This is a genomic window from Rhodococcus wratislaviensis (genome assembly GCF_900455735.1).
Classification (GTDB): Bacteria; Actinomycetota; Actinomycetes; order Mycobacteriales; family Mycobacteriaceae; genus Rhodococcus_F; species Rhodococcus_F wratislaviensis.
In genome coordinates this window covers 338,913-395,036 of the sequence record NZ_UAUI01000024.1, presented here as the reverse complement: position 1 = coordinate 395,036, position 56,124 = coordinate 338,913, and the positions used below count along the sequence as shown (strand labels likewise).

At 68.4% G+C, this 56,124-nt stretch carries 59 protein-coding genes (2 of these 59 running past the window's edge); 29 read left to right on the top strand and 30 right to left on the bottom strand.

The window, feature by feature from the left end; genetic code table 11:
- The 4 genes in view from DTA22_RS27670 to glf are tightly spaced (each overlapping or abutting the next) and all read right to left on the bottom strand, a layout consistent with a single transcriptional unit that may run on beyond the window.
- Positions 1-144, bottom strand: partial view of a decaprenyl-phosphate phosphoribosyltransferase gene (locus tag DTA22_RS27670; protein ID WP_005248842.1) — the 5' end (the start) only. Its footprint begins 762 nt before the window's first position; only the first 144 of its 906 coding nucleotides appear in the window; the start codon lies at positions 142-144; its stop codon lies off the left edge, out of view.
- Entirely contained in the window at positions 141-659 is a 519-nt protein-coding gene (locus DTA22_RS27665; RefSeq protein ID WP_009477133.1) for a phosphatase PAP2 family protein, read from the bottom strand. The genes DTA22_RS27670 and DTA22_RS27665 overlap by 4 nt, the downstream gene beginning before the upstream one ends.
- Positions 640-2,556, bottom strand: coding sequence for a glycosyltransferase (locus DTA22_RS27660; protein WP_011596559.1), 1,917 nt, complete (start codon positions 2,554-2,556; stop codon positions 640-642). The genes DTA22_RS27665 and DTA22_RS27660 overlap by 20 nt, the downstream gene beginning before the upstream one ends.
- A complete protein-coding gene (gene glf / locus DTA22_RS27655; protein ID WP_112301586.1) occupies positions 2,553-3,770 on the bottom strand; it encodes a UDP-galactopyranose mutase in 1,218 nt (405 codons plus the stop codon). Before glf ends, DTA22_RS27660 begins: the two co-directional genes overlap by 4 nt.
- Before the next feature lie 147 nt (positions 3,771-3,917).
- Here glf and DTA22_RS27650 point away from each other — a divergent pair, with 147 nt between their 5' ends.
- Positions 3,918-5,042, top strand: a complete 1,125-nt coding sequence (locus DTA22_RS27650) for a glycosyltransferase (RefSeq protein ID WP_112301585.1) — start codon at positions 3,918-3,920, stop codon at positions 5,040-5,042.
- On the opposite strand, the gene DTA22_RS27645 is transcribed toward DTA22_RS27650, so the two are convergent.
- Positions 5,039-6,613 (bottom strand): SpoIID/LytB domain-containing protein, encoded by a 1,575-nt coding sequence (locus tag DTA22_RS27645; RefSeq protein WP_112301584.1) that lies wholly within the window; start codon positions 6,611-6,613, stop codon positions 5,039-5,041. The two genes, DTA22_RS27650 and DTA22_RS27645, sit on opposite strands and share 4 nt — an antisense overlap.
- A 236-nt stretch (positions 6,614-6,849) precedes the next feature.
- Here DTA22_RS27645 and DTA22_RS27640 point away from each other — a divergent pair, with 236 nt between their 5' ends.
- The gene (locus tag DTA22_RS27640; RefSeq protein WP_112301583.1) at positions 6,850-8,982 is read left to right on the top strand and encodes an N-acetylmuramoyl-L-alanine amidase; all 2,133 of its coding nucleotides are present in this window, start codon (positions 6,850-6,852) and stop codon (positions 8,980-8,982) included.
- Positions 8,983-9,013: 31 nt separating this feature from the next.
- Here DTA22_RS27640 and DTA22_RS27635 read toward each other — a convergent pair whose 3' ends face one another.
- Genes DTA22_RS27635 through DTA22_RS27625 form a run of 3 tightly spaced genes read right to left on the bottom strand, consistent with a single transcriptional unit; the run spans position 9,014 to position 11,376 of the window.
- The gene (locus tag DTA22_RS27635; protein ID WP_037228221.1) at positions 9,014-9,835 is read right to left on the bottom strand and encodes a Cof-type HAD-IIB family hydrolase; all 822 of its coding nucleotides are present in this window, start codon (positions 9,833-9,835) and stop codon (positions 9,014-9,016) included.
- 44 nt (positions 9,836-9,879) lie between these two features.
- Positions 9,880-10,611 carry a lysophospholipid acyltransferase family protein gene (locus DTA22_RS27630; protein WP_112301582.1) on the bottom strand — a complete coding sequence of 244 codons (732 nt, stop codon included), beginning with the start codon at positions 10,609-10,611 and terminating at the stop codon, positions 9,880-9,882.
- Between the two features lie 9 nt (positions 10,612-10,620).
- Positions 10,621-11,376, bottom strand: coding sequence for a lysophospholipid acyltransferase family protein (locus DTA22_RS27625; RefSeq protein WP_037228224.1), 756 nt, complete (start codon positions 11,374-11,376; stop codon positions 10,621-10,623).
- Positions 11,377-11,465: 89 nt separating this feature from the next.
- On the opposite strand from DTA22_RS27625, the gene DTA22_RS27620 reads away from it, so the two are divergent.
- Entirely contained in the window at positions 11,466-12,296 is an 831-nt protein-coding gene (locus tag DTA22_RS27620; RefSeq protein WP_112301581.1) for a hypothetical protein, read from the top strand.
- 98 nt (positions 12,297-12,394) lie between these two features.
- Complete coding sequence (locus DTA22_RS27615) at positions 12,395-13,942, top strand: Rieske 2Fe-2S domain-containing protein (protein ID WP_037228227.1); 1,548 nt, start codon at positions 12,395-12,397, stop codon at positions 13,940-13,942.
- 52 nt (positions 13,943-13,994) lie between these two features.
- On the opposite strand, the gene DTA22_RS27610 is transcribed toward DTA22_RS27615, so the two are convergent.
- The 5 genes from DTA22_RS27610 to DTA22_RS27590 form a co-directional block, all read right to left on the bottom strand.
- Positions 13,995-15,182 (bottom strand): MFS transporter, encoded by a 1,188-nt coding sequence (locus tag DTA22_RS27610; protein ID WP_112301580.1) that lies wholly within the window; start codon positions 15,180-15,182, stop codon positions 13,995-13,997.
- Between the two features lie 103 nt (positions 15,183-15,285).
- Positions 15,286-15,771 (bottom strand): bacterioferritin, encoded by a 486-nt coding sequence (bfr, locus tag DTA22_RS27605; protein WP_005260453.1) that lies wholly within the window; start codon positions 15,769-15,771, stop codon positions 15,286-15,288.
- A gap of 90 nt (positions 15,772-15,861) precedes the next feature.
- Positions 15,862-16,038, bottom strand: coding sequence for a (2Fe-2S)-binding protein (locus tag DTA22_RS27600; RefSeq protein WP_037228231.1), 177 nt, complete (start codon positions 16,036-16,038; stop codon positions 15,862-15,864).
- Positions 16,039-16,131: 93 nt separating this feature from the next.
- Complete coding sequence (serS, locus tag DTA22_RS27595; RefSeq protein ID WP_037228233.1) at positions 16,132-17,388, bottom strand: serine--tRNA ligase; 1,257 nt, start codon at positions 17,386-17,388, stop codon at positions 16,132-16,134.
- A gap of 33 nt (positions 17,389-17,421) precedes the next feature.
- A complete protein-coding gene (locus tag DTA22_RS27590) occupies positions 17,422-17,841 on the bottom strand; it encodes an ankyrin repeat domain-containing protein (RefSeq protein WP_112301579.1) in 420 nt (139 codons plus the stop codon).
- An 81-nt stretch (positions 17,842-17,922) separates the two neighbouring features.
- Here DTA22_RS27590 and DTA22_RS27585 point away from each other — a divergent pair, with 81 nt between their 5' ends.
- The 5 genes from DTA22_RS27585 to DTA22_RS27565 all read left to right on the top strand — a co-directional run bounded on the left by DTA22_RS27585 (position 17,923) and on the right by DTA22_RS27565 (position 21,864).
- On the top strand, positions 17,923-19,029 hold the full coding sequence (locus DTA22_RS27585) for a septum formation family protein (RefSeq protein WP_037228235.1): 1,107 nt from the start codon (positions 17,923-17,925) through the stop codon (positions 19,027-19,029).
- A 1-nt stretch (position 19,030) separates the two neighbouring features.
- Entirely contained in the window at positions 19,031-19,381 is a 351-nt protein-coding gene (locus DTA22_RS27580) for a metallopeptidase family protein (RefSeq protein ID WP_009477115.1), read from the top strand.
- Positions 19,382-19,530: 149 nt separating this feature from the next.
- Positions 19,531-19,836: a PE family protein gene (locus DTA22_RS27575; protein ID WP_037228237.1), complete on the top strand. Its 306-nt coding sequence runs from the start codon at positions 19,531-19,533 to the stop codon at positions 19,834-19,836.
- 34 nt (positions 19,837-19,870) lie between these two features.
- On the top strand, positions 19,871-21,073 hold the full coding sequence (locus DTA22_RS27570; protein WP_112301578.1) for a PPE family protein: 1,203 nt from the start codon (positions 19,871-19,873) through the stop codon (positions 21,071-21,073).
- On the top strand, positions 21,070-21,864 hold the full coding sequence (locus DTA22_RS27565; RefSeq protein WP_112301577.1) for an ESX secretion-associated protein EspG: 795 nt from the start codon (positions 21,070-21,072) through the stop codon (positions 21,862-21,864). Before DTA22_RS27570 ends, DTA22_RS27565 begins: the two co-directional genes overlap by 4 nt.
- A 1-nt stretch (position 21,865) precedes the next feature.
- Here DTA22_RS27565 and DTA22_RS27560 read toward each other — a convergent pair whose 3' ends face one another.
- The 4 genes from DTA22_RS27560 to DTA22_RS27545 all read right to left on the bottom strand — a co-directional run bounded on the left by DTA22_RS27560 (position 21,866) and on the right by DTA22_RS27545 (position 25,657).
- Positions 21,866-23,260: a lipase maturation factor family protein gene (locus tag DTA22_RS27560; protein ID WP_409372728.1), complete on the bottom strand. Its 1,395-nt coding sequence runs from the start codon at positions 23,258-23,260 to the stop codon at positions 21,866-21,868.
- Between the two features lie 64 nt (positions 23,261-23,324).
- Positions 23,325-23,996, bottom strand: a complete 672-nt coding sequence (locus DTA22_RS27555) for a histidine phosphatase family protein (RefSeq protein ID WP_112301575.1) — start codon at positions 23,994-23,996, stop codon at positions 23,325-23,327.
- On the bottom strand, positions 23,993-24,910 hold the full coding sequence (gene pheA / locus DTA22_RS27550) for a prephenate dehydratase (RefSeq protein WP_112301574.1): 918 nt from the start codon (positions 24,908-24,910) through the stop codon (positions 23,993-23,995). Before pheA ends, DTA22_RS27555 begins: the two co-directional genes overlap by 4 nt.
- Before the next feature lie 54 nt (positions 24,911-24,964).
- Positions 24,965-25,657 (bottom strand): hypothetical protein, encoded by a 693-nt coding sequence (locus DTA22_RS27545; protein WP_112301573.1) that lies wholly within the window; start codon positions 25,655-25,657, stop codon positions 24,965-24,967.
- Positions 25,658-25,773: 116 nt separating this feature from the next.
- On the opposite strand from DTA22_RS27545, the gene DTA22_RS27540 reads away from it, so the two are divergent.
- The 4 genes from DTA22_RS27540 to DTA22_RS27520 all read left to right on the top strand — a co-directional run bounded on the left by DTA22_RS27540 (position 25,774) and on the right by DTA22_RS27520 (position 29,445).
- On the top strand, positions 25,774-26,538 hold the full coding sequence (locus DTA22_RS27540) for a DUF2470 domain-containing protein (protein ID WP_007298301.1): 765 nt from the start codon (positions 25,774-25,776) through the stop codon (positions 26,536-26,538).
- Between the two features lie 37 nt (positions 26,539-26,575).
- On the top strand, positions 26,576-27,394 hold the full coding sequence (locus DTA22_RS27535; RefSeq protein ID WP_037228257.1) for a CPBP family intramembrane glutamic endopeptidase: 819 nt from the start codon (positions 26,576-26,578) through the stop codon (positions 27,392-27,394).
- 264 nt (positions 27,395-27,658) lie between these two features.
- Complete coding sequence (locus DTA22_RS27525) at positions 27,659-28,870, top strand: LCP family protein (RefSeq protein ID WP_235214550.1); 1,212 nt, start codon at positions 27,659-27,661, stop codon at positions 28,868-28,870.
- Positions 28,871-28,893: 23 nt separating this feature from the next.
- Entirely contained in the window at positions 28,894-29,445 is a 552-nt protein-coding gene (locus DTA22_RS27520) for a ferritin (protein ID WP_037228259.1), read from the top strand.
- Between the two features lie 10 nt (positions 29,446-29,455).
- Here DTA22_RS27520 and DTA22_RS27515 read toward each other — a convergent pair whose 3' ends face one another.
- Entirely contained in the window at positions 29,456-30,646 is a 1,191-nt protein-coding gene (locus DTA22_RS27515) for a lipase family protein (RefSeq protein WP_112301572.1), read from the bottom strand.
- Positions 30,647-30,874: 228 nt separating this feature from the next.
- Between DTA22_RS27515 and DTA22_RS27510 the strand changes: the two genes are divergently transcribed.
- Positions 30,875-31,420, top strand: coding sequence for a ferritin (locus DTA22_RS27510; RefSeq protein WP_112301571.1), 546 nt, complete (start codon positions 30,875-30,877; stop codon positions 31,418-31,420).
- A gap of 68 nt (positions 31,421-31,488) precedes the next feature.
- On the opposite strand, the gene DTA22_RS27505 is transcribed toward DTA22_RS27510, so the two are convergent.
- The 3 genes from DTA22_RS27505 to DTA22_RS27495 are packed head-to-tail and all read right to left on the bottom strand — an operon-like array spanning position 31,489 to position 34,181.
- Positions 31,489-32,403, bottom strand: coding sequence for a DUF5926 family protein (locus tag DTA22_RS27505; protein WP_112301570.1), 915 nt, complete (start codon positions 32,401-32,403; stop codon positions 31,489-31,491).
- A 33-nt stretch (positions 32,404-32,436) separates the two neighbouring features.
- Positions 32,437-33,201 carry a glycerophosphodiester phosphodiesterase gene (locus DTA22_RS27500; RefSeq protein WP_112301569.1) on the bottom strand — a complete coding sequence of 255 codons (765 nt, stop codon included), beginning with the start codon at positions 33,199-33,201 and terminating at the stop codon, positions 32,437-32,439.
- Complete coding sequence (locus DTA22_RS27495) at positions 33,198-34,181, bottom strand: DUF4328 domain-containing protein (RefSeq protein WP_037228270.1); 984 nt, start codon at positions 34,179-34,181, stop codon at positions 33,198-33,200. The genes DTA22_RS27500 and DTA22_RS27495 overlap by 4 nt, the downstream gene beginning before the upstream one ends.
- Before the next feature lie 456 nt (positions 34,182-34,637).
- On the opposite strand from DTA22_RS27495, the gene DTA22_RS27485 reads away from it, so the two are divergent.
- Complete coding sequence (locus DTA22_RS27485; protein WP_112301567.1) at positions 34,638-36,419, top strand: hypothetical protein; 1,782 nt, start codon at positions 34,638-34,640, stop codon at positions 36,417-36,419.
- On the opposite strand, the gene DTA22_RS27480 is transcribed toward DTA22_RS27485, so the two are convergent.
- Positions 36,420-37,286, bottom strand: coding sequence for a S49 family peptidase (locus DTA22_RS27480; protein ID WP_112301566.1), 867 nt, complete (start codon positions 37,284-37,286; stop codon positions 36,420-36,422).
- A gap of 41 nt (positions 37,287-37,327) precedes the next feature.
- On the opposite strand from DTA22_RS27480, the gene DTA22_RS27475 reads away from it, so the two are divergent.
- A complete protein-coding gene (locus DTA22_RS27475; protein WP_112301565.1) occupies positions 37,328-38,257 on the top strand; it encodes an LLM class F420-dependent oxidoreductase in 930 nt (309 codons plus the stop codon).
- Here the strand turns inward: DTA22_RS27475 and DTA22_RS27470 are convergent.
- Positions 38,254-38,733 carry a RidA family protein gene (locus tag DTA22_RS27470; RefSeq protein WP_112301564.1) on the bottom strand — a complete coding sequence of 160 codons (480 nt, stop codon included), beginning with the start codon at positions 38,731-38,733 and terminating at the stop codon, positions 38,254-38,256. The two genes, DTA22_RS27475 and DTA22_RS27470, sit on opposite strands and share 4 nt — an antisense overlap.
- 127 nt (positions 38,734-38,860) lie before the next feature.
- Between DTA22_RS27470 and DTA22_RS27465 the strand changes: the two genes are divergently transcribed.
- Together DTA22_RS27465 and DTA22_RS27460 are read left to right on the top strand one after the other, a co-directional pair.
- On the top strand, positions 38,861-39,274 hold the full coding sequence (locus tag DTA22_RS27465; RefSeq protein WP_112301563.1) for an ester cyclase: 414 nt from the start codon (positions 38,861-38,863) through the stop codon (positions 39,272-39,274).
- Between the two features lie 26 nt (positions 39,275-39,300).
- On the top strand, positions 39,301-39,612 hold the full coding sequence (locus DTA22_RS27460) for a DUF3303 domain-containing protein (protein ID WP_005248883.1): 312 nt from the start codon (positions 39,301-39,303) through the stop codon (positions 39,610-39,612).
- A 6-nt stretch (positions 39,613-39,618) separates the two neighbouring features.
- On the opposite strand, the gene DTA22_RS27455 is transcribed toward DTA22_RS27460, so the two are convergent.
- Together DTA22_RS27455 and DTA22_RS27450 are read right to left on the bottom strand one after the other, a co-directional pair.
- Positions 39,619-40,212 (bottom strand): Rv1733c family protein, encoded by a 594-nt coding sequence (locus DTA22_RS27455; RefSeq protein WP_009477090.1) that lies wholly within the window; start codon positions 40,210-40,212, stop codon positions 39,619-39,621.
- Between the two features lie 108 nt (positions 40,213-40,320).
- Positions 40,321-41,262, bottom strand: coding sequence for an AraC family transcriptional regulator (locus tag DTA22_RS27450; protein WP_112301562.1), 942 nt, complete (start codon positions 41,260-41,262; stop codon positions 40,321-40,323).
- Between the two features lie 81 nt (positions 41,263-41,343).
- On the opposite strand from DTA22_RS27450, the gene DTA22_RS27445 reads away from it, so the two are divergent.
- Complete coding sequence (locus DTA22_RS27445; protein ID WP_112301561.1) at positions 41,344-42,174, top strand: Rossmann-fold NAD(P)-binding domain-containing protein; 831 nt, start codon at positions 41,344-41,346, stop codon at positions 42,172-42,174.
- A gap of 2 nt (positions 42,175-42,176) precedes the next feature.
- Positions 42,177-42,644: an anthrone oxygenase family protein gene (locus DTA22_RS27440; protein ID WP_037228292.1), complete on the top strand. Its 468-nt coding sequence runs from the start codon at positions 42,177-42,179 to the stop codon at positions 42,642-42,644.
- Positions 42,645-42,653: 9 nt separating this feature from the next.
- On the opposite strand, the gene msrA is transcribed toward DTA22_RS27440, so the two are convergent.
- Positions 42,654-43,364, bottom strand: a complete 711-nt coding sequence (gene msrA, locus DTA22_RS27435) for a peptide-methionine (S)-S-oxide reductase MsrA (RefSeq protein ID WP_037204971.1) — start codon at positions 43,362-43,364, stop codon at positions 42,654-42,656.
- Positions 43,324-44,517, bottom strand: a complete 1,194-nt coding sequence (locus DTA22_RS27430; protein ID WP_052032925.1) for an acyltransferase family protein — start codon at positions 44,515-44,517, stop codon at positions 43,324-43,326. The genes msrA and DTA22_RS27430 overlap by 41 nt, the downstream gene beginning before the upstream one ends.
- 257 nt (positions 44,518-44,774) lie before the next feature.
- On the opposite strand from DTA22_RS27430, the gene DTA22_RS27420 reads away from it, so the two are divergent.
- Both DTA22_RS27420 and DTA22_RS27415 read left to right on the top strand, forming a co-directional pair.
- Positions 44,775-45,398: a superoxide dismutase gene (locus DTA22_RS27420; RefSeq protein ID WP_005248891.1), complete on the top strand. Its 624-nt coding sequence runs from the start codon at positions 44,775-44,777 to the stop codon at positions 45,396-45,398.
- Between the two features lie 114 nt (positions 45,399-45,512).
- Positions 45,513-46,952 (top strand): amidase, encoded by a 1,440-nt coding sequence (locus DTA22_RS27415; protein ID WP_037228296.1) that lies wholly within the window; start codon positions 45,513-45,515, stop codon positions 46,950-46,952.
- 3 nt (positions 46,953-46,955) lie between these two features.
- On the opposite strand, the gene DTA22_RS27410 is transcribed toward DTA22_RS27415, so the two are convergent.
- Positions 46,956-48,305, bottom strand: coding sequence for a YhgE/Pip domain-containing protein (locus DTA22_RS27410; RefSeq protein ID WP_112301559.1), 1,350 nt, complete (start codon positions 48,303-48,305; stop codon positions 46,956-46,958).
- Positions 48,306-48,504: 199 nt separating this feature from the next.
- Between DTA22_RS27410 and DTA22_RS27405 the strand changes: the two genes are divergently transcribed.
- From DTA22_RS27405 to DTA22_RS27385, 5 genes are all read left to right on the top strand, one after another.
- Positions 48,505-49,032, top strand: a complete 528-nt coding sequence (locus DTA22_RS27405) for a hypothetical protein (protein ID WP_005248897.1) — start codon at positions 48,505-48,507, stop codon at positions 49,030-49,032.
- A 276-nt stretch (positions 49,033-49,308) separates the two neighbouring features.
- Entirely contained in the window at positions 49,309-50,019 is a 711-nt protein-coding gene (locus tag DTA22_RS27400; protein ID WP_112301558.1) for a TMEM165/GDT1 family protein, read from the top strand.
- Positions 50,020-50,101: 82 nt separating this feature from the next.
- Positions 50,102-51,778, top strand: coding sequence for an NAD(P)/FAD-dependent oxidoreductase (locus tag DTA22_RS27395; protein ID WP_112301557.1), 1,677 nt, complete (start codon positions 50,102-50,104; stop codon positions 51,776-51,778).
- Positions 51,779-51,791: 13 nt separating this feature from the next.
- Positions 51,792-53,240, top strand: a complete 1,449-nt coding sequence (locus DTA22_RS27390; protein WP_037228301.1) for an ATP-binding protein — start codon at positions 51,792-51,794, stop codon at positions 53,238-53,240.
- Positions 53,233-53,580 carry a UBP-type zinc finger domain-containing protein gene (locus DTA22_RS27385; protein WP_112301556.1) on the top strand — a complete coding sequence of 116 codons (348 nt, stop codon included), beginning with the start codon at positions 53,233-53,235 and terminating at the stop codon, positions 53,578-53,580. Before DTA22_RS27390 ends, DTA22_RS27385 begins: the two co-directional genes overlap by 8 nt.
- Here the strand turns inward: DTA22_RS27385 and DTA22_RS27380 are convergent.
- The gene (locus DTA22_RS27380) at positions 53,574-53,939 is read right to left on the bottom strand and encodes a hypothetical protein (RefSeq protein ID WP_112301555.1); all 366 of its coding nucleotides are present in this window, start codon (positions 53,937-53,939) and stop codon (positions 53,574-53,576) included. The genes DTA22_RS27385 and DTA22_RS27380 overlap by 7 nt on opposite strands.
- Positions 53,940-54,108: 169 nt before the next feature.
- Between DTA22_RS27380 and DTA22_RS27375 the strand changes: the two genes are divergently transcribed.
- Both DTA22_RS27375 and DTA22_RS27370 read left to right on the top strand, forming a co-directional pair.
- On the top strand, positions 54,109-54,876 hold the full coding sequence (locus DTA22_RS27375) for an SDR family NAD(P)-dependent oxidoreductase (protein WP_112301554.1): 768 nt from the start codon (positions 54,109-54,111) through the stop codon (positions 54,874-54,876).
- A 31-nt stretch (positions 54,877-54,907) separates the two neighbouring features.
- Positions 54,908-55,537: a class I SAM-dependent methyltransferase gene (locus DTA22_RS27370; protein ID WP_112301553.1), complete on the top strand. Its 630-nt coding sequence runs from the start codon at positions 54,908-54,910 to the stop codon at positions 55,535-55,537.
- 24 nt (positions 55,538-55,561) lie between these two features.
- On the opposite strand, the gene DTA22_RS27365 is transcribed toward DTA22_RS27370, so the two are convergent.
- Positions 55,562-56,124, bottom strand: the 3' portion of a protein-coding gene (locus tag DTA22_RS27365; protein ID WP_037228309.1) for a YoaK family protein. Its footprint extends 112 nt past the window's final position; 563 of the gene's 675 nt are visible here — the last part of the coding sequence; its start codon lies beyond the right edge, outside the window; its stop codon occupies positions 55,562-55,564.

The window sequence follows — 56,124 nt, the reverse complement described above, 5'->3', positions numbered from 1 at the left end:
GTCGGATTCCGTCGCCGTGCCCGCGGCGACGGGAGCTGCGAGGACCAGGACGTTCTTGACCCACTGACGCGGGCGAACGGCCTTGACGATGCCCGCCGCCAGGGATGTCGGGGGTCCGGTGACGACGGCCGGTTCCTCGCTCATTTCTCTCCAAACTTCTGCTCGGCCTTCAGCACCGCGACCGCAGAGGCGGCCCCCAGGGCAGATCCGGCGAGCACATCGGTCGGGTAGTGCACTCCCAGGACGAGCCGGGAGAGCAGCATCGGCGGTACCAACAACGCAGGCAAGGGTAGCCCGGTGAGGCGGCCGAGCAGCACGGCAGCCGCTGTCGTGGACGTCGCGTGCGACGAGGGGAAGCTCAATTTGCTGGGCGTCGACACGTTGACCTGGATCGACGGGTCGTTCGGCCGGGGGCGGCGGACGATGCGTTTGATCACGATCGACGCCGCGTGGGCGCCGACGGCGCCGACCGCGACTCCCGCCCACTGCCGGCGACGCGGCTTGTCGAGTGCCGCGCCGATGCCGGCGACGGCCACCCACCCGAGGGCGTGCTCACCGAAGTGGGACATCCCCCGTGCGGTCGAGACGACGCCGGGACGGCTCGCGATCGTCGACTGGACGGCCTGCAGGATCTGGACCTCACTTGATGCCGAAGACACGTTCCCACCTCTCCTTGCTGGTCAGGGCAGGAACGGCGTCCTGGTACTCGCGCTTGAGTTCGGGGAACCGCTGGGCCAGTTCGCGGCGCAGCCGGATCGCTTCCTTCAGCAGCGCGAGCGCCAGCTTGGGGTTGCGCTTGCGGTAGACGACTCCGCGCCCGTCCGCGGTGGTGACGGTGACGCCGTCCACCTGGGACAGCAGGAACCACCGCGCGTCGATGGTGGGCACGTTGAGCTGGGGACGCTCGTGGTGCTGCTCGTGCGCGGGCTTGACGTTGTGGATCAGGCCCTTGCCGAGGCGCACGATCTTCGCGAGCGGGTTCGTGGGCAGGCCGACCGCGCCGACTTCCTCACCGGAGGGCAGCGGCAGGCTCGTCGACGACGGCAGGACGACCGCGTCCGGGTACTCCTTACGCATCGCGTGGACGTTGCCGAGCGCGGTGGGGAGCAGTTCGAAGATGTGCTCGGGGCCCTGCAGGAAGTCGGCGATGGCCTGGTTCTGGATCGCGACGGTCGAGTATTCGAGGCACAGCAGGTGCTTGATCGTGGCCTTGACGGTGTTGATCACGAGGCCGCGGCCGTTGCCCGGCATGTGCAGGGACGCGACGACGAGCCGGTTCCGCAGGTGGAAGTACGCCTGCCAGTCGATGGCGTCGTCCTTGTCACTCCACGCCATGTGCCAGATCGCGGCACCGGGCATGGTGACGGTCGGGTAGCCGGCGTCCCGGGCACGCAGGCCGTATTCGGCGTCGTCCCATTTGATGAACAGCGGCAGCGGCTGACCGAGTTCCTCGGCGGCCTGCCGCGGGATCATGCACATCCACCAGCCGTTGTAGTCGACGTCGATCCGGCGGTGCAGCAGACGCGAGTTCTCGCGGTCGCTCAGCGGGTAGCGGGAGAAGTCGTGGTCGTACTCGACGTTCGGTGCGGCCGTCCACATGAAGATGGACCGGTCGACGACCTCGCCCATCGAGTGCAGGTGACTGCGCTCCTGGAGGTTCAGCATCTGCCCGCCGACGAGCATCGGAGTCTTCGCGAACCGCGACATCGCCAGCGCGCGCAGGATCGAGTCGGGCTCGATCTCGATGTCGTCGTCCATGAACAGGATGTGCTGGCAGTCGGTGGTCTTCAGCGCCTCGTACATGATCCGGCTGTAGCCGCCGGACCCACCGAGGTTCGCCTGGTCGTGGATGGCCAGTCGGTCGCCGAGCGCTTCGGCGGCCTCGGTGAAGCCGGGCTCGTCCTTGACCTTGCGGGTGCCCTGATCCGGGATGATGACGGCCTTGACGACGTCCATGACGAGTTCGTCGGACGCCAGCGCGGTCAGCGCCTTGACGCAGTCGGTCGGCCGGTTGAACGTGGGGATGCCGACGGCGACGGTGGCCTCACCGGGGGCGTCGACCGGCGCGTACCAGCCGGCGCTCTCCAGCACGACCTCGGTGTCGGTGGTGATGTCGAACCAGATCCAGCCGCCGTCCTCGAACGGGGCGAGTTCGATCTCGAACTCCAGCGCGGCGTCACCGTCCTGGAACTCGCGGCCCTCGACGTGGATGCGCGACGAGTCGGCCTTCGAGCGGTACACGTCGATGCGGCAGTGCCCCGACAGCTCGAGACGGAGCACCACGGAGTTCAGGGTGCTCCACCGGCGCCAGTAGCTGGCCGGGAACGCGTTGAAGTAGGTGCAGAACGACGCCTCCGCCTCGGCGCCGACCGACAGCGAGGTGCGCGACAGCGAATGCGCGCGACGGCTGTTGGTCTTCGCCTCCTCCAGGTAGAGGGTGCGGACGTCGAGCGGCTCGCCTGCGCGCGGCAGGATCACCCGCTGCAGCAGCGACTTGCCGAGTAACGGTGCGTCCTCGGTGACCTTCTCGGATTCGAGCAGATGTCGGGCGCTCATTCGGCATCCCCCACGAGGGCCGCACCGGATTCGAAGTGCGGACGCAGGGAGTTGTCGAACATCGACAGCGCGCTGGCGATCGCCATGTGCATGTCCAGGTATTGGTAGGTGCCGAGACGGCCGCCGAACAGGACCTTGTTCGACGCCATCTCCTCCTTCGCGCGGTCGCGGTAGGCGGCGAGCATCGCGCGGTCGTCGGGGGTGTTGATCGGGTAGTACGGCTCGTCCTTGCTCTCCGCGAACCGCGAGAACTCCCGCATGATGACCGTCTTGTCCTTCGGGTAGTCCCGCTCCGGGTGGAAGTGGCGGAACTCGTGGATCCGGGTGAAGGGCACGTCGGAGTCGTTGTAGTTCATGACCGGGGTTCCCTGGAAGTCACCGGTCTCCAGCACCTCGGTCTCGAAGTCGAGGGTGCGCCAGCCCAGCTCGCCCTCGGAGTAGTCGAAGTAGCGGTCGAGGGGGCCGGTGTAGACGACGGGGGCGTCGGGGCTCTCGGCGCGCAGGTCGTCGCGGACGTCGAACCAGTCGGTTTCGAGCCGGACCTCGATCTTCGGGTCCTTCGCCATGTTCTCGAGCCACGCGGTGTAGCCGTCGACGGGCAGGCCCTCGTACGTGTCGTTGAAGTAGCGGTTGTCGAACGTGTATCGCACCGGCAGGCGGGTGATGTTTCCCGCGGGCAGGTTCTTGGGGTCGGTCTGCCACTGCTTGGCGGTGTAGTCCCGCACGAACGCCTCGTACAGCGGCCGCCCGATCAGGGAGATCGCCTTCTCCTCCAGGTTGGACGCGGACGCCGAGTCGATCTCGCTGGACTGCTCGGCGATCAGCTTCCGCGCCTCGTCGGGGGTGAAGTAGCGCCCGAAGAACTGCGAGACCAGGCCCAGCCCCATCGGGAACTGGTACGCCTGCCCCTTGTGCAGCGCGAACACGCGGTGCTGGTAGTTCGTGAATTCGGTGAACTGGGTGACGTAGTCCCACACCCTCTTGTTCGAGGTGTGGAACAGGTGCGCACCGTACTTGTGGATCTCGATGCCGGTCTCGGGCTCGGCCTCCGAATAGGCGTTTCCGCCCAGGTGATGACGACGGTCGAGCACCAGCACACGCTTACCCAGCTGTGTTGCTGCACGCTCGGCGACGGTCAGTCCGAAAAATCCGGAGCCGACGACGATGAGGTCGTACCGGCCAGGGGCGGTTGTCTCTGGGGTTGCAGCGGTCACGATGAACCAGGGTAAGCGACTCCGCCGCCCGTGCGCGGCCAAGGGGGGCAAGCACCCCCTCGGCACGCACGAGGAGTTCTCGCTGTATTCACCGGTTCTGCAGACCTCGTTGTTCCCGCCGACGCGGCGATCGCGCTTGATGAGCGGGTGCGCATCGTCCAGCTGGCGAACTTCTACGGACCGCGGTCGGGTGGGCTCCGCACCGCCCTCCACAACTGGGGTCAGGGGTACGTCGAACGCGGACACGAGGTGATCCTCGTCGTCCCAGGTCAGCGCGACTGCGAAGAGCTGCTGCCGAGTGGGGTCCTGCGGATCACCCGGTCGGCTCCCACCATCCCCGCGACCGGTGGTTACCGCGTCGTCAATCCGCGGCGGGTGGCCGACGTGGTCAGCGGTCTGCGACCCGACGTCCTGGAGGTGTCCGACCGGCTCACCCTGCGCGGTTTCGGGGGCTGGGCGCGCGCCCGCGGGGTGCGCAGTGTGGTCGTGTCACACGAACGCCTCGACCGGCTGATCGGCCAACTCGCTCCGCGCCGCGTGGCCCGTGGCTGGGCCGATGTCGCGAACCGCCGGATGGCCCGCAACTACGACGCCGTCGTCTGCACGACGGACTTCGCGAGCGAGGAGTTCACCCGCATCGGAGCCCCCAACCTGCACCGGGTCCCGCTCGGGGTGGACCTCACGATGTTCCACCCCGGCAAACACGACCAGGTGATGCGCGATTCCTTCGCCGACCCGGCGCAGCGTTTCCTCCTGCACTGTGGCCGGCTGTCGGTGGAGAAGCAGGTGGAACGCAGCATCGACGCCGTCCGGCTGTTGCGGCGGCAGGGTCACGACGCCCGGCTGGTCATCGCCGGGGACGGCCCGCGGCGCGAGGCGCTGCAGTACCGGGCCCGCGGGCTCCCCGTGCACTTCACCGGGTTCATCAGCGACAAGGGGCGCCTGGCGTCGCTGTTCGCGTCGGCGGACGTGTCGCTGGCGCCCGGACCGCATGAGACGTTCTGCCTGTCGGCGCTCGAGTCGCTGGCGGCGGGCACCCCGGTGGTCGCGTCACAGTCGTCGGCGCTCGCCGAGATCATCACACCCGGCTGCGGCGCCCTGGCCCGGGACCGGGGTCCCGCGTTCGCCGAAGCGGTGAGCGGCATCCTCGCGATCCCCTCACGCACGCGCCGGGCGTCGGCCCGGCGGCGGGCCGAGGACTTCGGCTGGGGCGAGTCCGTCGACGGGATGCTCGCCGTGCTCGAGGGAACCGGTCCGCTCTGCTCCGCCTAGCTGCCGCCCGTCGGTAACCACTCGCGCAGCACGCTGGCGTCGATCACCTGCGCGCCGAGCTTCTTCGTCCAGATGATCGTTCCGTTGGTGTACATCCGGAACTTCCCCGCCTCCGACGGCAGCATCATCTCGGGACCGATCGGCGCACCGAGTGTGCTGTTGACGCCGCCGAGTTCCTTGTACTTCTCGGCGATCGGCGAACCCTCGGTGGTGCCGACGGTGTCCTCGTCCTCACCCGCGGACGCGAGCGTGGAGTCGGGTTCGGGGGCGGCCGGCGGTGCGGGGACGCCGAGTCCGTCACCGACCGTGAACCAGTCGGACTTGAGCTTCAGCTTCGACCGCGCCTCGGCGCCCGTCGCCTCGGCGGTGCCCGACGATCCGACCACCTTCACACCGGTGACGCGTCCGCCGTCGACGCCGAAGTTGTTGCGGGTGATCACCTCGAACGATTCGAGGTCTCCGACGTTGAACGCGGACGCGATGTCGCCCGCGGTGAGCGTCACCGTCCAGTCGTGGTTCGGGGACACGGTGTCGCCCTGGTCCTCGACGGCCGGGAACTCGCCGCCCGCGGTGTATCCGCCTGTGGACGAGGAGAATTCGGCGGCGACGGGCTTGTTGTCCTTGGTCAGGATCATGCCCTTGGTGGAACGGACGGCGTCGGTGGTCCGCGGGTCTTCCTTCGCGGAACCCCCGTACACCTGGCAGCTCTGGGTGTCGCAGGTCTTCGCGTACTCTTCCCGGTTCTCGGCGGCGGCGTAGGAGCGGGCCGCGACGGCCTGCGCCCGAAGCGCCTCGGCCCCACCGGTGTCGGCCCAGGCGGCTTTCGCCTCGGCGGGCACGACGCCCAGGAGGTAGTCGTCCATGTCGAGGACGTTGACGGTGCGCACGGTCGCGCCGTCGAGCGCGACCCCGAGCGCGCCGCGGTAGGGGGTGTCACCGGCGCACAGCTTGAGGTGCTCGTTCGCGGGACGGTCCGGGGCCAGGTCGATCGGGTCCACCCACGGGTGGTCGGTGGCGTCCTGCCACAGGACCTCACCGGCACATCCGCGGGTGACCACGACGTTGGCGCCGCCGTCGGCGGTCGGCGTCAGGTGGACGGCCTCCCCCGGTCCGACGGGCTTGCCGGCGACGACGGCGCCGGCGTCGGAGTAGACGTCGAGCGGCTGATCGTCGCGCGCCTGCAGCCGGACGCTGATCTGTGCATCGGCCAGGGTGCCGAGTGTGGTGCCGCCGTAGTAGTGACCGAGGATGCGCTCGGCCGCCCATCCCTGATCCTTCGCGTATCCGTAGGCGCCCCACTGGCCCATCCCGCGGCCGTGGCCGTTGCCGTGCCCGGAAAGCGTGAACGGCGTGTCGGAGGCGACGGTTTCCCGGATGTCCTGGCCGGAGGAGCGCAGATGCACGACGACGCCGGTGACGGCACCGATGACGAGGACGGGTGCGATGCCGAGTGCCGACGCGCGCAGAAGTTTGGCCGTGAACCCGCGCGGGGCGGGAGGGCCCGCGATGTACCGCCTCCTGCGGGTCCAGGCAGGCCTACCTGCACGAACCCCGAATTCGGTCTTCGCCATCACTGCACTCCTCATCGCTGAACAACGAGCGCTGAGACGGGGCGTGCACCTCGTCTCAGCGGGTCCGAGAAATTCGGGATAAAGTCTCAATGTAAGGTTGAGCGTTATGGACCTATGTGACTAGTGTGGCAAGAGTGGTTGGAGTTAGCAACAACAGTCTCTTCAGTCACATGAGCATCACGAGTTGCAGACACGCGAGGTCGCTCGCAGGAAACTACAACTGAGGAGAGTCCCCCTTGCCGCACCGTCGACCGAAGCCCTCGATTGTCCTCGGGGCTGTCGCCGCTCTGGCTGTCGCAAGTCCCGTTGCGGTCTACGGCATCAGCAGCGCACCCTCCGACGTCAAATCCACGAACGAAACCTCCAACTCCGCAGTGTCCACCGAGATCGCGCAGGTCGTGCTGTCGCAGATTCCCGACATCGTGATTCCGCTGAAGGAACTGACCGGGCTGAACCTGCCCGACGTCAACATCGGCGACCTGCGGAACCTGAAGATCCCGCCGTACCTCCACATCCCCAGCAATGTGCAGCTTCCCGGCGGAATCCAGATTCCGAGCCTGCAGATCCCGTTGAAGCTTCCCGCCCCGGGCGACGTCTCCGACCCCGCGATCCTGCCCCCGGCCGATCAGCAGCCCGGCGCGATCGTCAAGGAACTGTCCCGCGACACCCCGTTCAGCATGGTGGCGCTCACCTCCGAGACCCTCGCGTCCGCGGAGTCGAAGGTCCGTGCGCTGCAGGCCGACGGAACGTGGGGACAGTGGGTCTCCCCCGACATGATCGACACGCGTCGCACCGACAAGACCGCGTCGGACGGCAAGGTCGCCACCGAACCCGTCTACGTCGGGCTGACGAAGGCGATCCAGATCCTGACCCCCACCTCGACGCCCGCACCGGCCGGTGCACCCGCTGCAGTTCCCGCACCGGCTCCCGAAGCCCCTGCTCCCGCACCGGCTCCTGCCGCCGACGGTGCCGCACCGCTCGGATACACCCCCGCCGCCGTCAACACGCCGTTGCGGCAGCAGCCGGCACGCGCAGGCGCCGACGACGTCACGGCCGTCCTCATCGAACCGGGCAGCGGTCCCGGCGACGCGACGCTCGGCGACATCGCCAGCCCCCTCGACAGCGGCGGCCCCAAGGTGATCAGCCGCCAGCAGTGGGGTGCCGACGAATCCATCCGATGCCAGGACCCCGACTACGACGACTTCATCGGCGGTGCCACCGTGCACCACACTGCGGGAGCCAACGACTACTCGAAGGCCGAATCGGCCGAGATCGTCCGCGCGATCTACGCCTACCACGCGCAGACGCTCGGCTGGTGCGACATCGGGTACAACGCACTGGTCGACAAATACGGCCAGATCTTCGAGGGACGCGCGGGCGGTCTCGACCGTCCGGTGCAGGGCGCGCATGCCGGCGGGTTCAACGAGAACACCACCGGCGTCGCGATGATGGGCGACTTCTCCTCCGAAGATCCGCCGCAGGCGACCCTCGACGCCGTCGGCAAGTTCCTGGGCTGGAAGCTCGGCAAGGCCGGACTCGATCCACTCGGGGAGACGACGATGTACTCCGAGGGCACCGAATTCACTCCCTATGCGGAGGGTGAGGCCGTCGACCTTCCGGTGATCTTCGCGCACCGCGACGTCGGCAACACGTCCTGCCCGGGCGATGCGGCGTACTCACACATGGACGAGATCCGGCAGATCGCGGCCGCCAATCTCGGTGGCGGCAACGCCTCGCTGGCCTCGGACGCACCCGCCGGTGAGGCTCCGGCACCGTCCGGCGGTCCCGGCACGGACGCCAGCTCCAGCCTCGGCGCCGGAATCCCCGCCCTGGTCAACGAACTGCTGCGGCTCACCGACCCGTCGCCGGTCGCCCAGAAGTGGGTCGCGGAAGGCGGCGACACCGGTCGGCTCGGCCAGGCCATCACCGGACTGCTGCAGGCCAAGGCCGGGAACTCGGGCGCTGAGTTCGCCAACGGCGCCATCTTCACCTCGCCCAACGGCGGTGTGTGGGCGGTCCTCGGGCAGATCTTCAAGACCTGGCAGAACCTCGGCGCCGACAACGGCGAACTGGGTCTGCCGACCAGTGACGAGTACGCGATCCCGGGCGGTCTGCGCACCGACTTCGAGAACGGTTCGCTGATCTTCAACGAGATCACCGGCATCGTCACCAAGGTGTTGAAGACCTACAACGACACCTACGCGGAGGCCTACAAGAACGGTGCCCCGGTCGATGCCGCGGCCCCTGTCGCACCGCCCGCGGATCCGGCACAGGTTCCGCCCGCTCCGGCCGAGCCCGCTCCGGTTCCGGCACCCGAACCGGCTCCCGCGCCCGCTCCCGTCGAACCGGCACCGGTTCCGGCCGGCTGATCGGGTTTCACCCTCTCGGGCGCTGGTGGTCTCAGGACCACCAGCGCTCGAGTACTTTCGCGACCCCGTCGTCCCAGTTGGTGGCGGTCACCTCGTCGGCGGCGGCCTTGGCGTCGGGGTGCGCGTTCTCGACGGCGACACCCCGGCCCGCGAGGTTCAGCATCGGAATGTCGTTGGGCATGTCACCGAAGGCCACGATCCGCGACGCCGTGACGCCGAGCCGTTCCGCCACCAGCGCGAGACCCGACGCCTTCGTGATTCCCGACGCCGACAGTTCGATCAGCCCGTTGTCGGTGGAAAACGTGACGTCCGCCCGGCGACCGATGTGCGGCGCCAGCGCGTCGACCATCGCCTGACTCGACATTTCCGGCACCCGGATCAGCAGCTTCACCGCGGGGGCCGCAACGACCTCGTTCTCGGACATCTCGGTGTTGTCAGGGTTGAGCCAGGCGTGCTGGTAGCCGGGTGAGCTCACGAACTGCGGTGTCGCGGCGTCGTGGGCGCTGGCCCCGACACGCTCGGCCGCGAGCCCGGCGCCGGGCAGCACCCGGAGCGCGATCTCCGACAGCCAGGTGAGGGTGTCGACGTCGAGCGTCGCGGCGCTGAGCACGCGGTCGCTGTCGCTGTCGTAGATGACGGCGCCGTTCGCGCAGACGGCGAGCGGCGCGTACCCGAGGCCCTCGACCACGGGATGGATCCAGCGCGGGGGCCGGCCGGTGGCCAGCACGAAGGGAGTTCCCGACGCGACCACCGACGCGACGGCGTCGCGGGTCCGGGCGCTGATGCGCTCGTCCTCCCCGATCAGGGTGCCGTCGACATCGGACGCTACAAGGCTCGGTCGGTCTGGGCTCACCCAGCCATTCTGCCTGCCGGGTCCGCGGCGCCGCCGGGGGGCCGTTACCGGGACCGGCGTTCCTCGGCTTCGCGGCGGTCCATCTCGGTGGCCTCCTCGATGGTGGGTGCACTGCCACCGAGTCGCCGGGGCACCCAGTACGCGCCCGCCGGATGGTCGAATCCGTCCTGAACCCGGCGCAGGATCGCGTCCATCTCCGCGTGCAGGGTCTCGGTCAGGGCCTCCGCCGGTTCCCGCGGCTCGATCGGCCGGCCGACCTCGACGGTCACCGGGAACCGATGCCGCCCAAGCTGTCTCGGCTGACCCTTGGTGGCGATCCGTTGAGCGCCCCACACGATGACGGGCACGAGCGGCACCCGGGCGTCGATCGCCATGCGCGCCGCACCCGACTTCAGTTCCTTGATCTCGAAGCTCCGGCTGATGGTCGCCTCGGGGTACACCCCCACCAGTTCGCCTTCGCGCAGCCGATCCACCGCAGCGAGGTACGCGCCCGCGCCGGCTGTCCGGTCGACCGGGATGACCCCGCAGCCCCGCATCAGGAACGCCATCACCCTGTTGTTCGCGAGTTCGGCCTTGGCCATGAGCCGCAGTCTGCGGTCCACCGCGCCGACCGCCAGCGCAAGCTGGACGAAGTCCAGGTAGCCGGTGTGATTGACCGCGAGCACCGCGCCACCCTCGGTGGGGATGTTGTCGAGGCCGACTCGCGTCATCCGCAACCCCTGGAACAGGGACAACGCCTTGGCCGTCGACTCGACAGCCGTGTAGACAGGCTCCACCGCCACCTTCTAGCTACCGGTCTCCCGGGCCCGACGGGACTGCGCCTTCGCCTCGGCGTCGGCGGCGTCCATCTTGTTCGCTTCGTCGAGCGTCGGCGCACTGCCCCCGAGGCGCGCGGGCACCCAGTACTCGCCTGCCGGGTGGTCGTAGCCCTGCTGGAGGTCGGCGAGCATCGTCGTCATCGTGGCGTGCAGCTTCGCGGTCAGCTCGGATGCGGGCTCGAACGGCTGGATCGGCTCACCGACGGCGATCGAGATGGGAGTGTTCGTGCGGCCCAGCCGCTTCGGGAACCCCTTGGTCCACACCCGCTGCGCGCCCCAGATGACCACCGGGATGATCGGCACATTCGCCTCGATCGCCATGCGCGCGGCACCCGACTTGAATTCCTTGATCTCGAAGCTCCGGCTGATGGTGGCCTCCGGGTAGACGCCCACCAGTTCGCCGCGGCGCAGGAAGTCGACGGCCGCCTTGTACGAATCCGCACCGGCGGCCCGGTCGACCGGAATGTGCTTGAGCGCGCGCATGATCGGGCCCGAGATCTTGTTGTCGAACACTTCCTTCTTCGCCATGAAGCGGACGTACCGCTTCACCCTGCGGGCCGGAAGTCCGGCGTAGGTGAAGTCCATGTAGCCGGTGTGATTGATCGCGATCACCGCCCCACCCGTCGACGGAATGTGCTGATCGCCTTTGACCGTGAACTTCAGCCCCTCGAGGGCGAATACGGTGCGGGCGATGCCGATGACGGTTCGGTAGACGGGTTCCACAATCGGCTAGCGTAGCCGGGTATCCGCGATCTGGCCCGCCGTCGGGGACGGACATTCGGTGGGGAGTCGAGAGAAAGGGCGCGCTGGAGATGGGTGGCAGGGGCAGGAGGGCGCTCATCGCGCCGGTCGTCGCGGTGATTCTCGGCGCCGGGGTGGCGTGCGATTCGCAGTCCGGAATCCCGACGGAGGAGCCCCCGGCCGACACCGTTTCCGCGCCCGCTCCCGCCGCGGCCGAGCCCACGACCACCGTGCCGCCGGCCCCGGTGCCGCAGGTGGTCATCGGTGAGGTGCCCGGCAACCCCGCAGCGGTCGACGCCGTCCGCGCCTGGGCCACCGACCTGGTCACCCGGCCCGGCACCGTCCCCGCGAAATGCTGGACGCTGCCGCCCGCCCAGGCCGCCGACCAGTACGCCGACACGTCCGCGATCCTCGGGGCGCTCGCGCAACCCGGCGTCGACGGACAATTCGCGGTGTCGTGGACCGGCGGCGGCACCACGGTGTCCGTCAAACGCAGCGAGATCGCCTCCGGCTACGCCTGCCCGCACGTCCACCCCGCCGGGACCGTCGACTTCTACACCCCCGCCGACGCCGAGTACGCCGTCACCCGATTCCTGTCGCGGGAGTCGGGCGCGCCGGTCAACGGGGCGGATACCGAGACCGCCTACCCGTTGATCTGCCCCGGCTTCAGCCCCTGGGATCCGTCCGGCACCGGCAACGGAGGCCGGCCGCCGCTCCGGCTCGACCCCGACGTCCTGGCCGGGACCACGGCGTTCGCGACCGACGCGATGACCGCCACGCCGGTCCGCGGCGACTACCTGGAAGTGTCCGTTCCGGTCACCGACGTGTCCGGTGTGACGAACACCAGGCAGGTCACGCTGTCCATCGGCCCCGACGGCTACTGCCTGGGCGAAGTGAACTGACGCACGTGAGTGGCGATGTGTGCTGGAGCGCGCATTGTCACTCACCTGGGGGGAACGCCTACTCTGGAACAGTCGCTCAGCTCCCAGGAGGCATACCAGTGCAGGTCACCAGCGTCGGACACGCCGGATTCCACATCCAGACCGAGGCAGGCTCGATCCTGTGCGACCCCTGGGTGAACCCCGCGTACTTCGGATCCTGGTTCCCGTTCCCGGACAACACCCAGCTCGACTGGGACGCCCTGGGCAACTGCGACTACCTGTACGTGTCGCACCTGCACAAGGACCACTTCGACCCGGAGAACCTCAGCAAGCACGTCAACAAGGACGCGACGGTGCTGCTCCCCGACTACCCGGTGCCGGACCTCAAGCGTGAACTCGAGGCGCTGGGCTTCCACACGTTCTTCGAGACCGAGGATTCGGTCAAACACAAGGTCACCGGCCCCAAGGGTGACCTCGACATCATGATCATCGCCCTGCGCGCCCCCGCGGACGGTCCGATCGGCGACTCGGGTCTCGTGGTGTCCGACGGCGAGACCACGTGTTTCAACATGAACGACGCGCGACCCGTCGACATGGACGTCCTGCACGACGAGTTCGGCAAGATCGACATCCACCTGCTCCAGTACTCGGGCGCCATCTGGTACCCGATGGTCTACGACATCCCCACCAAGACGAAGGCCAACTTCGGCAAGCAGAAGCGTCAGCGCGGCATGGACCGTTGCCGCAGCTACATCGAGCAGGTCGCGGCCACCTGGGTGGTGCCGTCCGCCGGACCGCCGGTGTTCCTCGACGACGCACTGCGCTACCTGAACGACGACCGGGGCGACGAGGGCAACATCTTCCCCGACCAGATCACGTTCCTCGAGCAGATGCGGATCCACGGCAACGACGGCGGCATCCTGATGATCCCGGGTTCCACCGCGGACTTGAAGGGCGGCGAGCTGACGCTCACGCACCCGATCCCGGACGCCGAGGTCGACAAGATCTTCTCCGACAAGGCCGCGTACATCGAGGACATGGCGAAGCGCATGGCGCCGGTCCTGGCCGCCGAGAAGGCCACGTGGGCCCCCGCCGAGGGTGAGCCGCTGCTCGAGGCGCTGAAGGCGAAGTTCGAGCCGATCATGAAGCAGTCCGACCTGATCTGCGACGGCATCGGCTACCCCGTCGGCCTGGTGATGGGCGACGAGACCGTCGTCCTCGACTTCCCGCAGCGCACCGTCCGTCCACGCGGCGAGAAGGACGGCAAGTACCGCTACGGCTTCCGCATCGCCCCCGAGCTGGTGCGCACGGTGCTGCGCGACGACGAGCCCGACTGGGTGAACACCATCTTCCTGTCCACCCGCTTCGAGGCGTGGCGCGTCGGCGGATACAACGAATTCCTCTACACGTTCTTCAAGTGCCTCACCGACGAGCGCATCGCGTACGCCGACGGCTGGTTCGCCGAGGCCCACGACGACTCCGCGTCTATCGAGCTCGGCGGGTACGAGATCCAGCGTCGCTGCCCGCACCTGAAGGCCGACCTGTCGAAGTTCGGCGTCGTCGACGGCACCAACCTCACCTGCAACCTGCACGGCTGGCAGTGGGACCTCGAATCGGGGCGCTGCAAGACGTCCAAGGGACACGAACTGCGGTCTGCGAAGCTCTGACCCCGGCGGGCGAACGTACCCTTCGGCGCACCTGAGGCGTCGAAGGGTACGTTCACCCGGCAGAGGGGGCGTCGGCCCGGACCGGCGGCAGCCACCGTCGCACCAGGACCGCCGACAGCAATACTGGAACGGCCAGTGCCGCGACGAGCGTCGTGACCGACAGCCACAGTGACCCGACGGCGAAGCCCGTGTAGATCAGCACCGCGGCCACCTCACCGAACAGGCCTGCCACCGACGTGACGGTGGCGCGCGCGGGACCGGTGATCGCATCCTGCACGCGCGCTTCCGACACGATCATCGCGTTGCCGAGGATGCCGTAGCCGACGCCGATCGCGAGAAATCCGGGGACGCCGCCGAGCAGCGCTCCTCCGCCGAGCAGGATCGCGGCGACGGCGACGGCCCGGCCCATCGTCACGGCGCGCATCGACGCCGTGCGTCCGGCGAGGGCTGTGCCGACCACCTGCCCGCTCACCGTGATCGCGACGAGCAGCGGTACGGACGCCGTCGCCGTTCCACCGTCGCGCGCGAGCAGCCCGAAGTACTCGTCGAACGCCAGGAACGCGATCAGCACCGCCGACAGCATCACTCCGCGCCGGACCACCGCCTCCCGCGTGACCTCGCCGAGGCCGGCCCGCAGCATCGTGGCGTACCGGACCGCGAGTCCCCGTTGTTCGCCCGCGACGTCGAGGGTCTCGTCCGCCTCCTCGACCTTGGGTGCCGCGGGCAGCAGCAGGGCGAAGCAGCCGTGGACCACGGTCGCACCGACGCTCACCCACCCGACCAGCGGATATCCGCCGAGAACGTAGAGCGGCGCCGCCGTCAGGGTCGCGAGAAGGTTGCACACCATGGCGCCGGAGTTGGCGTAGCCGAGCAACCTCGCGAAGTCACCGGCAGCGGCTCGCGCGACGAGTTCGTCGTACAGCAACGCCTCGAACGTGCCCGACTGGATGGCGCCGCTGATGCCCCACAACACGAATCCTGCCGCGAATCCCGCGTACGACGGAACCAGGATCCACACGGTGAATCCGGCCGTATACAGCACGGATGCGAATACCAGGAGGCCACGTCGAGACACGGTGTCGGCCCACGCGCCGGACGGCACCTCGGCGACGAAGGACACGACCGACCAGATGACGAACAGGGACGAGATCTGACCGACACTCACACCGTGGTCGGCGAACAGCAGGTCGTACAGACCGTAGAGCGGGATGAGGTCGCGCGTGGACACATAGCCGACCACGCGGACGGCGAGAAAACGCTGCGAACGGGGTCAAGGCTGGGCGGCGGGATATCTCACGCGCCCAGTTTCGCACTCCGCGCCGGGGGTGTCACCCCGTTTCGACCTATCCGACGGTCGGCGGCTGATCGACGAGCTGGGCCATGTAGAGCTGGTCACCCATCTTGTCCATCAGTTCGATCTGCGTCTCCAGGTAGTCGATGTGATCCTCTTCTTCCTTGAGGATCGTCTCGAGCAGTTTCGCCGACGTGGCATCGCCCTTGTCGCGGCACATCTGGATTCCCGGACGCAAACGCTCGACGACCTCGACTTCGATGGAGAGGTCGGAATGGAATTGCTCGCGCAGGTCCTGCCCGATACGCAGCGGCAGCAGCTTCTGATAGTTCGGAAGCGCCTCGAGGAACAGGATCCGGTCGGTGAGGATCTCGGCGTGGTTCATCTCCTCGATGGACTCGGCCCGAGTCTTGTCCGCCAGTTTGGTGAAGCCCCAATTGGCTTGCATCTTGGAGTGCAGAAAGTACTGGTTGATCGCGGTCAGCTCACTGGTCAACTGTTCGTTGAGAAGAGCAATAACCTCGTCGTCGCCGCGCATGGCTCCTCCGTTCGCCCCGGTTGAGGCGAACGTACCACTGGGAGTACCGCGATGTAGCGGATCGCGGGATTCAGTTGTGCTGCGGTTTCGTCACGCGGCCGTGCTCACGGCCGACCGCTCCAGAATCTCCTTCAACCGATCGACGCAGGTCCCACATCCCCATCCGGCGCCGCAACGCTCACCGATGGCATCCGCGCTGTCAGCTCCGTCGGCGCAGTGCTCGTGCACTTCGTCTTCCGTCACTGCCTTGCAGATGCACACGAACATGTGGAGCTCCTTACCAACCAACTCGATTAGGTAAGGGTTACATCATTTTCGCGTTCGCGCAAGGGTAGCCTTCCCAAAATCCTGGGCCTGCTTCTATGGCTTCAGGACATCCGTCCCGACGAACGGCACGAGCGCCTCGGGCACCCGCACGGTGCCGTCGGACTGCTGGTGGTTCTCCAGGATGGCGACGATCCACCGGGTGGTGGCGAGGGTGCCGTTGAGGGTCGCGGCCGTCTGCGGCTTCCCGTTCTCGTCGCGGTACCGGACACCGAGACGACGCGCCTGGAACGTCGTGCAGTTGGACGTCGAGGTGAGCTCGCGGTACGCCTGCTGCGTGGGCACCCAGGCCTCGCAGTCGAACTTGCGGGCGGCCGACGACCCCAGGTCGCCGCCTGCGACGTCGATCACGCGGTACGGCACGTCGATGGCGGCGAGCATGTCGCGCTCCCACGCGAGCAGGCGCTGGTGTTCGGCGTCGGCGTCCTCGGGCTTGCAGTAAGTGAACATCTCCACCTTGTCGAACTGGTGGACTCGGATGATCCCGCGGGTGTCCTTGCCGTAGCTGCCGGCCTCGCGGCGGAAGCACGTCGACCAGCCGGCATACCGCTTGGGGCCGTCGGCGAGGTCGAGGATCTCGCCCGAGTGGTACCCGGCCAGCGGGACCTCGGACGTGCCGACGAGGTACAGGTCGTCGTCGGCGAGGTGGTAGATCTCGTCCGCGTGGGAGCCGAGGAACCCGGTACCCGCCATGATCTCCGGTCGCACCAGCACCGGCGGGATCATCATCTGGAAGCCGTTGGCCATCGCCTTCTGCGCGGCCAGCTGCAGCATTCCCAGCTGCAGCATCGCGCCGAAGCCGGTGAGGAAGTAGAAGCGGGCGCCGGAGACCTTCGCGCCGCGCTCCATGTCGATCAGCCCCAGCGACTCACCCAGCTCGAGGTGGTCCTTGGGTTCGAAGTCGAACGTGGGAATGCCGCCGACCGTCTCGAGGGTGACGAAGTCGTCCTCGCCGCCCGCGGGGGCGCCCTCCTGGACGACGTTGGAAATCGCCCGGTGCGCGGCGTCGAGCGCGGCCTGCGCCTCGTGCTGCTCTGCCTCGGCCTGCTTGACCTTGGCCGCGAGTTCCTTGGACCCCTCGAGCAGCGCCGGACGCTCCTCCGGGGACGCCTGCCCGACCTTCTTGCCGAACGCCTTCTGCTCGGCACGCAGGTTGTCGCCGGCGAGAACGGCGGCGCGCCGGGACGCGTCGGCCTCGAGCAATGCGTCGACCAGGGCGGGATCTTCGCCACGGGTGCGCTGCGACTCGCGGACGGCGTCGGGGTTCTCGCGGAGGAACTTCAGGTCAATCACGGCTTCAAACCCTACCGGGCGCCGCGGAGCGGCTCACTCCGGTTTCGGTTCCAGCAAGCTCAGAAGGTCCTCGCGGCCGAACATGCGGGCGGCGTCGACAGCGGTCGGGTGGCCGGCCGTGGCGTCGGCGCCACCGGCGACGAGCGTCCGCACGACGGCGTCCTCACCCTTGAACAGCGCCCCTGCCAGCGGGGACTGGCCCTTGTCGTTGAGCCGGTCGACGTCGGCGCCACGGTCGATCAGGACCTGAACAGCCACGGCGTGACCGTGGTATGCGGCCAGCATCACCAGGGTGTCGCCGTTCTGATTGGCCAGGTTCACCGGGACGCCCGCGTCGAGGTACGTGGCCAACGACACGGCGTCGCCGGATCGTGCCGTGTCGAACACACGCCCGGCGAGCTCTTGCAGTTCAGGATCCACCGGTTCGGCGAAGTGCTGAGGATCGTCACTCATGGTCGTCGAAGTTACGCCAGGTTCGGGCCGATTGCGGGAGTTGTTCTGCTTCCACGATCGGAACGGGCATTATGGAAATCGATGTCCTCAGATCAGTCGAACGGTGCCGACCCCCAGCCGAAGAATGCCGGGCAACCGGAGAAGGCTCCCCGCAGCATGTCCGCGACCACGACGCGTCGCGCGCTCGCGGCCGTCGCGGCCGGTGCCGTGGTGGCAGCGATCGCCACGTTCGCGATCGCAGGCGGTTTCAACCGCAGCGAGAACCTCCCCGCCCACTCGACCGGTTCCGGACCGCAGGCGACGGGTTCGGTGGACGGCGACGCGTTCGCTTCGGCGGCGGCGGGCGACTGCCTCGACTGGACGCCGTCGAACGATCCGCAGGAAGACCGGAAGGACGTCGCGAAGGTCGACTGCTCGGAGGAACACCGATTCGAGGTGGCGGCGCCGCTGGACCTCAGCGTGTATCCGGGCGCCGAATTCGGTCCGGGTTCGCGTTACCCGGGTGCGCTGCGGTTCGCCGCGCTGCGCGACGAACACTGCGTGCCCGCCGTCGACACCTACCTCGGCGCGAAGTTCGATCCGTACGGCAAGTTCAGCGTGGGTCTGATGTTCCCCAGCGAGTCCGGTTGGGCGGCGGGCGAGCGCACTCTGCGGTGCGGCCTCCAATTCTCCAGCACCGCAGGGACGTTGCTTCCGTTCACCGGCAAGGTGGCCGAGCAGGACCAATCCAACATCTGGGATCCGGGTACCTGCATCGGAATCAACCAGAACGTGCCCACCGATCCCGTCGACTGCGCGCAGCCCCACGCGTTCGAAGTGATCTCCGTCGTCGACCTGGCCACCCAGTTCCCGTCCTCGATGCCGTCCGTCGAAGACCAGGACAAGTATCTCGAAGGCGTGTGCACGCAGGCCGCCAACGAGTACCTCGGTTCCGCCGACGCACTGCGGAACAAGACGCTCACGCTGTTCTGGGACAACCTGGAACTCGACAGCTGGCTCGCGGGCAGCAGGCGGGTCAACTGTTCGGTGGGCAAGGAGACCGACGCCGGCGGCTTCTCGACCATCACCGGTTCGGCGAAGGGCGAGATCCTCATCAACGGTGCGGCACCCGTGCCGCCGCCGCCGGTCCCGGAGGGTAGGTCTGTTCCGACGCCGCTTCCCGGCGCAGTTCCGGTTCCCGGGAACTGATGTGGCGGTGAGCATGACGCCCGACCGATTCGAGGAATTGGTGGGCGACGCACTCGATCTGATCCCACCCCAGCTCGCGGCCGCGATCGACAACGTCGTCGTCCTCGTCGACGACCGCAACGACGAGGATCCGTACCTTCTGGGCCTCTACCACGGGATCGCGCTGACGGAACGGGACAGCCATTACGGCGGATCGCTGCCCGATACGATTACCGTCTATCGCGACGCCCTCCTCGAAATCTGCAGTTCGGAGGAGGAAGTCGTCCACGAGGTGGCCGTCACCGTGATACACGAGGTTGCGCACTACTTCGGGATAGAAGAAGATCGCTTGCACGAGCTCGGCTGGGGATGAACGGTTTTCCCGAGAAGAATTTCTCGGGATCGGGGGGAACCGAAGAGCGCGTTGCAGCGTCCAAGTGTGTAGGGACAGCTGCACATGCAGTTCGTTTGCCGGGGGGCAACTGCCTTCCGCCTGCCTAGGTCAAGAAGGAGTTCGACGCAATGCCAGCTCTGCACGTCGCACCTGAAGCTCTTGTCGCCGCCGCCGTGGAACTCGACGCACTCGCTGCGCGTCTCGAGACCGCGGTCGCTCTCAACTCCGCGGCCATCCGCGTGCTCCCGTCCGGGAGCGAAGAGGTCTCTCTGCACGCGGCCGGTTACTTCAACACGGTTGCCACCACGTTCACTCCTGCTGTCGCCCAGGGCATTCTCGAGATGCGCGAGACCGCGAACACGCTCCGCACCCAGGCCGCGCTGTACGTCGCCGAGGACGTCGCGCTCGGCGCGACCCTCGCGGCGGGCATGTGACGGCCGGCGCCTCGAGACCACCAGGAGATCAGACATGACCATGGGACTGACAGGTGTAATCTGGTTGCCCCGAGGGGCGACCGTCAACTCGACCACCCTCGTCGCAGGCGCGGGCCCGGTGCCGCTGAGCGTCGCGAGCGCGGCGTGGACGGCGTTGTCCACGAGCTTCGTCGACGCCAACCTCACACTGGTCCGCGTGATGGCCGAACTCGCGGCCGGCTGGCAGGGGGTGTCCGCGGTCGCGGCGCTCGCGAAGATCACGCCGTTCACGGTGTGGACCGCCGAATGCGCCGAACTCGCCGCGGACACGGCAGCGAAGGCGGGACTCGAGGCGGGCGCCTACACCACCGCCGCGCTCATCATGCCCAGCATCCCCGAGATCGTCGCAGTGAAGACCGCGAAGGCCACGGCGTACTCGACGGGTGGGGCGCTCAACGGCACCGCCGCGGCCGCGGAAGCCGCGGACCGCGCGATGGACATTCGCGCCGGGCTCGTGATGGAGGGGTACGAGGCCGCGTCGAACATCCTGGCGCTCAAACGCACGTACCGGCAGCCCCCTCGAATCGTCACGAAGGCCGATTCGAAGGAGGTCGGGACGTTCGACGAAATCCCGTCCGACGGTGAGTTCGATCCGACCCGTGCCGCGGCTGCCGCGCTGATGGCCGCCGGCCAGAACCCGGCGGTCACCACGGCCGCGTCGCAGGTCGGCAGCATCGCGGGCACCACGGTCTCCACCGCCACGTCGGCGGCGAGCAACATCGGTGGCGCGGCGTTGTCCGCGGTCACCGGTGGCGGTGTCAGCCCGATGGTGGGCGGCGCGCCGATGATGTCCGGCGGCGCGTACGGCGGCGGCTCCGCCTCGACGAGCGCTGCGGCAGCGCGCACCTCGGTCGGTGCCCTCGGTGCGGGCGCCGCAGGCGGGGCGACCCTGCCCGAGGGCTGGGGCAAGCCGGACGGCGGCCAGGGCGCACGGCCCGGCGCACCGGCAACCGCACCCGGCGGGGTGATCGGAGACGTTCGCGCCGACGTGAACCCGGCTGCGGCGGGGCGCGGCGCCACCGGTAGCGGACCGATGACGGTCGGGCGGGGAGCGGGCGCGGCCGGGGCCGGTTCGCAGGACGAGGACGAGCGGGAGACCCCCGACTACCTGAAGAACTTCGAGCACTTCTCCGACGGGCGCACCGTCATTCCGTCGGTCATCGGCGCGAACCCCGACCACCGGGAGTCCGGACGGTGATCGATCTGGGCACCCAGCCGGGCGTACCGACCCTCCCGGCGGTGACCCTGAGCCTCGACGAAATGGATTATCTCGTCGACACGCTCGCACTCGACGTGCTGCCGGTGGTGCTCGACGCCACCCCCCGGTACGACACGTACGACGCCAGGGACGCAGCGTTCCGCGGCGCCGTCGACACCCTCGCCGCCCGGGACCTGCTCCCGGGCGGCAGGGTTCACCCCGAACTCGCCGACCGCCTGCGGGTACTCGCCCGACCGCTGTGGGAGATCGCCCTGCGCTGGTGCGTCGACGGCAGCATCTCGAGACTGTGCATCTCCCAGGGGGACGCCCTCTCGGTGCTCGCCCTGCGCGCCGGCGACACGTACGTCGTACAGGACGCGGGCGCCGACCTCTTCGCCCCCGTCATCGGAGCGCTGGGGGACGTGGAGCCGATGAACGTCGGCGTCGTCAACGCACCCACGGTCCAGCTCGGCGAAGCCTTCGACCAGGGTGGGGACGGCAAGTCGCTCGCCGCCGCCCTCACCGCACTCGGGGTGACCGCGGTCGACGCGACCGCCCTCGGCAACGCGATGGCCGGCTGCACCACCTACGCCGAGATCGTCGGAATCGTCTACGGCGACGGACGATACGATCCCGTGGGCGGCCCCGTCACGGTCTTCGACACGTCAGCGGGACGCATCGTCGGCACGTCCAGTGTGTCCGCGCACGGGGTGGCGTGGTCGTCGCTCAGCCCCGGCACCCCACAGCGTCTGCGGCAGGCGCTGGAGTCGCTGGCCGACCGGCTCCGCTGACCTACACCGGTTGCCGCTTCCACCATGCACCGGTCTCGCGGCGCTCCTTCCAGGTGGTGAATTCGTACCGATACATGCGCGCACGTACGTGTTTCGGCGGATCCTCAGGAAACGGATTGTACTGCAACAGCTTCAGCGTGTCACGGTCGTTCCGCAGCAACCGCTCGACGAAACCCCGGAACCACGGTTCGGCGTAGCCGGGAGAAATCGCCGTGAACCAGAACAACCAGTCGAGCCTCAGGTGATACGGCGCGAACTGGCGCGGCCGCCGGTTGACGTCACCCGGTTTTCCCTTGAAGCCGTACTCCTTCCACACGGAGTGCACACTCGCGTGCGCGTCGGACGTGCCCTCCACGATCACCTCGTAACGCACCCGGGTGATGCTGCCGAACGCGCCGTACGTGTTGACGAAGTGCCATTTGTTGAACGACGCATTCATGCGCTGCCCATGGGAGACCATGTTGCGGATCGGCCAGTAGCTCAACACGACCACGAGCGCCGTCACCGCGATCACCAGCACGACGAAGGGTATCGGCGCCGAGTCGTCGGCGGCCGGGACGTCGAAGGGCAGCACCTTCTCGTACACGCTGTCCGGGATCACGGACAGTCCCAGCACGATGGTCGTCCAGTTCAGCCACGAGAAGTTACCGCTCGCCACCAGCCACAGCTGGGTGACGATCATGATCGTCGCGGCGACGGCGGCGACGGGTTGCGGCGCGAACAGCCCGAACGGCACCACCAGCTGAGCGAAGTGGTTGCCGAGCACCTCCACCTTGTGCAGCGGCTTCGGCAGCCGGTGGAAGTACCAGCTGAGCGGTCCGGGCATCGGCTGGGTTTCGTGGTGGTAGTACAGGCAGGTGAGGTCCTTCCAGCATCGGTCGCCGCGCATCTTGATCAGCCCGGCCCCGAATTCGAGGCGGAACAGCAACCACCTCAGCACGAGCAGCACCAGTATCGGCGGACCGACCGAGGCGTTGCCCAGGAAGATCGCGAGGAAACCCGCTTCGAGCAGCAACGACTCCCAGCCGAAGCTGTACCAGATCTGGGAGACATTGACGATCGAGAGATAGAGCACCCACAGGGCGAACCACACGAGCATGCACGCGGCGAGCGGGATGACCTGCGTCAGACCGAGCAGCGCGGCCAGCGACAGTCCGGCGCCGGTCCAGCAGATCGCCTCGAAGAATCTGTCCGAGTAGTGGAAATGGAAGATGCTCGGTGAACGACCGAACGTGACGGCGCGGAGAAAGCGCGGGATGGGCAGCATCCCGTTGCTTCCGACGAGCGGCCTGAACTGGTTTCTCGCGGCCACGAACGCGACGAGATAGATCGCGGCGAGCCCCTCGGTGACGAGCAGCCGACCGAGCGAATAGTCATCGCCAACGAACCAATCCACCGCCGTCACTCCTCGAGGACGGTTTCCTCCATCGTCGCGCAACCCCAGGGTGCGCGCAACGACGTCACCCCATCGGGTCGTCGGCGCCGGGGATCACCCGGTGCTCGAACGGTGGCTCGACGGTTCCCCAGCGCACGCACTCCCAGCCGCCGCCCGCGAGCGGCGTCAGCTCCACGGACTGCGTGTTGGCCAGATGATTATTGGAGGCGAACAGCCCGGGCACCCCGGCGAGTTGCGCTGCCACGAGCCGGATGGCGGCGCCGTGGCTGACCAGCACGACGTCCCCCGAGTCCGCCGGGTCGTCGAGGTATTGCTCACGGAGGGAGTCCACGACCGGCACATACCGTTCGAGGATGTCGTGGGCGGATTCCCCGCCGGGAACCCGGGCGTCCAACTCGCCGGTGTGCCACAGGTGGAACGTCTTCATGAACAGCTTGTGCGACTCCTCGTCGGTGCGGTCCTCGAGTTCACCGGCCTGGGCCTCGTGCAGGCCCTCCCGCACCTGGACGGCGATGCCCGACGCGAGTTCGACGAAGCGCGCCGTCTGCCGGGCGCGCAGTGCCTGCGAGGACACGAGGGCGGCCGTCGTCGCCTTCGCGGCGAGGTCGGTGCCCAGCCGTTCCGCCTGGGAGAGCCCTTCGGGTGTCAGCCGGGCACCGGGCAGCCGGGTGTCGAGCCTGCGCTCGACGTTGGCCTCGGTCTGCCCGTGCCGGACCAGGATCAGCTTGCCGCTCACGATTCCCTCTCTCCCTGACGGATTCGTTCGATCCAGTCCGCTGCGTCTCCGTCGGACGGCGGCGGCGGGCCGCTGGGGTTCGCCGCGGGCCAGGACCCGAGGAACCGCACGTGCGACTTGCGGTGCAGCGCACGGAACGCCTCGGCGACGAGCGGGTCGTCGATGTGCCCGATGCAGTCGACGAAAAATCGGTACAGGCCGGGGGTGGTGCGCACCGGGCGCGATTCGATCCGGATGAGATCGATTCCGCGGGTAGCGAACTCGGAGAGCACACCGACGAGGGAGCCGGGGGTGTTGTGGGGTTCGAGCACGGCCGACGTGCGGTCGCCGCCGGTGCGTGCGGGCACCTGGGTCGGGGCGGTGACGAGAACGAATCGGGTGCGGGCACTCTTCTCGTCCGCCACCCCGTCGGCGAGGCTGCGCAGCCCGAGTCGATCGCCGGCGAGGGCGGTGGACACGGCGGCGTCGGCGAGGCCGTTCGCCACGTCCTCGGCGGCGCCCGCGTTGGAGGACGCCGTCTGGAGTTCGGCGCCGGGGCAGTTCTCCTCCAGCCAGATTCGCACCTGACCGGCCGCCACCGGGTACGCCCGCACGGTGCGCACCTGATCGAGCCGCTCGATGCCGGCCCCGCCGAGGATCGTGAACGCCACGTCGAGCTCGGTCTCGGCCACGATCTGCAGGCGGTCGCCCAGCGCGAGCGAGTCGAGGGTGGGCACCACGGCCCCCTCGACGGAGCTCTCGATGGGAACGACGGCACCGTCGACGACGCCGTCGCGCACCTTGGCCAGGCTGGCGGGCGGACTGGTCGCGGCGACCCGCTCGACCTGCCCGTCGAAGGCACCCGCGGCCTCGAGCTGGGCGAGCGCCATCTCCGTGAAGGTTCCCGACGGTCCGAAATACGCGATCTTTGGCACGCCTACGAGATTACGCACCGAGCGTTGACGGTCCGGCGCATTGACGGTGAATGTTTACCGCAGACCCGCGTCCGCCAGCTCACGGGCGACGAGCGCCGGGTCGTGCACCTCGACCCCCAGCAGGACCTCGCGGACGGCCTCCGCGGCCTCGGGGATCAGCGAGGTGAGCCTCGCCGGATCCGGTGCCGCGAGCGCTGCCCGCACGTCGTCGCCGCGAAGGGACGCAACCGTCCCGGACAGCAGCGCGAGCACCTCGGCCGTGTCACGCGCCCTCGCCACGTATCCGACGTCCGCGTGCGCGAGGACGGCCAGGAAGTCGGCGACGTCGCCGACGGAGTGTCCGCTCGCGAGGCCCGGGATGCGGCCGGCGTCCGCGAGTTGCTGCGCCGTCTCGGCGAGACCGGGGTCGTCGCTGCCGTCTGCGGTGACGAACACCGCGAGCGGAGACGGCAGCCGGAGTGCCACCGCGTCGCCGAGGTGGCCCGCGGGGCAGTCGAGGTGGAACCGGACCGCCTCGTAGGAGGCCTGCTCGCTGGTGCGGAGAGCGGCGGGGTCGACGTCGAGACCCACGATGATGCGGCCGGCGTCGGTCCCGGCGGCGTCGAGCAGTGCGGACGCCGGAACCACCCGCGGTCCGAGTGCGCCGCCTGCGGCCGGGCCCGTGTCCTGGGGTCCGCTGAGAAGTTCGGCGAGCAACGACTGCGGCCCGCGGGAGCGCGGGACACCGAGGGAGAGAGGTATAGCCACCTCCCCACCGTAATGCCCACCTCGTGGACCGGATTCGTCTCGGGGTCTTGCCATCGCCGACTCGCCCACATTAGGTTAGGGTTACCTCAGTATCGCGGAACCCTGAAGGAGGCTCCATGCCCGTCACGACCACCGGTCCGTCCACCGCCGAGCGTGTGCGTAGCTCGTGCGCACGGACCCAGGACGCGGTACTCGCCGTCGAAGGCAGCGCACCGACCGTCACGTCGGTACACCACCTGCGGTCCAGCGGCGACGTCGTGGTCGCCGTGCCCACCGAATCAGCGGCCGCCACCCTGTCCTGGCTCGCCGGTGGCGGCGGGATCCCCGCCGTGCTGGAGCTGACCGACAACTCACCGCTCGCGCTGCGTGAGCCCGTGCGGTCACTCGTCTGGCTGCGCGGCAACCTCCACGCCCTCTGCGAGGCACACACCCGCACGCTGGCCGACGAGGTGGCATCCGAATACCCGCACCCCGGACTTCTCGACGTCGGGCACGATGCGACGCTGCTGCAGCTCCGCCTCGAATCGGCGGTGGTCGCCGATTCCAGTGGCGCCGAACCCGTCGCCCTCGACGACCTGCTCGCGGCCCGGCCCGACCCGTTCTGGGAAATGGAGACCGCCTGGCTCCAGCATCTCGACGAGGACCACCGCGACCTCATCGACATGCTGTCCCGCAAACTGCCGCCCCACATGCGACGCGGACGCGTCCGCCCCCTGGGCATCGACCGGTACGGGCTGCGACTGCGCGTCGAGAACGATCACGGCGACCGCGACATCTGGATGCCGTTCTCCGCGCCGGTCGACGACGCCGTCGCGCTGAGCAGGGCGATCCGGCTGCTGGTGGGATGCCCGTTCGTGAACGGACTCCGCGCGCGCGGCTGATCGCCATTCCGGTTCGGCGCGCGCTAGCGTGTGCCGCGTGATCTCGCGTGCAACGCTCGCCTCCTGGATACGGCCCGCCTCACCCGAACCGGCCGCTCCGCCGGCCACCGGGACCGAGCGGCGGGCCCTGTGGATCGAGATCACGATCGTCCTGCTCGTCACGTTCGGGACGAGCGGACTGTCGGGACTGCTGTCGCTGTCCGAATCGCTACTGACCCCGGGCAACCTCGCCGATCAGGCCGTCGCCCTCAACGTCTCGCGCGCGGAGAACCAGATCATCGATGTCGCCCGGCAATTGCTCGGCGTCGTGAAACTCCTCGCCTGGGGCGCGCTGGGTCTGTATCTCCTGTGGCGCAGCGGCCTCGGCCCGCGCGACGTCGGGCTCGGCCGATTCCGGTGGCGTCCCGACGGGACGCAGGGGGTCGGGCTCGCCGCCCTGATCGGTCTGCCCGGGCTCGGCTTCTACCTGCTGGCCCGCGCCATCGGCGCCAACCTCACCGTGGTGCCCAGCACGATCGGCGATCACTGGTGGCGACTGCCGGCCCTGATCCTGTGGGCGATCGCGAACTCCGGCGCGGAGGAAGTGCTCGTCGTCGCGTATCTGATCACCCGGCTGCGGCAGCTCGGGTGGAGCGAGAACTCGTCACTGCTCGCGTCGGCGGTGCTCCGGGGGACGTACCACCTCTACCAGGGTTTCGGCGGCGGGCTGGGCAACGTCGCCATGGGTCTGGTGTTCGGCCGGTACTGGCAGAAGACTGGACGGTTGTGGCCTCTCGTGATCGCCCACGCCACCATCGATTCGGTCGCGTTCGTCGGCTACGCCGCACTGCGCGGGCACGTCGGCTGGATTCCGTAATCCGGCCGGACCAGTAAAGTCGTGCGGGTGACCGGCGACGCCCCCTATCCTCCGCTGCCGCCCCGTCCGCCCCGGCGGACGCAGGGCGGGCAGCAGGTGCCGCCGCCCCCGAACCGCCGAATGCCGCCTCCTGACCAGCGGGTTCCTCCGCAGACGCGGCGGGTGCCACCGCAGGGTCCCCCGCAACAGGGACCTCCTGCGCCCCGCCCGCGACACCCCACCCCCCGGCAGGGTCCCCCGGCGCCGCCGCCGGAGGGCACCCAGGTGATCCGCCGCGACGGACGCGGCGCCCCGCCGCCGCCCCAGCAGGCGTGGTCGCAGGCCCCCGAACCGCAGTTGTCCCGGTCGGCGCCGCCGCAGGGTCCGCGCGGCTACGCGCCCACCCAGACGCCGCAGCCCTACCGTGACGCGCCGCCACCGCCGCCTCGGGTGCCCGACCGGCGTCCCCCTCGCACGCCACCGCCACCCCCGCCGCTCGCACCGCCGCGGACCCCGGAGCCCCCGGGGCAGCGACGTCCCAAGCGCACGCGGAACTGGGGCCGGCGCATCGGCATCCTGTTCCTGGTGCTGGTCCTGGCGCTCGCGGGCATGACGTACTACCTCGACAGTTCGCTGAACCGGATCGACGCGCTGGCCGACTACCCCGGCCGGATCGACGACACCCCCGGCACGAACTGGCTGCTCGTCGGTTCGGACAGCCGGACCGGGCTGACCCCCGAGCAGGAACAGCAACTGTCGACCGGTGGCAACAGCGGCCCCGACCGCACCGACACCATCATCGTGGTGCACGTCCCCAGCGGGGGCGGCCCGGCGACGATGGTGAGCATCCCGCGCGACTCGTACGTGTCGATCCCCGGCTACGGCGAGGACAAGATCAACGCGTCGTTCGCGTTCGGTGGTCCGCAACTGCTGACCCAGACGGTCGAGGAGGCGTCCGGTCTGCACATCGACCACTACGCGGAGATCGGGTTCGGTGGTTTCGCCGGCATCGTCGACGCGATCGGCGGCGTCGACATGTGCCTGGACACCGCCATCGACGACCCGCTCGCGGGGATCAACCTCGGGCCCGGCTGCCAGGAACTGTCGGGGGCGCAGGCCCTCGGCTTCGTCCGCAGCCGCGCGACCGCGCTCGCCGACATCGACCGGATGAACCATCAGCGGATGTTCATGGCGGCGTTGATGTCGAAGGCCACCAGTCCCGCGACGTGGCTCAACCCGTTCCGCGTCTGGCCTCTCGTCACCGACACCGCCGCGTCGCTGCGTGTCGACGAGAGCGACCACATCTGGCACCTCGCCGCACTCGCGTGGGCGGTGCGCGGCGACATGATCACCACGACCGTTCCCGTGGGCGGTTTCGAGGACGTCGACGGTGCCGGGAACGTGCTGCTCTGGGATCACGACCGGGCGTCGCAGTTCTTCGACGCGCTGGCGAACGACCGTCAGGTCCCGGCCGAACTGGTCACCACCGGACCGTGACGCACGGCCGTAAACTGACACCCATGTCTCAATCGGCGACGAAGACCCCCAGCGAGTTCCATGCCCTGCTGCTGCAGCAGATCCGCAACGAGTTCACCGCATCCCAGCAGTACATCGCGGTGGCCGTCTATTTCGACTCGCACGATCTCCCGCAACTGGCTCGCCGCTTCTATTCGCAGGCCGCCGAGGAGCGTGGCCACGCGCTGATGATGATCCAGTACCTCATCGACAACAATCTCCGGGTGACAGTCCCCGGCATCGACGACGTGGTCACCGATTTCGATTCGGTGCGCGCCCCCGTCGCCCTGGCCGTGGAACGGGAACGCGTCGTCACGGAACAGATCACCAAGCTCGCCCGGACGGCCCGCGACACCGGTGACTACCTCGGCGAGCGGTTCATCCAGTGGTTCCTCGAAGAACAGGTCGAGGAGGTCGCGAGCATGCACACCCTGCTCACGATCGTCGAACGCGCCGGCGACAACCTGTTCGACATCGAGGATTTCATCGCCCGCGAGATGAGCGGGAACTCGCCGATCCGGCCGGGTGCGCCGAAGAGGGCGGGTGGCGGCGTCTGACCCTTTCGGGTCAGCAGCGGGTGGGCGCCGGTTCGCCGCGGAACCGCGCGGCCACGTATTCGTACGCGTCGGGAAAGCCCACCACTGCCGTCGTCATGTGCTCGGATATCTCGTACGGGACGAACGTCAGTCTGGCGCCCGCGGCGCAGTAGCGGTGCGCGGTCTCGGCAACCGAATCGAACGGTGTCAGCCCGTCCAGGGTGCCGTGCCACAGGTAGAGGGGCGCGGTCGGGACACCCTCGAAGTACCGCAGACTGTTGTCGCGCAACACCTGGTGCGCGCCCGAACTCGCCATGAGGCTGGTCGACGCGGCCAGCTGTCCGGCGCTGCGGAAGGCGCCGTGAAACAGGAGGAACCGGCGGCATTCGTTCGACATCCACTCGCGCAGCCACAGCCCGGTCGCGTTCAGCTGCGACGAAATCGGTAGCTGGTCCGGGTATTCGCGTTCCAAGCCGATCGCGGCAGCGAACGCGAGCCCGAACCCCGGATGCGGATTGAATCCCAGGCCCTGGGCCATCTGCTCGAGGTCCGCGGGAATCCCGCCCGCCACCACCGCGTCGAGTTTCAGCTCCGGCGCATAACTCGGGGCCAGCGCCGCGGCCCACGCGCTGGCCATTCCCCCACCCGAATACCCGGCCAGTGCTACGGGGCTGTGCGACAACCCCAGTTCGGCCACCCGCTGCACCGCCCGGACACTGTCGAGGGTGATCATGCCGCCGAGCTTCGCGGCACCGTATGCGCCGGTCGGGCCGAGATGGTCGGGCACCGAGACCGCCCAGCCGCGTTGCAGACCCAGATACAGGCCCGGCGACTCCTGCAGTTCCAGGTTGAACAACGACCGCGACGGAGCACATTTGGTTCCGAGCGAATTCACGATGGCCTGATATGACACCAGCGGTGGATTCGCGACGCCGCGGGGAAGCAGAACCGTGGTGACGGCCAGGATCGGATGTCCCGTCGAGTTCGTCGACCGGAACGCGATCTGCCACCCATCCGAATTCGCGTACATCCAGGTGTCGATGCGCCGCGTCCGCACGACGTCGCCGGGACGAAGGACCCCGAGGTCCGGCGGAGCGAGATAGAAGGGGTCGGGATCCGGCCAGGGATACAGCGGTTCGGCCTGCGCCGGGGCGGGAATGGTCGCCCCCAGAAAAAGGGCACCGAGGATCAACGCTAGCCACGTACCGGATCGTCTCAACATGTGCCTGCCCCTCCGGGCCGCGCCGTCAGAACGCTGTGAATTTTATACACGGGCGAGGCCCCGCCGACGCCGATTGCCCCGTTCCCGTCGGAGATCCGTCGCCAGTTCAGGTTAGAAAAATGACATCAAAATGGTCCCGAAATTAGGTTGACTTTAGTTTGGGCAAGCTTCCCAAAATTAGGTTCAACTTGGATGACACCCGCCCTGACCAGCGATATTATCCATTTCATGACTTCGACTGACGCGCACAAGACGAAATTCCACGCTCTGCTCCACGACCAGATTCGCAACGAATTCAACGCGTCACACCAGTACATCGCGACTGCCATCTATTTCGACAATGCGGACCTGCCGCAGTTGGCCAAGCACTTCTACAAGCAGGCCGTCGAAGAGCGCAACCACGCCATGATGATCGTCCAGTACTTCCTCGACCGCGACATCTCCGTGGAACTGTCGGGTGTCGACGCGGCGAAGGGCCAGTTCGAGAACGCACGTGAGCCGATCGCCCTCGCCCTGACGCAGGAGCAGACGGTCACCGAGCAGATCGTGCAGTTGGCGAGCACCGCCCGCGAGGAGGGCGACTACCTCGGCGAGCAGTTCATGCAGTGGTTCCTCAAGGAGCAGGTCGAGGAGGTCGCGAGCATGACGACGCTGCTGACCATCGCCGACCGCGCGGGCAGCAACCTGTTCGACCTCGAGGAGTTCGTCGCACGCGAGATGAGCGGCGTCGCAGACACGTCCGGGGCACCGCACGCAGCCGGCGGTTCCATCTAGGCGGCTCCGCCGCCCGTGAGTGGTTGACGAGTCTCTGCACTCCTCAACCACTCACGGGCCCGAAGGGCCTATCGCAACGTGACCTGGCGGCCACGCAGTCCGTCGCGGGCGCGTCGCTCCTCGGTGGTGAGCGGCGCGTCGACGGCGAGCGCCTCGGCCAGTCGCTGACCGAGTTCGACGGTGGCAGCGGCCCACTCGTTCGCATGCTTCTCGCGGTCCAGGTCGAACACCGGGACCAGCAGCCCGTGCGTCCGGAACGACCCGGCGTAGCGCGAGCCCTCACCGAGGTGCAGACCGCCGGTCGCGTGCACGCGCGCCAGGGCCAGCATCAGATCGTCCTCGTCCTCCGGGCGCACCCAGCGGATGTGCGCCTTCTCGCCCGCATCGACCCACCACGCCGCGACGACGCCCTCGGCCTCGACTCGCGCGGACGGCATGATCGCCGCATTCGCGTGCTGCACGGTGGTCGCAACCTCGGGGGCCGGCTCCACGCCTTCGGGGATCCACCAGTTGAAATCCTGGTGCACGGTGATGTCGAGCGGTGCGTCCGCGTCGATCACGTCGGCCAGTGCCGGGGTCTCGGATCCGGGGTTGGCGGAGGCCAGCGATTCGCCGGCCGCGGCGTCACGGACCCAGGCGACGGACGCGGCCAGATCGGCGCCGAGATCCGCAGAATGCGCCTGGACCTGCACACCGACGAACCCGGTGGCACTGTCACCTTCGTCGCGGACCAGCGCCGCGACGGCACCGGGCAGCACGGTCGCGAGGGTCACCGGACGGGACGAATCCTTGACGGGGAGCGGGGCGGTCGCCGACGGGACGAACTCGCGCAGCGCCACCAGATCGCATTCGGCGGCGAGGCCTTCGAACGGCCGGGTCACCGCCGCTGCGGCGCTCTCCCGTTCCGCCTGCCGCTGCGCGAGCTTCTCGGCGCGGGCACTACCGGGCTTCGGACCACTGTTTCTCTTGCTCTTCTTTGCCACGACGCCAAAACCTACACGCCGGCGCCGGTCCGGTCAGGACGCCAGCCACTTCTTGGTGCGGCCGGGGTGGTTGGTGGCCACCCAGCTGACCCCGAGTTCGCGGCACAGTTCGACGTCGCTGCGGTTGTCGACGGTCCAGCAGTAGGTGGCTCGTCCCGCGGCGGCGGCCTTGTCGACGATGTCCGGGTGTTCGTGCAGCGTCTTCACCGAGGGACCGACCGCGGTGGCGCCGACGGTGGTCGCGGCGCCCCCGCCGAGGTAGCGGGCGGATTCGCCGAGCAACACGGTCGGGAGCATCGGCGCGGACCGCCGGATCCGCCACACCGCTCCGGCGGAGAACGACATCACGACGGCGCGGGAGTGGTCGGCGGACGGTGGTGCGGCGATCCCGAAGCGTTGCAGTTCGGCGAGCACCTTGCTCTCGACGAGGCCGCCGAACCGGACGGGATGCTTGGTTTCGATGAAGAGTTTCACCGGGCGCGCCGACCAGTCCAGGGCGAGGGCGATGAGCGCGCTCAGCTCGAGGAGTTCGGCCGGCTCGTCTTCGGTGCCGTAATTGAACTCCGCCAGCTCCTCGAGGGTCATCTCGCTGACGACGCCGGTCCCGGTGGACGTCCGGTCGACGGTGCGGTCGTGGACGCACACGAGGTGGCCGTCCCGGGTGAGCCGCACGTCGCATTCGAGTCCGTCCGCGCCCTCTTCCAGCGCCAGCTCGTACGCGGCGAGCGTGTGTTCGGGCATCGCCGCGGATGCGCCGCGGTGCGCCACCACCAGCGGTCCGCGCCGGTCGGGGCTCACGACGCGACGACTTCCCGGTCGCTGCCGTCGGGCGTCGTCTCTGCGGACTTCTCCGCGTCCTTCTGCGGCGGCGGACCGGTGGCGATCACCCAGCGGGTGACGGGTTCCTTCGCCCCCTTCAGCGTCCGGCCTTCGAGCCGTCGGAGCACCATCAGTGCGAGTACCGCGGTCGCGGCGGCGACCAGCGCCGTGAACGCGGCCAGCAGGACACCGTCCGCCATGGCCTGCAGTCCCGGCCTGGACCGCCAGAACCAGTTGAACACGACGAGCACAGCGCCGAAGACCCACAGGCTCCACCAGGCTCGGACCAGCAGGACCGCGCGGGGGTCGCGGCGAATCACCTCGAGCAGGTACACACCCGGCATCACCAGGTTCAGGCCCGGCACCGCGCAACCGACGATCACCTCGGTGGGGGTGCGCGGGTCGGACGTCTTGGCGCGGGCGAACGTACGACGACGCATCCGCAGCAGCCAGCACACTCCGCCGATCCCCGACAGCAGCGCGAGGAGCATCCCGCCTGCCTGGCCGAGGAACACCGCGATGTCGGACACGGCGAGCAGGGTGGGATCGATCAGCCGGGTCCTGTTGCGGAGGAGGACGGCGTACCGGCCCAGTTCGGCGATCACGGCGAACGCGTACAGACCGGCGGTGAGGGTGAGGAAGAAGGCCGCCTTGCCGGCGAGCAGTTCCGGCCAGTCGCGGCGCGCGGAGGGTGATTCGACGTGATCGTGCAGTCCCCAGCGGGGGATCTCGGTGTAGCGGGGGGTGGGGCCGGCCGTCGGCGGTTCGGCCGCGAGACCGCTCCTGCGGAGCGGGGATCGCGCGATCCAGCGGAATCCCCGGCTTGCGGGTGGTGGGTGCTGGTCGGTGCGGACGGGGGCGAGCAGCACACCGTGGCAGCGCGGGCACCACTGCGTCGGGGAGCCGAGGACCGGCCACCGAGCCGCGCATCGCGCGCACACCTGAACGACGACGCTCATGCCCTCCGCACCCACTTCACATTGCCGATTCTGTCACGACCCGCGAATGCGGGCAGCCCACGACCGAATCGTCCTTTTTGGGGAGAATGTGTGAGCTACACCACGAGAAATGCCGAGTTATCCACAGTTTCCACAGGTTCATACACAGTTATGGACAGTGTGAGTGGTGCTCATACACAGGTCAGAGCGCATGCGAATCCGTGATTGTTGACAGCTTCGAATGAACGGTCCACAACGGTGGATGAACTTGACATCGCAGCTCGGTGAACAATCGGACTCGGTGACCGACGGCTCGGCCCGGAATTACCCCTCCAGTTCGGATCGCCCGCGAAGCGACCCGAGAACTCCGGACCGGCCGTCGTCTCCCCCACCTGTGCCGGGCGAAATTGCCCCGACACTTGATCTGACGCAGCCCGGCGCGGTTTGGTTCCACCTGATCTGTAATCTCGGAAAACGATGACGGACGACGTCGGATCGCGGTGGCACCTCGGGCCCGCCCGTGTCCTCCAGGTGGCCGCCGCCCTCGTCGTGGTGCAACTTCTCGTGCGGACGTGGGTGGCCGCGAACAGCGACTTCTACTGGGACGATCTGATCCTCGCCGGACGCGGCGGAAGCCTCCCGCTGCTCTCCGCCGACCTCCTGCTCTACGACCACGACGGTCACCTCATGCCCGGGGCTTTCCTGGTGGCGGGTATCGCGACGCGGGTGGCGCCGTACGAGTGGATCCTGCCGATGCTGACGATGATCGCGCTGCAGGCGGTGGCGTCGTATGCGGTTTTCCGGTTACTTCGCACGCTTCTCGGGCCACGCCCCGTCCTGCTGGTTCCGCTGGCGATCTATCTCTTCTCCCCGCTGACCGTGCCTGCGTTCGCCTGGTGGGCGGCGGCGCTCAATGCCCTGCCCCTGCAGATCGCACTGGCGTGGGTGGCGCGCGACGCCCTCGAGCTGTGCCGCACCGGACGGCGGCGATACGCGGTCTCGGGCACGCTCGTGCTGATCGCGTCGCTGCTGTTCTTCGAGAAGTCCGTCGTGGTCCCGTTCGTCGCGTTCGCGACCGTGGCCCTGCTCGCACACGTCGGCGAGCGGGAGCGGCCGGTGCGGTCGACGCTGCGGCGAGGCGCGGCCCTCTGGATCCCGTCGGCGGCGGTGCTCGCGGTGTGGGCGGCGTTCTACTTCTCCACCGTCGCGTCGCAGTGGGAATGGGCGGGTGCGGCGCGGGCGTTCGAACTGTTTCACCACGGCACGTCGCTCGGACTGCTGCCCACGTTCGTGGGTGGGCCGTGGACGTGGGACCGGTGGATTCCCAGTCCCCCGTGGGCCTCCCCGTCGACGGCACTGGAAGTGGTCGGCTGGGTCGTCCTCGTCGCGGCGGTCGTCACGACGGTCCGGCTGAAGCGCCGCATCGGCTGGGTATGGATACTCACGGCCGCGTACTTCCTGCTGTCGGTGACCGCGATGGTCGTCACCCGCTGGGGCGCCGACACCACCTACGAACTCGCACAGACCTTGCGCTACTTCACGGACACCGCGGTGATACTCGCGATCGCCGTCGCGGTGATCGCCCGCGCACCCCGACGACGCGCCGACCCCGTCCGGGTGCGGCCGCTGGTGGCCGCCACCGCCGTGGCCGCGTTCGTCGCGAGCAGCCTGTGGTCGACGTACACGTTCACCCGCAGCTGGGAGGAGAACCCGACCACCGCCTACCTCGCGACCGCGCGTGCGTCGCTCGCCGAACGGGACGACGCGCCGATCCTCCAGCAGCCCGCGTCCATCTGGGTCCTGTTGCCGGTGGCGTACCCGAACAATCTGGTGAGCCGGGTCTTCGCCCCGCTGCGCGACCGCCCCGAGTTCTCCGACAGCACGCCCGACCTCCGGATGATCGACGACGCGGGTTCGGTGGTCGACGCCCAGGTCACCTGGGTGCGCGCGATCGAGCCCGGACCCGTCCCGGACTGCGGGAACCTGGTGGACCAGCGCAGTTTCGTGCCCCTCCCCCTCGACGGACCGCTGACCGGCTGGGAGTGGACTGCGCAGCTCAACTACATGGCCACCGCGGACGGTGAGATCGCCGTCGCGATGGAAGTCGGCAGCCCGGTGCGGGTGCCGGTGCACCGCGGCCCGAACTCGGTGTTCGTGCGGCTCACCGGTGGCGGTCAGAGCGTGCGGGTGAGCACCCTGACCCCGGACCTGTCGCTGTGCATCGGCGCGGGCCCGGTCGGGGTCGTGGTGCCGAAGTAGTTACCGCCCGTACCGCGACCACGCGACGCGGGCACTGGCTGCCCCGACGATCGCGGCGGCCACCTCGTCCCAGCCGGCTGCGGGCAGCCCGAGCTTCGCGAACAACGAGCGGCGCGGCCCGGTCATCTCGAGGGTGGCGTCGGGGAACCGCTTCTCCACCACCTCGCGCAGTGTGCCGATCCCGTCGATGATGCCGAGTTCGACGGCGCGGCGTCCCAGCCAGACGTCGCCGTTGAACAGCTCGGCCCCCTCCGCCCTCAGCTTGTCCCCGCGGCGGCCGACCACCCAGTCGCGGAATTCGTCGTGGATGCCTTCCTGGATCTGTTCGAGCCACTGCACGTCCTCGGACTTCTCCGCGAAGAACGGATCGAGGCGGGCCTTCGCCTCGCCCGCCGAGTGGAGCCGCCGTTCGATGCCCAGCCGGTCGATCAGTTCGGAGAACCCGAAGCCCGCCGAGATGACACCGACGGAGCCGACCACCGACGTGGCGGTCGCGTAGATCTCGTCCGCCGCGCAGGCCAGCCAGTAGCCGCCGGACGCGACGACGTCCTCGCAGAACGCGAGCACGGGCAGTTCGTGTTCGGTGGCGAGCTGACGGATGCGGGCGGCGATGTATTCGCTCTGCGTAGGCGACCCACCGGGACTGTTGATCAGCAACGCCACCGCTTTCGCACCATGCGTGGTGAACGCACGCCGCAACGGTTCCTCGACGGATTCCGCGCTCAGCACCCGCCCGAAACCCGCTCCGCCGGACGCGATCATCCCCTGCAGCCGCACCACCGGCACCACGCCGGCGCGGGAGCCTCCGAACGCGTCGGGCAGCTTGTCGGCCAGCGGTTTCGGCAGGTTCAGTGGGATCTTGGCCATGAAATCAGCGTACCGATCACGGATCGGGCAGAGTGGTTCACATGGAGTTGCGAATCTTTACCGAACCCCAGCAGGGTGCCACCTACGACGATCTTCTTGCGGTGGCGCAGGCCGCCGAACGTTTCGGATACGGCGCGTTCTTCCGGTCGGATCACTACCTCGCCATGAACACCGAGGGGCTTCCCGGGCCCACCGATGCGTGGATCACGCTGGCGGGTCTCGCCCGGGAGACGTCCACGATCCGTCTCGGCACCCTCGTCACGTCCGCGACGTTCCGGTATCCCGGACCGCTGGCGATCTCGGTGGCGCAGGTCGATCAGATGAGCGGTGGCCGCGTCGACCTCGGTATCGGCGCCGGCTGGTACGAGGAGGAGCATCAGGCGTACGGCATCCCGTTCCCGCCGCTGAAGGAGCGGTTCGAACGGCTCGAGGAGTCCCTCGCCGTCATCACGGGGCTGTGGCGCACTCCGCTCGGCGAGACGTTCTCCTATGACGGGACGCATCTGACGGTCAAGGATTCGCCCGCACTCCCGAAGCCGCGGCAGCCGCAGGGTCCGCCCGTCCTGATCGGCGGCACCGGCAAGAAGAAGACCCCCGCGCTGGCCGCGAAGTACGCGGACGAGTTCAACGTCCCGTTCCAGTCCGTCGACGAGACGCGGGACGTGATCGAACGGGTCCGGCTCGCGTGCAAGGCGATCGACCGCGACCCGACGGAGCTGGTGTACTCCAACGCGCTCGTCCTGTGCTGCGGGCGCACCGAGGAGGAGATCGCGAAACGCGCCACGAGCATCGGACGCGAGGTGCGCGAGCTGCGGGAGAACGGACTCGCCGGGTCGCCCGCCGAGCTCGTCGACAAGATCGGCCGCTACGCCGAGGCGGGATCGCAGCGGATCTACCTGCAGACCCTCGATCTCACCGACCTCGACCACCTCGAACTGGTCGCCAGCGAGGTCGTTCCGCAGCTGGGCTAGGCGAGCTCGAGTTCGGCGGCCACGACGACCGGAAGATTCAGGGGCAGCGCGGCCACCCCGATCGCCGTCCGGGCGTGGTCGCCGACGTCCGGGCCGAATACGTCGAGCACTAACTCGGAGAACCCGTTGAGCACCGCGGTCGTCCGGTCGTAGCCCGGCTCGGCGTTGACGAACCCCGTGACGGTGAGCCACGCACCGATGCGGTCCAGGTCGCCCACCGCGCGACGGACCCCCGCCAGCACCGCGAGGGCGGTGAGCCGGGCGGAGTGCGTGGCATCGGCGGCCGACACGTCGGCGGGAACGGACCCGAACGGTCCGGCGGGTGTGCCGTCTTCGGCGAGGGGCCCGTGACCGGACACCAGCACTCTGCGGCCGTGCACGCGTACCCAGCTGAACGGCAACTCCATCCCCGGCGGCAATTGGACGGCGTGGGGCAGCACCAGCCCCAGATCACGTAGTCGGGACTCCGCACCCATCACAACTCCGCTCGACGACTGCCCGGGTCATTCGGCGTGCTCAGCAACATTCCGTTCCCCTTCCGCCGGTGGAATGCTCGAAGTACGACCGGAACGGCCGTGTGACTCGAGTGCGCCGGAGGTTGTCATGGGTTCTGCGGAAGAAGCGGTAGTGCGTCGATTCTACGAGGAGATGAACAACGATCGGAAGAACGAGATAGCGGAGGAGCTGTTCAGCAGCGACCACGAGATGCATGATCCCCAGGTCCCGGGTGGGCCGGGTCCCGCGGGGATGGCCGCGGCGATCGCGGCCTACCAGGACGGAGTGGACGGGCACTGGACAATCGAGGAGATGTTCTCGGCCGGTGACCGCGTCGTCGTGCGCTGGACGGGCACGGGAACGCACGTCGGTGAGATGAACGGGATTCCGCCGACCGGAAACAAGATCCGAGTGGACGCGATCTCGATCCACCGGCTGGCCGACGGCAAGATCGCCGAGACCTGGCAGGTGTGGGACACGCTCGGATTCCTTCAGCAGCTCGGCGCGGTCCCCGCGAGCTGAACCCGCCACACCCTCGGGAGGGTGCGATGAAGTACGTGATTACCTGGACGCTGCGTAACGGTGGGTCCGCCGCCGAGAACGAGGAAGCTGCGCGGCGGAGCCTGGAAGTGTTCGCACGATGGACGCCGGCGGAAGGGGCGACCTTCCATCACTTCCTCGGTCGCCTGGACGGAACCGGGGGATTCGCCTTCGTCGAGGCGGATGACCCGAACGACGTCTTGGACGGCCCGACGAAATTCGGACCTTTCTTCGAGTTCCACGTCTACCCGGTCGCCGACATCGCCGTCACCACGCAGGCTGCGCAGCAGGCGGTCGAGTTCAGAGGCTCGATCAGCTGAGCGGGCTCAGTGTCGAGTGGTCGAATCCAGGAACTGGCGGAGGTCGCGGTCCCACTGCGCGTCGCGGGCGCGGTTCAGGGAGGCGCGGCAGATGAGGAAGCCGGACAGCGCGATCATCATCACCGCGAACCAGGTGAACAGCCCGGCGATCACGCCGGCCACTCGTGCCGCCGACGGCGACATCGGTTCGGTGGTGAGGTTGCCGTCGGCGTTGACCCAGATGTCTTCCTTCGTTCCCGAAGGAGTGGCCGGGTCGACGGTGATGTCGGCGTGGCGGGTCTCGTTGCCCCACGTCCACTTGGCGGGGGCGGTGTCGACGCCCGACGGCGCAACGTCGGAGGTGACGGACACGCCGGTGGAGTCGGCGAGCGTGGTGGCGGAGACGGTGCGGTAGTCCGCGACCTGCTTCTCCGCCAGCGTCAGCTGACTGTCGATGGTCCGGGCACCCACGAGGATGGCCAGCGGGAGCATCGCGAACGCGAGCACCACGACCGCGAGGGTGAGCATGTTCTCGATCCGGTCCGAGCGCCGAAGTAGCGGGTTGTGCCGCTGACGGGCCGACCGCTTACGCAGTCCCCGTGCTTGAGAGTTGTTCCACATTCCGGATCCGGTCCTCTCGCCGACAATTCCCTACCATCCAGGGTCGTACGCAAGGCAAACAAGATCAAGTCAATCCGGTGTGTCTTTGGGCACTGTGCCGTAATACACTCATCTGCTCCCCGCCATCTCACGATGCTCCTTGGGGCTCACTCCGCGCACGCGTTTGAACGCCGCACTCAGCGCGAATCCGCTCCCGTACCCCACGCGCTGGGCCACGGACGCGACCGTGGCGTCGGGTTCGCGGAGCAGATCCGCGGCCAGGGACAGCCGCCAGCCGGCGAGGAAAGTCATGGGCGGTTCGCCGACGAGGTCCGTGAACCGTCGTGCGAGGGCAGCCCGCGACATGCCGGTTTCCGCGGCGAGCGACTCCACGGTCCACTGGCGGGAGGGGTTGTTCTGCAGGATGCGCATCGCCTTGCCCACCACCGGGTCGCTCTGCGCCCGCACCCACGACGGCGCCTCCGCCGCCGGTCGCGCGAACCAGGCGCGTAGCACCGCGATCAGGAGCAGGTCGAGCAGACGGTCGAGGACGGCTTCCTGCCCGGGTTCGTCTCGCACCACCTCGTCGTGCATGAGTGTGACGAGCCGCGAGTCCCAGTCGGCGCGGCGCTGCACGACGAGTTCCGGGAGCGCGGTCAGCAGTCGCATGCTGATCTCGCCGGGGGTCTGGTACGTCCCCGTCAGCATGACCGTGCGGCCGTCCGCACTGTTTCCCCAGGTGCGCACGCCGAGGTCCATCGCCTCGGCGAGCGGTTCCCCGCGGAGCGTCGTGCAGCTCTGGTCGGGGTTGATGATCACGTGCGGCGGGGTGTCCGGATGGTCGGCGACGACGTATCGCTCGGGTCCGCGCACGATCGCGACGTCACCCTCGGTGAGCTGCACCGGATCGCCGGTGTGCGGAAGGATCCACGCTTCGCCGCGGCCCATCGCGACAAGGCTGAGCGGCGCGTGGTCGTCGATCTGCAGCGACCACGGCGATTCCATGATCGAGCGGAGCACGAATGCGCCTGCGGCACGGGGACCACTGATGAGACCGGCGAGGGGATCCACACATCCAGCGTAGACGCTCGCGTATGGATCAGCGCGTTTCAACGATGGAAAGTCTCGGTGTTGCCGTCTTGACTGAAACACATGACAACGACACCGCACACACTCGTCCTCACCGCCACCGGCAAGGTCGGCAGCCGCGTCCTCGCCCGGCTCGCCACCGCGGAAGTACCCGCTCGGGGCGGTTCCCGCACCGGCCGTCCCCCGTTCGACTGGGAGAACAGGGACACGTGGCGGCCCGCACTCGAGGGAATCACCTCGGTGTACATCGCCTACTACCCGGATCTCGCGGTGCCGGGAGCTGCGGAGGTCGTCGAGGAGTTCGCCGGCCTGGCTGTCGCGAACGGCGCCCGCCGACTCGTCCTCCTCTCCGGTCGCGGCGAAACCGAGGCCGAGCGCAGCGAACTGGCGATCCGCAAGGCGGGAGCCGAGTGGACGATCCTCCGGTCCAGTTGGTTCAGCCAGAACTTCAGCGAAAGCTTCATGCTCGACTCACTGCTTGCCGGCGACCTCGCACTGCCCGTCGAAGGGCGCGTGCTCGAACCCTTCGTCGACGCGGACGATCTCGCCGAGATCGCCGTCGCCGCACTGACCGGGGACGGCCACGCCGGCGAACTGTACGAACTGACCGGGCCACGGTTGTTGTCGTTCGGCGACGCCGTCGCCGAGATCTCGGAGGCAACGGGTCGCCAGATCCGGTACACCCCAGTCACTTCGGAAGAGTATTCGACGGCGCTGGCCGGGCAGGGGGTACCGTCCGACGCGATCGGCCTGCTCACCTATCTGTTCGACGAAGTGCTGAACGGGCGCAACGCATCACTCACCGACGGGGTGGGACGCGCACTGGGGCGCGCGCCCCGCGACTTCACCGACTACGTCCGCGCCGCAGCAGCGGCCGGTGTCTGGAGGGTCTGACCATGGAGCGTTATCTGACGATCGTCACGGCGGTGGGCGCCGGCGTGGTGGGCGGCGTGATGTTCGCGTTCTCCACGTTCATCATGAGCGGGCTCGGACGCCTGGAGCCGGCTCAGGGCATCTCGGCGATGCAGGCGATCAACCGCGAGGCGCCGAACTTCTGGTTCATGACGGCGTTGTTCGGCACCGCACTGACGTCGATCGCCCTCGCGGTCGTCAGTGTGGTGCGGCACGACGATTCGGCTGTCTACGCAGTGATCGCCTGCGCGCTGTATCTCGTGGGGATCGTCCTGACCATCGTCTACCACGTGCCGCACAACAACGCGTTGGACGCAATCGATCCCACCGCGGCCGACTCGGCGGCGTACTGGCGCGACTACGTGTCGGGCTGGACCGGGTGGAACCACGTGCGCACCGTCAGCGCCATCGCGGCGTCCGCGGTGCTCACGTGGTCCGCGACCCGCGGGTGAGACCGGGGTCTACGAGGGCGGCAGGATGTCGGTCTGCGCCGGGACCTCGTCCTGCTTCAGCAGCCCGACCGGGCAGCTGACGCCGGTGGCGTGCACGGGGCAGTAACCGCCGGGGTTCTTCGCGAGGTACTGCTGGTGGTAGTCCTCGGCGTAGTAGAACTGCGTGAGCGGGGCGATTTCCGTGGTGATCGCCCCGTATCCGGCTTCGGCGAGCCTCTTCTCGAAGGCCTCACCGGTGGCCTCGGCGATTTCCACCTGCTGTTCGTCGATCGTGTAGATGGCCGAACGGTACTGCGTTCCCTGGTCGTTGCCCTGCCGCATGCCCTGCGTGGGGTCGTGGTTCTCCCAGAACTCCTTGAGGATCTCGGCGTACGAGATCACCTTCGGATCGAAGACCACGAGCACCACCTCGGTGTGCCCGGTGCGGCCGGAGCACGTCTCCTCGTAGGTGGGGTTGGGGGTGTAGCCGCCTGCGTATCCCACCGCGGTGGTGTAGACGCCGTCGAGTTGCCAGAACTCCTTCTCGGCGCCCCAGAAACATCCCATGCCCAGCACCGCGGTCTGCATGCCCTCGGGGAACGGGGGCTGCAGGGGGTGACCGTTGACGAAGTGCGTCGCCGGAACGGGAATCGGCTGGCTACGTCCCGGGAGGGCATCCTCGGCGGTGACCATCACGGACTTAGCGGCTGCTCGACCCAGAAGCTCGTCGTACCAAGACATGATTCGATGCTACGCGCGGTGCCGGGGTGGTCTCCTGGGCGAGCGCCGACTGCGCCCGCATCCGCTCGACGCGCGCGGTCACCCACCCCGTCGCGGGGACCTCCACCCACCGGTACAGCGCCTCCGACACCAGTGCCGTCACCACGAGAAATGCGATCACCGCCCCGGTCTCGCCGAACGAGCCGACCGTGTGCTCGTACACGCGGTAGAGGATCAGCGTGTGGACGAGGTAGATCGCGTAACTGCGCGACGCGGTCCAGCGCACGACGGCCCAGTGCGCCGCCGGCCCGTCGTATCGGCCCACCAGCACGACGCACGCGGTGACGACGGCGAACGTCCAGAGGTAGTGATCGCCCGCCCAGTACACCCGGAAATCGGTGGCGAGGCGGATGACCTCGACCTGGGCCAGCCCGGCGACGACGATCCACCGGCAGTCCGCGAGCCGCGCCCAGCCGAGGTAGATGATCTGCCCCAGGAACACGGCAGGCAGCGTCGCGGCGATCTTCGACAGCATCGGGACCGTGTACGGCTGTGGCGCGTACAGGTTGTAGAGCAGGATCAGCGCGCAGAGCGCGGCACCCGCCATCGGCATCGCGATGGGCAGGGTGCGCAGAACGGGGCGCGCGGCCACACAGGCGAGGTAGAAGAAGATCTGGACGGCGAGGGTCCAGGTGACCCCGAGAACCGCCACCTCGGGTTTGAGGAAGAATCCGCCGAGCACGAAACTCAGGGCCGCGTCGACGTTCGACACCCCGTCCTGGCCGCTGAACATGCCGTTGATGCCGAGGCGTACCAGCACGATCGCGGCGAGAACGGCCACCCAGAATGCGGGCAGGATGCGTCCGAGCCGGTTGACCAGAAATTGCCCGGGCTCGTGACGAATGGCCGAACGGGTGATCAACACCCCGGTCAGCATCATGAAGACGGCGACCCCGAGAAAGGACAGATGCTGGTTGAGACCGCCCCGCTCGATGAAGATTTGATAGACGACGTCGATGAACCACCATCCGGTTCCGAGGTCGTCGATCAGATAGAACGAGATGTGCGAGTAAATCACGGCCAGAACTGCGAAGAAGCGGAGCAGGTTCGCGCCCGTGAGCTCCACACGCGGCGCGGCCGCATGCGAATCTGCAACAGGTATCAGCGAAGGCATCGCGTCAGCTTAAGGTTCCGTTCACCGGTCGGACGAATTCTCACGACATCCAGTGTCACCGCGCCAGCCTTTTTTCGGGTGCCCGAACTTTCCTGTGAGGGAATCGCTCGGTGACCCCAACTGTTGCGCAGGGTGTACCAATGAGATTGGGTATATACCCGAGAACGATTCGCCAAAGGCGGGTGTCAGACGCGTGCCCACGTGTCGTCGGCACCCGGAAACACAAGGGCTCACAGCCCATAGATGAAGGGACCCTCGTGTCTGTTTACACGCTGCCGGAACTCCCGTACGACTACGCAGCTCTCGAGCCGCACATCTCCGGCAAGATCATGGAACTGCACCACGACAAGCATCACGCCGCGTACGTGACCGGTGCCAACACGGCCCTCGACAAGCTGGCCGAGCTCCGCGAGTCGGACACCCTGCCCGCCGTGGTCAACCTGCACGAGAAGAACCTCGCCTTCCACTTGGGCGGCCACACCAACCACTCCGTCTTCTGGAACAACCTCTCGCCCGACGGTGGCGACAAGCCGACCGGTGAGCTCGCGGCCGCGATCGACGACCAGTTCGGCGGCTTCGACGCGTTCCGCAACCACTTCTCGGCCAACGCCAACGCCATCCAGGGCTCCGGCTGGTCCATCCTGGCCTGGGACTCCATCGGCCAGCGCCTGCTCATCGTCCAGCTGTACGACCAGCAGGGCAACATCCCGATCGGCCTCACGCCGCTGCTGCTCCTCGACATGTGGGAGCACGCCTTCTACCTCGACTACCAGAACGTCAAGGGCGACTACGTCAAGGCATTCTGGAACATCGTGAACTGGGCGGACGTCGCCGCTCGATTCGAGAAGGCACGCACGCAGACCGCGGGCCTGATCGTCTAGTTCCTCTTCGCAGCCACGGGCGCACGGACCACTCTCGGGTGTGTCCGTGCGCCCGTGCTCGTTTCGGCACCGGAAGTCCTTCCGAGCAGGCCGAGCGTCCAATAGGCTTCGGAAGTGACCGAGTTCAGCAACCCCGCCCGGGACGACGCCCTCGTCCACGCATTCCGCGACGACGCGCTCGGCGACCTCGACGCCACCGGCCTCGCGGCACGGATCGCGTCCGGGGAGGTGACGATCCGCGAGGTGACGGAGGCGGCGATCGCGCGCGCCGAGTCGGTCGGGCCCGCCTTGAACGCCCTGGCGTTCGCCGACTTCGACCGTGCGCTGACGGAGGCGGACCGACCGCACGAGGGTGTCTTCGCAGGAGTGCCGACCGTCGTCAAGGACAACGTCGACGTCGCCGGCCTGCCCACGCAGCACGGCAGCGTCGCCTTCGCGGCGCAGCCCGCCCGGGTCGACAGCGACTTCGTCACGCAGTACCTGTCCACAGGTGTGCTCTCGCTGGGGAAGAGTCGGCTGCCCGAGTTCGGGTTCAGCGCATCCACCGAGTTCATGGACGCCGAGGCCGTGCACAATCCGTGGAATCTCGCGTTCTCGCCGGGAGCGTCCTCGGGCGGTTCGGCCGCACTCGTCGCTTCGGGGGTGGTACCCATCGCGCACGCCAACGACGGTGGCGGATCCATCCGCATTCCCGCGGCCGCGTGTGGGCTCGTCGGCCTGAAACCGTCCCGCGGGCGGACGGTCCCCGACGCCATGGACAAGACGCTGCCGATCCGGATCATCGCGCAGGGCGCCGTCACCCGCTCGGTGCGGGACACCGCACGGTGGATGGCGGCCGCCGAACGCCACTACCGCAATCCGGCACTGCCACCCATCCGGTTGGTCGAGGGGCCGAGCAGCACCCGGCTGAGGGTCGGGGTGGTGGTCGACTCGGTCACCGTGTCCCGCACGGACGACGAGACCCGCAAGTCGGTCCACGCCACCGCCGATCTGCTGGCGGACCTCGGGCACCACGTCGAGGAGTGCCCGATGCCGGTGAACTCCTCGTTCGTCGAGGACTTCTGCATCTACTGGGGGTTCCTGTCTTTCGTCATCTCCAGCAACGGCAAGCGGATGCTCGGACCGGACTTCGACCGCGACGCCACGGACAACCTGACGCGCGGACTCGCCGCGATGTACCGCAAGAACATCACGAAGACTCCACGCGTGCTCTACCGGTTGCGTCGCACGTACCGTGACTACGCGCAGATCTTCCAGAAGTACGACGTGATCCTGTCGCCCACCCTCGCGCACACGACGCCGGAGCTCGGATACCTTTCGCCGACACAGAGTTTCGAGGAGCTCTTCGACAAGCTGATCGCCTATACGGCGTTCACGCCGCTGAACAACGCTTCGGGCGGACCGGCCATCTCGCTGCCGATGCACGAGACGTCCCGCGGCCTGCCGCTGGCATCGCACTTCTCCGCCGACCACGGCGACGAGCGGACGCTGCTCGAGTTGGCGTTCGAGCTCGAGCAGGCCACGCCGTGGCGTCGCATCCAGGACGCCCGCTGACGGTCAGGCCCTGCGCCGCACGGCCATCCACACGACGGCACCCGCCAGCAGCACGGTGGTGACCCCGAAGCCGGCGGCGAGGTGCTCGGCGGTGAGGATCGGTGACGGCGCGGAGAGTGTGCGGGTCACCGCGACCGGTTCGGCGAGCACCGTCGCCAACTGGTTCTGCTGTGCCGCCGTGCGCACCGGCATCGCCGCGACACCGTTGTTGAGGTCGGTGGACAGCTGCCCGGACAACGTCTTCAGCTTCGCGAACCCGTCGACGATCTGCGAGGTGGCGCCTTCGAGCATCTCCGGTGCCTGATCGGCGATCGGGACGATGCCGTCGTTCAGCTGCCGCGCCCCGCTGCTCAGCTGATTGCTGGCGTCGGTCAGCTGGCCCATCGCGACGCGCACGAGTTCGCCCAGGTCCGTGTCGGGGCCGACCCCGCCGCCCAGCAGACCGGGCACCGAACCCAGCTGTGAGGAGAACAGACCGAGGTCGGCACTGACCTGACGGAGCGACGGGACCACGTCCGAGGCAACGGGAGTGGCGTCGAGAACGCGGATCGCCTCGTCGAGTCTGGTACGCATCCGGGTGGCGCTGTCGTTCGCCTCGCCCAGCGTCAGGCCCAGCGCACTCAACCGGTCCGCGAGGTCGTCGGCCGTTCCCGACGTCTGGTCGACGACGCCCGCCACCTGGTCGGCGACGCCCAGCAGTTGCACCGAGCCCGACCGTGCCGTCTCGAGATACGGGAGCAGCGTGTCGGCGCCCTCCGTGAGCTGTTGTGCCGCATCGTCCGCCGCGGCCGTGCCGGCCGCGAGGAACCCGGCCGTCATTCCCGCCTGCTGGAACCGCGTCCGCGACGAGGACATGTCCGCCAGCAGATCCGTGATGCCGTCCGCGCCGATCTGGGAGGACACCACTCCGGAGAGTTCCTCGGACGCACCGGTGTCGGAACCCGCGACGTCGAGGTCGAGGGTCGCCTGCCGCGGCTTCGCGCCCCACACCGAGGACACCGCCTCGCTGAAGTCCTCGGGCACGGTCACCGTGGCGAACCAGTCGCCGCCCGCCGCCGCGTCCGCGTCGACCACCTGCCAGTCGAAGGCCTCGTTCGCCTCGAGCTTCTCGATCAGGGTGTCGCTCGCACGCACCGGTTTTCCGTCCACGGTCGCGCCTGCGTCCGTGTTGACGATCGCCACGGTCCGGCTGTCTGCCGCGCTGCCACCGAGGAACACGTACCCGAGTCCCCCCGCGGACGCCAGGACCAGGCCGGCCATGGCGGCCGCGGCGACGCGCCGCGAAGTGAGGACCTTTCGCGTCGACTCGGTTCGGGCGTGATTCGCGGGATTCCGTGCGCGCTCAGAGGTCATTCCGGTGAGGATAGGTGGCCTTCGTAGCGGCACATTGTGACGATTCTGAGGATTCTCTGAGATGTCTGCCCGCCCGAAGACCGGTTAGCACTCCCCTGCTCTTGTGTGCCAGGCACTGTCGGGCGCATTCTTCAAGTACCCAACGAGGTGTGCAGAACCAGTCGTGTTCGCAGCGTGTCATCACACCGAGGAGGCAGAGATGAACAGGGACGGCTACATCGGCATCTCGCCCTTCCAGGCCGCGGGTACCTTGCGGGGATTCGTCATTTCCGGGCGCTGGCCCGACACCACCAAGGAATGGGCCCAGTTGCTCGCGCTCGCCGTGCGGGTGGCGTGCGTTCCGGGGCTGCTCCACACCACGACCGTCTTCGGCGCGCACGAGGACCTGCCCGAGGAGCCCGAGCCCGAGACCGTCGGCCTCGTGGTGGCCGAGGGCACCGTTCTCGGGGAGTTCGCGCTCGCTCCCGGTCGCTTCGCGGATCATCAGCCGCCGGCGCTGATGATGCTGCACCCGCCGTCCGAGACCACGCCGTCGCTCCCGGAGTGCGCGGGCGCCGCTTCGGGCTGTGTTCTGCTTCCCGGTCTCCCCCACCTGGGGTTGGAACACCGGGCGGCGTGGGTGGAAGCAGAGGCGGACGGGACGGTGACGTCCATGGTCAGCCGGGTGGGCATCGACCCGATCAGCGATCCCGACACTGCCGTTTTGGCCATGCTACTGGCCTCGTGAGGGAACCCGAAGTTTCTGCGGTCGGTGCCCCAAACTTATTGCCGCCTTTGCCTTTTCGGATAAGTCACGCTAACGTTACGGACATCGAAGGGGAGTAGCCCCCAATCGCCTGCGTCGACATACTGGCTCGTTGCTTCACCGCACCGGACCCGGCCTGGCGAACCGTCGCCGGATCACCCGGCGCCGGTGGGCGAGACCTTCGGCCGGACAGACGTACCCGCGTCTGCCAGGCCGGAGGAATCCACCTGTCATCCTCCGACCGACTACTGGAGGAGGATGCCCGTGCTGACCGCCGCACTGCTGAGTTTCGGCGTGATCTTCGTCGCAGAATTGGGAGACAAATCCCAGCTGATGGCGATGACGTTCGCGCTGCGCTACAGCTGGTGGGTCGTGATCGCCGGCATCACCGTCGCGACCACCGTGGTCCACCTGGTGTCCGTCGCCGTCGGCCACTACCTCGGTGTCGCACTCCCGACCGCGGCCATCAGCATCGTCGGCGGTGCCGCCTTCCTGATCTTCGGTGCGTGGACGCTGCGCGGCGACGACCTCAGCGAGGACGAGCAACTCAAGGCCGGGCGGGCCACCCGTTCGGCGTTCCTGGCCGTCACGTCCGCGTTCTTCCTCGCCGAACTCGGCGACAAGACAATGCTCGCCACCATCACGCTCGCCACCGACCACGACACGGTCGGCGTGTGGATCGGCTCGACCGTCGGCATGGTCGCGGCCGACGCCCTGGCCATCGTCGTCGGCGCCGTACTGGGTAAGCATCTGCCCGAGAGTGTCATCCGCATCGGTGCGGCGGTTCTGTTCGTCGCGTTCGGCATCTGGTTGCTGCTCGAGGGTCTGCTCCCCGGAAACGCGGCCGGCCCGATCGCCGGCGTCGCCGTCGTCGTTCTGGCGCTGGCTGGTGCTGCCGGTCGCGCAGTGTGGTCACGGCGCCGCCGCGGTGCTTCGGCAGAGCCCGAACAGATGCAGCACCAGGACTGAACCCGGTCGACAAAGAGGCGCCCTGGGGCAATACTCGGAAGCCTTGGAGTACCTCGCAGTTCTCACGGACGAGAGGGCGTGTGTGAACCATCCCGTAGCAAGCGGCAAGCCTGCGATTCTCACCGTCGACGACGATCCCGGAGTATCGCGCGCCGTCGCCCGCGATCTCCGGCGCCGGTACGGCGAGAAGTACCGGATCATCCGCGCCGAATCCGGCGAGTCCGCACTCGACGCGATGAAGCAGATGAAACTGCGCGGGGATCCCGTCGCAGCGATCCTGGCGGACTACCGGATGCCGTCGATGAGCGGGATCGAATTCCTCGAGAAGGCCATGGACCTGTATCCGGTCGCGCGGCGAGTGCTGCTCACGGCCTACGCCGACACCGACGCGGCCATCGAGGCGATCAACGTCATCGACCTCGACCACTACCTGCTCAAGCCGTGGGACCCGCCCGAGGAGAAGCTGTACCCGGTGGTCGACGCCCTGCTCGAGGCGTGGGCGTCGTCGGATCAGCACCCCGCCGAAGAGACGAAGGTCGTGGGTCATCGCTGGGCACCGCGGTCCTCGGAAGTGCGCGAGTTCCTGGCCCGCAACCAGCTGTCGTACCGCTGGTACATGTCGGACGAGCCGGAGGGCGGGCGGCTGCTCGACGCCGCCGGCGAGGACGGCCGGCGCCTGCCCGTGGTGATCTGCTCCGACGGCGAATGCCTGGTGGAGCCGTCGGACACCGAACTGGGACGGCATCTCGGACTCCGGACCGACCCGTCGGAGAACTTCTACGACCTCGTCGTCGTCGGTGGCGGACCGGCCGGTCTGGGCGCCGCCGTGTACGGCGCCTCGGAAGGTCTGCGCACCGCCCTGATCGAGCGGACGGCGACCGGTGGGCAGGCGGGTCAGAGCTCACGCATCGAGAACTACCTCGGTTTCCCCGACGGCGTGTCCGGCGCGCAGCTCGCCGAACGGGCCCGCAGGCAGGCCACCCGATTCGGGGCCGAACTGATCACCACCCGCGACGTCGTTGCGCTCGAGGTCAACGGATCGGCACGGACCGTCCGGTTCGCGGACGGCGACACCCTCGACGCGCACACGGTGATCCTGGCGACCGGCGTCTCCTACCGACGTCATCCCGCGCCCGGAGTCGACGACCTCACCGGCCGCGGCGTCTACTACGGCTCCGCCGTCACCGAGGCCGCCCGCTGCACCGACCAGGACGTCTACATCGTCGGCGGGGCCAACTCCGCCGGACAGGCGGCGGTCTACCTGTCGCGGGGCGCCCGCTCGGTCACCATCGTCGTGCGGGCGCAGTCGCTCGAGGAGTCGATGTCGTACTACCTCGTCCAGCAGATCGACCGGAACCCGCGCATCCGCGTCCGGCCGTGCACCGAGGTGATCGGCGTCGAGGGCGAGGGTCACCTCGAGAAGATCCGGCTGCGCAACAACGCGACCGGCGACGAGGAGACCGTCGACGCCGGGTTCCTGTTCCTGTTCATCGGCGCCGCCCCGCGGACCGAGTGGCTCGAGGGCGTCGTCGCGCGGGACGAGAACGGGTTCGTCGTGTCCGGACCAGACCTCGTCGTCGACGGGAAACCACCGAGCGGCTGGCCCCTCGACCGTCTTCCGCATCACCTCGAGACGAGCGTCCCGGGGATCTTCGCGGCCGGTGACGTGCGCTCCGAATCGGCGAAGCGGGTGGCGTCGGCGGTCGGGGAAGGCGCCATGGCCGTGATGCTCGTCCACCGCTACATCGGCCAACCGTGACCGGGGGCAGACCATGACCCAACTTTCGTGCAATCCCCCCGAGCTGAGGACGTTGTTCCTCTTCGAGAAGCTCACCGACCACCAGCTCGAGCAGCTGTGCGAGAAAGGGCACGTCGAACTGATCGAACCCGGCCCCGTGTACGCGGAGGGTGAGGTCGCGACGTGCTTCTACGTGCTGATCGAAGGCGAGCTCGTGCTGAGCAAGCTGTCGGGTGGCGAGGAGATCGAGTTCAACCGGACATCGCAGCGCGGCGTGTACGCCGGGGCCTGGCAGTCGTACCTCGGTGACCGCGCACCCCAGACGTACACCGCGTCGATGCGCGTCACCGCCCCGTCGAGGTTCTTCGTCCTCGACGCCGACCGTTTCGGGCAGCTGATGCGTGAGTGGTTCCCGATGGCCGTGCACCTGCTGGAGGGGCTGTTCTTCGGTAAACAGAGCGCGAAGCAGGTCGTCGATCAGCGGGAACGCCTCCTCGCGCTGGGGTCGCTGTCGGCGGGGCTCACGCACGAGCTCAACAACCCGGCGGCGGCCGCGGTCCGGGCGACGGCATCGCTCCGCGACCGGGTGTCGCACATGCGGCAGAAGCTGAGCGTGATCGCCTCGGGCGTATACGACAGTCAGGCGCTGGCCACGTTGATCCGGTTGCAGGAAGAGGCCGCCGAACTGGTGGCGAAGGCGCCGACGCTGACCCCGCTCGAAGCCTCCGACCGCGAGGACGAACTCGGCGACTGGTTCGACGATCACGGTGTCTCCGGGGGCTGGGACCTGGCGCCCACGTTCGTGCAGGCGGGTCTCGACGTGCCGTGGCTCGAGCGGATCGTCGCCAGCGTCGACGACGAATCGATGGTCGAGAGCGCGATCCGCTGGCTCAACTACACCATCGAGACCGAACTGCTGATGAATGAGATCGCCGACTCGACAGCCAGGGTCTCCACGCTCGTGAACGCCGCGAAGCAGTACTCACAGATGGACCGTGCTCCCTACCAGCGCGTCGATCTGCGGGAACTGCTCGACAGTTCGCTGGTGATGCTCGGCCGCAAGATCGGCGACTCCGTCACGGTAGTGAAGGAGTACGACCCGACACTGCCGCAGATCCCCGCGTACGCCGCGGAACTCAACCAGGTGTGGACGAACCTCATCGACAACGCCGTCGCCGCCATGGACGGCCACGGCACCCTCACCGTCCGCACCCGCCGCGACGGCGAGATGGCGCTCATCGAGATCGGCGATACCGGACCGGGTGTGCCCGAAGAGATCCGGTCACGCATCTTCGAGCCGTTCTTCACCACGAAACCCGTGGGCGAGGGAACCGGGCTCGGCCTCGACATCTCCTGGCGCATCGTCGTGAAAAAGCATCGCGGTGACCTGCGCGTCGAGTCCGAACCGGGCGACACCCGGTTCCAGGTCCGCATTCCGATCGAACCCGAAGTCGCAGAAGCAGAAGGAGCCTCAGATGGGTGAGCTGGAGGGAATCGACCCGAGCGTGCCACCGAGCGGAGACGGATGCGCCGAATGCGACAGCGACGGCGGGTGGTGGGTGCACCTGCGCCGGTGTGCGCAGTGCGGCCACATCGGGTGCTGTGACTCCTCACCGGAACAGCACGCCACCAAGCACGCCGCCGACACCGGCCACCCCGTCGTGCGGAGCTTCGAACCGGGCGAGAACTGGTTTTGGAACTACGCCACCGAGACGGCCTTCGAGGGCCCCGAACTCGCCCCGCCGCAACATCATCCGATCGACCAGACCATCCCCGGTCCCGGCTCCCGGGTTCCGCCGAACTGGCAGGCCTTCATTCACTGACTCGCGTGTGGTCGGAGTTGCGCGAGGCGGTGTGCCGTCGCCGCGTCCTGTTCGTCGTACCGGGCCAGCGCCGCTTCGAACGTCGCCTTCAGGTCCAGCGCGTAACGCTCGTGCGCCGCGAACGTCCCGGCCGCCGAGTTCTCGACGGCGACGCCCGGGCCGCCGATCGCCGTCGCCCGGAACCGCGCAGCCAGTTCCGCCGCCGACCGCAGATGGGTTTCGCCGAGACCGAAGCTCTCGGGCGCGAGTTCGCGGTGCGCGCGCTCTCGCAGATCCTGCATGTCGGCCGCCAACACGGCGCATGCGGCGATGCACCGCACCAACGCATCGCGGTCCACTTCGAGCCGATCCTCGGTCATCCGTCCCCCTACGGTCCTGCGCGTCCCCTGATCCGCGCGAGAAGACAAAATACCCGCTCCCCGCGCCCACGAGGTTTCCCTCGCCTCTGCCGTCACACCGAGCGGGCGTTATGGTGCAGGTCACCAGGGTCGGCCAACGGAGGTCGCCGGGAACGTAAGGATGCGAACTGTGGAAATTCAGGGAACCGCCGCACTGGTCACCGGAGCAGCCTCCGGGCTCGGCGCCGCCACCGCCAAGCGTCTCGCCGACGCCGGCGCCACCGTGTTCGGACTCGACCTGCAGCAGTCCATCGAGCGCGCCGGCGACAACGTCCCCGACGGCGTGACCCTCCTCGCCACCGATGTCACCAGCGGCGACGAGGTCCAGGCCGCCATCGACAAGATCGTCGAATCGGGTCTGCCGCTGCGCATCGTCGTCAACTGCGCCGGCGTCGGCTGGGCCGGCCGCATCCTGTCGAAGAAGGGCCCGCACGACCTCGAACTGTTCCGCACCGTCATCACCGTCAACCTCCTCGGCACGTTCAACGTGATGCGCCTCGCCGCCGACGCCATCGCCAAGACCGACACCGTCGACGCGTCCGGGCAGCGCGGCGTCATCATCAACACCGCGTCCGTCGCCGCGTTCGAGGGCCAGATCGGCCAGATCGCCTACTCCGCATCCAAGGGCGGCGTGCACGGCATGACCGTCCCCGCCGCCCGCGACCTCGCGCAGTTCGGCATCCGCGTCAACACCATCGCCCCCGGCATCATCGACACCCCGATGCTCGCCGGCGTCACCGACGAATACCGCAAGGGCCTCGAAGCGGGTGTCCCGTTCCCCTCCCGCCTCGGTCAGCCCGCCGAATACGCACAACTCGCCCAGATGATCGTCGAACACGACTACCTCAACGGTGAGACCATTCGTATGGACGGCGCTCTGCGCATGGCGCCGCGGTAGGCGGCTCCGCGCCCTTCGCTGGGAGGTGGGCATGGGTTTCTACTCCGACCGGATCGTTCCGCGACTCGTCGACATCAGTTGCGGGATGAAGTTCACGGAGCCGACGCGGCGACACGTCTGCGCCGGTCTGCACGGGCGCGTGGTGGAGATCGGATTCGGGTCGGGCCTCAACGTCCCGTTCTACCCGGCCGCCGTCGATTCGGTGAGCGCCGTCGAACCCGCCGACCTCGGCTGGAAGCTGGCGGGCAAGCGCCTGGACGCGTCGACGACCCCGGTCGAACGGTCCGGCCTGGACGGCCAGTCGCTCCCCTTCCCGGACAACAGTTTCGACACCGCACTGTCGACGTGGACGATGTGCACCATCCCGGACGTCGACGCCGCGCTCCGGGAGGTCCGGCGTGTCCTGAAACCGGGCGGCACATTGCATTTCGTCGAGCACGGTCTCGCCCCGGACGAGAACGTCCAGCGGTGGCAGCGCCGGCTCGAACCGATCCAGAAGACGGTGGCCGGTGGGTGCCACCTCACCCGCGACATTCCCACCCTGGTGACGAACGCCGGATTCGAGATGACAGACCTCGACCGGTTCTACGAGACATCTACGCCGAAGATCGTCGGCGCCTATTCCCTCGGAGTTGCGGCTTCGCCGCCCGTGCGTGCCTGAAGAGTCCAGGGACTCGTCAACCGCTCACAGGCGGCGACGCCGCCTGTCGTCGATGTAGAACAGCACGAGGGCTCCGCACAGGAGGGCGGCGGGGATCCAGGCGGCGGATCCGCCGAAGTAGCGGGTGGCGAACGCTCCGACGACGGCCCCACCGGCGAAGCTGCTGACGATGGCGGCGTACACCCGGGTGTGCTGACGCGATTCGGGGACCTTCTCGATGAATGCGGCGTACGCCGATTCGGTGAAGCGCATGAGGTTGCCGGTGGTGGCGACGGCGATGTACGACAGCGACCCGATGGTGCGGAACAGGCCGAACTGCATGGCGGCGACGAAAGCGATGGGAACGGTGACCAGCGCGTTGGGGACGTCCGGGGGAACGAACGCGACCGCGACGAGGACGACGATCTGCGCGCCCATGGCGATCCGGATCGGGTGGTCGAAGACGCTGTGGGCGAGTTCGCCCTTGAGCAGGTGCGCGAACGCGACACCGACGATGAACGCGAGGATCGGCCACAGGTGTGCCCGGGCGGCGTGGAAGTGCCGCTCCGACAGGTCGATGGCCATGAGGATGACGTTGCCGGTCTGGG

What these genes read in the sequence shown, in the direction of transcription:
- DTA22_RS27485 (WP_112301567.1), top strand. Translation starts at nt 34,638, where the DNA reads ATGACGGACGACGTCGGATCGCGGTGGCACCTCGGGCCCGCCCGTGTC.
- msrA (WP_037204971.1), bottom strand. Translation starts at nt 43,364, where the DNA reads ATGTCTTGGTACGACGAGCTTCTGGGTCGAGCAGCCGCTAAGTCCGTG.
- DTA22_RS27495 (WP_037228270.1), bottom strand. Translation starts at nt 34,181, where the DNA reads ATGAGCGTCGTCGTTCAGGTGTGCGCGCGATGCGCGGCTCGGTGGCCG.
- DTA22_RS27400 (WP_112301558.1), top strand. Translation starts at nt 49,309, where the DNA reads ATGCCCGTGCTGACCGCCGCACTGCTGAGTTTCGGCGTGATCTTCGTC.
- DTA22_RS27460 (WP_005248883.1), top strand. Translation starts at nt 39,301, where the DNA reads ATGAAGTACGTGATTACCTGGACGCTGCGTAACGGTGGGTCCGCCGCC.
- DTA22_RS27405 (WP_005248897.1), top strand. Translation starts at nt 48,505, where the DNA reads ATGAACAGGGACGGCTACATCGGCATCTCGCCCTTCCAGGCCGCGGGT.
- DTA22_RS27515 (WP_112301572.1), bottom strand. Translation starts at nt 30,646, where the DNA reads ATGTTGAGACGATCCGGTACGTGGCTAGCGTTGATCCTCGGTGCCCTT.
- DTA22_RS27470 (WP_112301564.1), bottom strand. Translation starts at nt 38,733, where the DNA reads ATGGGTGCGGAGTCCCGACTACGTGATCTGGGGCTGGTGCTGCCCCAC.
- DTA22_RS27370 (WP_112301553.1), top strand. Translation starts at nt 54,908, where the DNA reads ATGGGTTTCTACTCCGACCGGATCGTTCCGCGACTCGTCGACATCAGT.
- DTA22_RS27430 (WP_052032925.1), bottom strand. Translation starts at nt 44,517, where the DNA reads ATGCCTTCGCTGATACCTGTTGCAGATTCGCATGCGGCCGCGCCGCGT.
- DTA22_RS27455 (WP_009477090.1), bottom strand. Translation starts at nt 40,212, where the DNA reads ATGTGGAACAACTCTCAAGCACGGGGACTGCGTAAGCGGTCGGCCCGT.
- DTA22_RS27480 (WP_112301566.1), bottom strand. Translation starts at nt 37,286, where the DNA reads ATGGCCAAGATCCCACTGAACCTGCCGAAACCGCTGGCCGACAAGCTG.
- DTA22_RS27445 (WP_112301561.1), top strand. Translation starts at nt 41,344, where the DNA reads ATGACAACGACACCGCACACACTCGTCCTCACCGCCACCGGCAAGGTC.
- DTA22_RS27410 (WP_112301559.1), bottom strand. Translation starts at nt 48,305, where the DNA reads ATGACCTCTGAGCGCGCACGGAATCCCGCGAATCACGCCCGAACCGAG.
- DTA22_RS27585 (WP_037228235.1), top strand. Translation starts at nt 17,923, where the DNA reads ATGTCCTCAGATCAGTCGAACGGTGCCGACCCCCAGCCGAAGAATGCC.
- DTA22_RS27465 (WP_112301563.1), top strand. Translation starts at nt 38,861, where the DNA reads ATGGGTTCTGCGGAAGAAGCGGTAGTGCGTCGATTCTACGAGGAGATG.
- DTA22_RS27440 (WP_037228292.1), top strand. Translation starts at nt 42,177, where the DNA reads ATGGAGCGTTATCTGACGATCGTCACGGCGGTGGGCGCCGGCGTGGTG.
- DTA22_RS27645 (WP_112301584.1), bottom strand. Translation starts at nt 6,613, where the DNA reads ATGGCGAAGACCGAATTCGGGGTTCGTGCAGGTAGGCCTGCCTGGACC.
- bfr (WP_005260453.1), bottom strand. Translation starts at nt 15,771, where the DNA reads ATGCGCGGCGACGACGAGGTTATTGCTCTTCTCAACGAACAGTTGACC.
- DTA22_RS27380 (WP_112301555.1), bottom strand. Translation starts at nt 53,939, where the DNA reads ATGACCGAGGATCGGCTCGAAGTGGACCGCGATGCGTTGGTGCGGTGC.
- DTA22_RS27590 (WP_112301579.1), bottom strand. Translation starts at nt 17,841, where the DNA reads ATGAGTGACGATCCTCAGCACTTCGCCGAACCGGTGGATCCTGAACTG.
- DTA22_RS27390 (WP_037228301.1), top strand. Translation starts at nt 51,792, where the DNA reads ATGACCCAACTTTCGTGCAATCCCCCCGAGCTGAGGACGTTGTTCCTC.
- DTA22_RS27520 (WP_037228259.1), top strand. Translation starts at nt 28,894, where the DNA reads ATGTCTCAATCGGCGACGAAGACCCCCAGCGAGTTCCATGCCCTGCTG.
- DTA22_RS27660 (WP_011596559.1), bottom strand. Translation starts at nt 2,556, where the DNA reads ATGAGCGCCCGACATCTGCTCGAATCCGAGAAGGTCACCGAGGACGCA.
- DTA22_RS27600 (WP_037228231.1), bottom strand. Translation starts at nt 16,038, where the DNA reads ATGTTCGTGTGCATCTGCAAGGCAGTGACGGAAGACGAAGTGCACGAG.
- DTA22_RS27570 (WP_112301578.1), top strand. Translation starts at nt 19,871, where the DNA reads ATGACCATGGGACTGACAGGTGTAATCTGGTTGCCCCGAGGGGCGACC.
- DTA22_RS27510 (WP_112301571.1), top strand. Translation starts at nt 30,875, where the DNA reads ATGACTTCGACTGACGCGCACAAGACGAAATTCCACGCTCTGCTCCAC.
- DTA22_RS27620 (WP_112301581.1), top strand. Translation starts at nt 11,466, where the DNA reads ATGGGTGGCAGGGGCAGGAGGGCGCTCATCGCGCCGGTCGTCGCGGTG.
- DTA22_RS27385 (WP_112301556.1), top strand. Translation starts at nt 53,233, where the DNA reads ATGGGTGAGCTGGAGGGAATCGACCCGAGCGTGCCACCGAGCGGAGAC.
- DTA22_RS27540 (WP_007298301.1), top strand. Translation starts at nt 25,774, where the DNA reads ATGCCCGTCACGACCACCGGTCCGTCCACCGCCGAGCGTGTGCGTAGC.
- DTA22_RS27575 (WP_037228237.1), top strand. Translation starts at nt 19,531, where the DNA reads ATGCCAGCTCTGCACGTCGCACCTGAAGCTCTTGTCGCCGCCGCCGTG.
- DTA22_RS27475 (WP_112301565.1), top strand. Translation starts at nt 37,328, where the DNA reads ATGGAGTTGCGAATCTTTACCGAACCCCAGCAGGGTGCCACCTACGAC.